We start from the raw sequence: 56,931 nt of genomic DNA, 5'->3' as shown, positions 1-56,931 counted from the left end.
GCGCCGTCCTTGCCGAGCTCGTCGGCCAGCGCCTGGGTGCCCACGAAGGACACGTTGTAGAAGGTGCCGCCGTAACCGGCGGCCTTGGCCGCACGGATGTAGGCCGCGCACGACTTGTAGGCACTGATCTGCACCACCGCGTCGGGCTTGGCGGCGTTGATGGTGGCCACGGCCTGGGCCACGTCGACCGAGTTGCGCTCGACCGTGGCGGTGGCCACCGGCTTGAGGTTGCGCGTGGCCAGGGCGGCGGTGACACCATCCAGGCCGGCCTTGCCGTAGCTGTCGTTCTGGTGGAACACCGCGATCTTGTTCAGGCCCAGGTTGGTGAGCTGGCGAACGATGAGGGCGGTCTCGTCGTTGTAGGAGGCGCGCAGGTGGAACACCAGCTTGTTGAACGGCTGGCGCAGGCCCATGGCCCCGGTGAAGGGAGCGATGAAGGGCGTCTGGGCCTGGATGGCCAGCGGCAGCGCGGCCAGGCTGGTGGGCGTGCCGATGTAGCCGAACAGGGCGAACACGTCGTCCTTGATCAGCTTGCGGGTGTTCTCGGCGCAGCGGTCGGGCTCGTAGCCGTCGTCCAGGTTGACGATCTCGATGCGCTGCCCGTTGACGCCACCGGCCGCATTGACCGCATCGAAATGCAGCTTGGCCCCGGCGTGGAACTGCACCCCCAGCTGGGCCGCCGCGCCGGTGAGCGCGGCCGACTGGCCCAGCACGATGCGGCTGCCCGACTGGGCCTGGACCAGGGGCGCACCGGTGAGGGCGGTGCCGGCCACCAGGGCGGTGAAACGGCGGCGGTTGAGCGTGGGCGTGACGGATTTCATGGGCGGCGGGCGTTCGGTCGGAAACGGTCGGTGGAATACCGGACAGGGTAAATCACGAATGCTATCGGGCGATCCGACCGGTTCGTCATCGTTGGATCATCACTGCCGACCGCTGATCGGCCGGACGGCCACGCTGGCCGATCTCAGGGCATCTCGACCCGCAGCGTGATGGACGAGTACCAGGCGGCCAGGTTCTCGATCTCGGCGTCGGTCAGCGGCTTGGCAATCACGCCCATGACCTCGTTGGCGCGCTTGCCGCTGCGGTAGGCCTTGAGCTGCTCGATCAGGTAGATCTCGGGCTGGCCGGCCAGGTGCGGCACGGCCGGCTGCATGGACAGTCCCTGCGGGCCGTGGCAGACGGCGCAGGCGGCCGAGCGGATCTGGCCGGCCTTGACGTCGGCGGCCTGGGCGCCGGCCGTGAAGCCGGCCGCCAGGGCCAGCGCTGCAAGAAGGGAAAGGTGGCGCATGGAAGAAACCCGAAAAGTGGGGGGGGGGGTTGAAAAACGCAGAAGGCCCCGGAGGGCCTCCTGCGATCGGGGCGGGCCGGGTCAGTTGCCGACGTAGGTCACGCGGTAGATCGCGCCGACATAGTCGTCGGAGATCAGCAGCGAGCCGTCCTTCATGGGCGCCACGTCCACCGGGCGGCCTTTGTAGACGCCGTTGCCGTCCAGCCAGCCCTCGGCAAACACCTCGGACTTGCCGGCCGTGCCGTTGGCGTTGAGCGGAATGAAGTTGATCAGCGCGCCGGTGGCCTGGCTGCGGTTCCACGAGCCGTGCGAGGCCACGAAGATGCCGCCCTGGTACTTGGCCGGGAACTGCTTGCCGTTGTAGAACGTCATGCCCAGCTGCGCCTGGTGGGCCGGGAACTCGACCTGCGGGAACACCGCCTTGGCCGGCTCCTTCATGTCCTTCAGGTCGGGCGCTGCCGCCGTGCCGGCCACCTTGAACTTGCCGTTCCAGTACGGGTAGCCGAAGTGCTCGCCCGCCTTGGTGCTGCGGTTGAGCTCGCCGGGGGGCACATCGTCACCCAGGCCGTCGGTCTGGTTGTCGGTCCACCACACCGTCTTGTCCTTGGGGTTGATGTCCATGCCCACCGAGTTGCGCATGCCGCGGGCATACACCTCGCGCTTGGAGCCGTCGAAGGCGTTCATGCGCACGATGCCGCCGATGCCGATCCGGTCGTACAGGTCGACCTTGCCGGCCGGCTGCACGTTGTAGGGCTGACCCAGGGTGATGTAGAGGGTGCCGTCGTCGGCCACGCGGCAGGTGCGGGCGCCGTGGTTGAAGGACTCCTCCTCCACCGGGATCAGGCCGCCCTGGGGCACCACCTCGATCACGGCCACGTCCGGGCCTTCATAGAAGAACTCGGCGGCCGGGAAGTTGAGCACCCGGTTGTGCTCCACCACCACCAGGAAGCCGTCCTTGGTCCAGCACACGCCGTTGGGCACCTTGAAGTTCAGCGACGGCGCGAACGGCTTGACCTCGTCGGCCGTGCCGTCGCCGTTGCGGTCGGTCACCGCCCAGACGCGGGTCTTGCGGGTGCCCACGAACAGCATGTTGGTGCTGGGTGCGACCGCCATGTGACGCGCATCGGGCACCACGGCATAAAGCTCGATCTTGAAGCCCGGGGGCATCTTGATGTTCTTGAGGTTGGCCTTGATGGCCTCGGCATTCTTGCCCTCCTGGGGCACCGGCGGGATGTTCAGATCCACGCCCGAGACCTTCATCTGCTTCAGGGTGGACAGGTTGTCCTTGCCGGCCTGGGCCAGGGCGCCGGTGGCCACACCGGCGATCATCAGGGCGGCAAGCAGTCGGTTGATCTTCATGTGTCTCCTCTTCTCTGTTGGGCTGTCCCGAAAGATGTCGGGAGGCCCATTCTGGGGGCCGGCGAATACCCCAACAAGTACGATGACCGAGGGTTTTCCAGAGGTTCCGGTCGCCGCCGCGACCGGGCGTAGGTAGCCCCTTACAACAAGCCCTTCTCCACACCCCATGAACCCTGAAGCCACCGCCCGAGCCCTGCCCTACCCCCGCCTGGCCGATGCCGTCGCGGCGCTGCTGGCCGACCCGCAGGTGCGGGTGCCGCCGCGCCTGGTGCAGCCGCTGCCCGCCGGCGGCAGCCTGTTCGTGATGCCGGCCCACGATGCCCGTCTGGCCATCACCAAGCTCATCACCTTCGTGCCCGACAACGCGGCACGCGGGCTGCCCGCCATCCAGGGCGACATCGTGGTGTTCGACGCGGTCGACGGCCGCCGGGTCGGCCTGCTCGACGGACCCACGGTCACCGCACGCCGCACGGCCGCCGTGAGCCTGCTGGCCGCGCAGCGGCTGGCCCCGCGCACCGACGGCCCGCTGCTGATCGTGGGCGCCGGGGTGCAGGGCCGATCGCACCTGGACGCCTTCGCCGACGGCCTGGGCCTGCGCGAGGTGGTGGTGGCCTCCCGCAGTGCCGCCAGTGCCGAGGCGCTGGTGCAGCATGCACGCGGTCGCGGTCTGGCGGCACGGCGGGTGGACGACCCGCACACCGCGCTGGCCGACTGCCCGCTGGTGGTGAGCTGCACGCCGGCGCAGGCCGTCTGCCTGCACGGGCAACCGCGCGACGATGCCTTCGTGGCGGCCGTGGGCGCCTTCACCCCCCGCATGGTGGAGTGGGCGCCGGCGGTGGTGCGGCATCTGGCGGCCCGCGGCACGGTGGTGGTGGACACCCGCGACGCCGACCATGAAGCCGGCGATCTGCTGCAGGCCGGCATCGACGTGCCCGGCCTGGCGACCCTGGCCGACGTGGTGGCCGGGCGGCGGCCGCGGCCGGCGGCGGGACCGGTGTTTTTCAAGAGCTGTGGCTGGGCCGGCTGGGACCTGGCGGCCGCGCGCTGCGCCCTCCCGGGCTGAAAACCGGTGCCGCATGCCGGAAAACACCGAGTCCGGCACGCCGGGATGCGGCCAATAATCCGGACGCGGTCCCGACACAGGCCGAGCCCAGTGATACCGAGTCGCCCTTGAAACATCCCATCCGCGCCGCCCTCTCGGGCCTGACCCTGATCGCCTGCCTGCTGGCCAGCCCCGCACGGGCCGAATCCCCCGCTTCGCCGCCCCTGCGCCTGGCCTCGGCCGGGCTGCCCAGCATGTCCATCGGCCTGCTGGCAGCGGCCGAAGGCTATTTCGATGCCGAAGGGCAGCCGGTGGAGGTGGTGGGCTGCATCAACGGCAAGGACTGCATCGCCCGCATCGTTGCCGGGCAGGCCGACGTCACCATCGCCTCCGACACCAGCCTGGTGCTGGCCCTGCACGCCGGCCACAAGCTGGAGCTGATCGCCACCGTGGCCAGTTCGCGGCGGAGCAACTCGCTGGTGGCCCGCACCGACCGCGGGATCGTGCAGGGCAGCGACCTCAGGGGACGGCGGATCGGCTACCTGGCCGGCACCAGCAGCCACTTCTACACCGAGACCTTCCTGAGCTACCACGGGCTCGCCCCCAAGGACGTGACCCTGGTCAAGCTCGACCCGGTGCGGCCGATCGACGCCCTGCTCAGGGGCGAGGTCGATGCCGCCGGCCTCTACCATCCCTTCGGCGCACAGGCCCTGGAGGCGCTGGGACCCCGGGGCAAGGTGCTGGACATCCCGCCCATCTACACGCTCACCATGAACCTGGTGGCCCGCCCCGGCCTGAGCGATGCCCAGCTGATCAAGGTGCTGCGTGCCCTGCAGCAAGTGGCCCAGATGATGCGCAACGAACCTGGCGAGGCCTACACGCTGGCGGCCCGCGTGCTGGGCACCCCGGTCGAACGGGTGGCCGTCCTGCTGCGCGAGTTCGACTTCCGCCTGCGACTCGACCAGAGCCTGCTCGGCACGCTGGAGACCGAGTCCCGCTGGGCCATGCGCTCGGGTCTGTCCACCCTGGTCGAGCCGCCCGATTACCTGGATGTGATCCGTGCCCGACCCCTGCGCCAGCTGGAACCGCGCGCCGTGTCCATGGTGAAGTGAGGCCGCCGTGCGCCTGCGCCCTCTGCTGATCGCCATGGTGGGCACCGTGCTGGTGCTGTCGGCGGTGAACCTGGTGCTGCTGGCCCAGGACGTGCGTGATTCGCGCATCCTGGACGCCCAGCAGGCCGCTGCCGAAAAGCTGGCGCGCGATGCCGCCGGCCTGCTGGTGCTCACGCAGGACTACATGCTGCACGGTTCGTCGCGGTCGGTGCGCCAGTGGGTGGTGCTGCACGGCGAACTGCGCGGTGCGCTGCGCAGCTATGCAGCGGCCAGCCGCACCAGCGATGAATCGGCCCGGGAACTGGAGACGGTGATCGAAGGCCTGCCGATGCTGTTCGACAGCCTGACCCGGCAGCCGTCGGACAGCGGTGACGCCCCCGGATGGGCCCGCCGCGAGCTGCTGACCGACCAGCTGATCAACGAGACCCGGCTGATCAGCGACGGCGCCTTCCGGCTCTCCGACGGCGTCACCGAGCGGCGCCGCATCGCCGAACTGCGGCACGGCATCATCGACCTGGCCACCCTGGCGGTCCTGCTGGCCCTGGTGGGTCTGATGGCCTGGCTGCTGCTGCGGCGGGTGCTGTGGCCCATCGGCCGGCTGAGCGAGACCGCCGAACGCATGAAGGCGGGCGATCTGGACGCCCGCACCGCCTACCGCCATCCCGACGAGCTGGGCCAGCTGGCCGAGAGCTTCGATGCCATGGCCGGCACCCTGCAGGAGCGCGACATCGCGCTGCAGACCCTCAACCGCCAGCTCATGCAGAGCGAGTCCTTCCTGGACCGGGTCTCGCGCATCGCCGGCGTGGGCGGCTGGTCGATGGACATTGCCACCCGCACCCTCACCGTCACCCCCCAGACCCTGGCGATCTTTGCCCTGCCCGCCGGCCACCCGCTGACCCTGGACGACCTGCGCAACTACTTCAACCCGGCCACGCTGGACGCCATCAATGCGGCCGCCCGGCGGGCCATCCTGGAGCGGGTGCCGGGCGACCTGGAACTGCCCTTCGTGACCGCCTTCGGGCGCGAACGCTGGCTGCGCCTGACCTCGCTGGCCGAATACGAGGGCGAGCGGGCGGTGCGGCTGGTGGGCTCGCTGGAGGACGTGACCGAGCGGCGCGAGCTGGCCGAGGTGCTGCGCCAGGCCAAACAGGACGCCGAGGCCGCCAACGAGGCCAAGAGCCTCTTCCTGGCCAACATGAGCCACGAGATCCGCACCCCGCTCAATGCGGTGATCGGCGTGACCAACCTGCTGGCCGCCTCCCCGCTGAGCGCCGAGCAGACCCAGCTGCTGCGCAAGGCCCAGCTGGCGGGACAGTCGCTGCTGGGCATCGTCAACGACGTGCTGGACCTGGCCAAGATCGAAGCCGGCGAACTCACGCTGGACCTGGCCCCGCTGCGGCTGGGCCGGCTGGTCACCGAGAAGGCCACGCTGTTCCTGCCGCAGACCCTGGCCAAGGGCGTGCAGCTGGAAGCCGACCTGCCCAACGATCTGCCCACCTGGCTGATGGGCGATGCGCTGCGCATCGGCCAGGTGATCAACAACCTGCTGTCCAACGCGGTGAAGTTCACCGATCACGGACACATCCGCCTGAGCCTTCGGGTGCTGGAGCGCGGACCGCAGGGCGTGCACCTGCGCTGCGAAGTGGCCGACACCGGCATCGGCATCGGGCCCGAGGTGCGGGAGCGGCTGTTCCGCCCGTTCACCCAGGCCGATGCGTCCACCACGCGCCGTTTCGGCGGCACCGGCCTGGGCCTGTCCATCGTGCGCGATCTGGTCGAACTCATGGGCGGCACCTGCGGCCTGGACAGCGAGCCGGGCCGGGGCAGCACCTTCTGGTTCACCCTCACGCTGCAGCCGGCCGAACAGGCCCGGGTGCCGCAGGTGCCGGGCCTGCCGGTGTTCGTCACCGGCGCCCAGCCGGCCGACCGCCAGCCCTATCTGGACGCCGCCCGCCAGCTGGGCTGGAAGCCGGTGGATGTGCCCGACCTCATGGCCCTGGGTCAGCAGACCCGCCAGGGCGAGGCGGCACCGGTGGGCAGCGGCGGGGTGGTGATCGCCCTGTGGCGCTCCAGCGATGCCGCCACCACGGCGGCCCTGCGGGCGCTCGACGGATCGTTGCCCGGCAGTCCGGCGGTGGTGGTGATCTGCCTGGACGCCACCAGCCACATCGCGCTGCCCCACACCGGGGTGCAGGTCGATCAGGTGCTTTCGGCCCCGGTGCAGCCGGCGGTGCTGTCCGATGCGGTCAACCAGGCCATCAGCAGCCACCGGCTGGAGCCCCAGGTCAACACCACCGACCGCTGGCTGCAGGGCGTGCGGGTGCTGCTGGTCGACGACAGCGAGATCAACCGCGACATCGGCCAGCGCCTGCTGGAGCTGCAGGGGGCGGTGGTGAGCACCGCCGTGCATGGCCGCGAAGCCCTGGAGCGGGTGCAGGCGGCGCCCGCCGGGTTCGACGTGGTGCTGATGGACGTGCAGATGCCCGAGATGGATGGCCTGCAGGCCACCCGGCTGATCCGGGCCACGCCGGGCCTGGAGCGACTGCCGATCGTGGCCCTGACCGCCGGCGCCCTGCTGGAAGAACGCCGACGGGCCCTGGCCAGCGGCATGAATGCCTTCCTGAGCAAGCCGCTGGACGTGGCCCGTCTGATCGTCGAGGTGCGCCGGGTGATGGCCGAAGCCGGTGCCGTGGTGCCCGAGGTCGTCATCGCCCAGTCGGCGGCAGATGCCCGGTCCACTGCCGGCTGGACGCCGGTCAACGGCATCGACATGGCCACCGCCCGCCAGCTGCTGTGCGCCGACCACGGCCTGTTCATCGGCCTGCTGGAGCGCTTCGTCAAGGACACCGCCAGCCTGCCCGGCGAACTGCCCGGCTGGTGCCGGGACACCGATCCGGCGCGGCGCGAGGCCCTGCTGGCGCGGCTGCACAAGCTCCGCGGTGCGGCGGGCGCGCTGGGTGCCACCGATGTGGCCGGCATCAGCCAGCGGCTGGAGCAGGCCCTGCGCCAGGAGCTGCCCTTCGACGACCTGGCGCAGGCGCTGGCCGATGCCCTGGCCCGGCTGGCGGTGGCGGCCGGACGCGCCCTGGCCGAGCACCAGGGCACGCAGACCGAGACGCCCCCCGCCGCACCGGCCCGGGCCGATGCGCTGCGGGAACTCGCTGCCCTGCTGCAGCGGCAGGACCTGGACGCGCTGGAGCGGTACGGCGAACTGGCCGGCGGAATCCGCGCACTGGCCGGGGACGAATCGGAAGCGGCGCTGCGCGATGCGGTGCAGTCGCTAGACTTCGTGCGCGCCAGCCAACTGCTCGAGGCCATCACCCCGCTGGCCAGCGCCTCCTGACGATTCCTGCCATGAAATACCTGCACACGATGGTCCGCGTGACCGACCTGGAAGCCTCCCTCAAGTTTTACCGCGACGCCCTGGGCCTGGAGGTGCTGCGCGTGCGCGAGGTCTCCCAGGGCCGCTTCACCCTGGCCTTTCTGGCCGCGCCCGGCGACACCCAGGCCCAGGTGGAACTCACCTGGAACTGGGACCCCGAGACCTACACCGGTGGCCGCAACTTCGGTCACCTGGCCTACGCGGTGGACGACATCTATGCCACCTGCGAGCGGCTGCAGGCCCACGGCGTGACCATCAACCGCCCGCCGCGCGACGGCTACATGGCCTTCGTGCGTTCGCCGGACAACATCTCCATCGAACTGCTGCAGCGGGGCGATCCGCTGCCGCCGAAGGCCCCCTGGACCGACATGCCCAACGTGGGCAGCTGGTAAAGCCGCAGCAGGGGCGGATCTGCGCCCCTCTTCCGGGCTTCAGTTCGGGAGGAATGTGTCGAAATGCACAGGAGACGACCCCAGAGCGTCGACCTTCTGTCACACAACGCCACTGCCCTTCATGAACACCCTCTTCGCCCCGGCAGCCGCCCTCATGGCGCGCCTGCGACTCGGCCCGAAATTCCTGCTGGCCGGCATCCCCACCCTCATCCTGCTGCTGGCCCTGGGCTTTGCGGCGGTGCAAGACCTCAACGAACGCGTGCACGCCCTGGAGTCCAAGCGCGTGGCCACCGCCCTCATGGGCGAGCTGGTGGAATGGAACAAGGTGCTGATCGAGAGCCGCCGCGTGGCCATCACCGGCACGCCGGGCGACCCGGCCGCGCTGGAGGCGTTCAAGAAGCAGTCGGCCGCGGTCAACCAGCAGCTCGAACGCATCGAAGCCAGCGTGGCGCAGGCCAAGCCCCATTTCGACATGAGCACCGGACTGGCCGGCCTGCGCAAGGGCTGGACCGACCTGCAGGCCAATGTGGCCGCCCTGCCCATGGACGCCGAGTTCCCGGCCAAGGCCTTTGCCGCCCATGCCCCCGAGTACGGCCGCCTCTACGCCTTCATGCGCGACATGGGCAACGCGTCCGGCCTGGCGCAGGACCCGGAAGCCGACCTGTTCTACCTCGGCTACCCGCTGGCCAACAACACCCCGTCCACCGCCGGCATCGCGGTGCGCATTGCGGCCTACGCAACCATGAACGTCAACCGCGGCACCGTCTCGGCCGCCGACAAGCAGTTCTATGAAGTGACCGACGCGCGTCTGAACGACACCTTCGGCACGGTGGAGACCATGCTGGGCCAGTCCATGAAGGCCAACCCGGTGGTGCAGCAGGCCCTGGGCCAGCGCTTCGACACCCTCAAGGCCAGCGCCAAGGACATGCTGGGCTACATCCGCACCAACTTCACCAAGGTCGACACCGTGGCCGTGACCCAGGCCGACGTGGCCCGGGCCTCGGCCGGCACCCTGGACGCCGCCTGGGCCCTGGTGGAGGCCAACCGCGCCGTGCTCGACCAGCTGCTGCAGGACCGCGCCTCCGAGGCCACCACCCAGCGCAACCTGCTGATGCTGGCCATGCTGGCCGGCGTGCTGCTGTCGGTCTACATCTATGTGGGCATCTACCTGAGCATGGCCGCCAGCATGCGCCATGCCTCCAGGGCCGCCCAGGCGATCGCCGCCGGCCAGCTCGGCACGGTGCAGTCCGCCACCAGCAAGGACGAGTTCGCCGATCTGGTGGCCGACCTGCGCACCGCCGACCAGGCCCTGGCCCGCGTGATCGCCGGCGTGAAGCAGTCGTCCGAATCGATCGCCACTGCCTCGGCCGAAATCGCCACCGGCACCCAGGACCTCTCCAGCCGCACCGAACAGACCGCCAGCAGCCTGCAGCAGACCGCCGCCAGCATGGAGCAGCTCACCGGCACGGTGACCCAGAGCACCCATGCCGCCGGGTCCGCCCGCGAGCTCTCCAGCTCGGCCGCCGATGTGGCCCGCCGGGGCGGCCAGGTGGTGCAGCAGGTGGTGCAGACCATGGACGCCATCAACGACAGCAGCCGCCGCATCGGCGACATCATCGGCGTGATCGACGGCATCGCCTTCCAGACCAACATCCTGGCGCTCAACGCCGCCGTGGAAGCCGCCCGGGCCGGCGAGCAGGGCCGCGGCTTTGCGGTGGTGGCCGGCGAGGTGCGCAACCTGGCCCAGCGCAGCGCCGAGGCCGCCAAGGAAATCAAGCAGCTCATTGCCACCAGCGTGGACAAGGTGGAAGCCGGCTCCCGCCTGGTGGGCGAGGCCGGCGGCACCATGACCGAGATCGTGGACTCGGTGGGCCGCGTCAACCAGGTCATCGGCGAGATCAGCTCGGCCGCCCAGGAGCAGAGCCAGGGCATCGCCGAGGTCAACACCGCCGTGAGCAAGCTCGACCAGATGACGCAGCAGAACGCGGCCCTGGTGGAGGAAAGCGCGGCCGCCGCCGAAAGCCTGAAGGAACAGGCGCGCCGCCTGGCCGAGGTGGTGGGCAGCTTCCGCATCCAGGGTTCACACATGTGATTGCCGGGCTCACGGGGCTGGGGTAACGTCCCGGCCCATGAGCCCTCTGCACACCTTCAGCGCGCGACAGATCGCGCAAGCCGTCGCCCGGCGCGAGATCACGGTCGAAGCCGTGGTCCGCGCGCACCTGGAGCGCATTGCCGCGCTCGACCCCGAACTGCATGCCTGGCAGTTCCTGGACAGCCGCCACGCCCTCGAGCAGGCCCGCGAGCTCGACCGGCGCGGCCCCGGCGGCCCGCTGGCGGGCGTGCCGGTGGGCGTGAAGGACCTGCTGGACACCGCCGACCAGCCCACCAGCTACGGCTCGCCCATCTATGCCCACCACCGCCCCGCCGTGGATGCGGCCTGCGTGGCCGGCTGCCGCGATGCCGGCGCACTGATCCTGGGCAAGACGGTCACCACCGAATTCGCCACCTTCAAGCCCGGCCCCACCCGCAACCCGCACAGCACGCCGCAGGCGCCGCACACCCCGGGCGGCTCGTCCAGCGGCTCGGCCGCTGCGGTGGCCGCCCACATGGTGCCGCTGGCTTTCGGCACCCAGACCGCCGCCTCCATCGTGCGGCCGGCGGCCTTCTGCGGCATCGTCGGCTACAAGCCCACGCACAACCTGCTGCCGCTGGCCGGCGTGAAGTCGCTCTCGCCCAGTCTGGACACGGTGGGCGGCTTCGCCCGCAGCGTGGACGACGTGGCCCTGTTCATCGGTGCGCTGGCCCGGCTCGATCTCACGCCGGTCGTGCCCCGCAAGCCCCGCGTGGGCCTGTGCCGCACACCCCACTGGGAACTGGCCGACGCCGATGCGCGCCGCGCCTGGAACGATGCGGCCCAGGCCTTGAAGGACGCGGGCGCCGAGCTGGTGGAGGTGGAGCTGCCCGAATCGTGGGCGGGCCTGGCCCAGGCCCAGATCGACATCATGAATTACGAAGCCCGATCGTCCTTTGCGGCCGAGCGGCGCGAGCAGGCCGGCGGCTTCAGCCCGGCCTTTGCCCAGGTGCTGGCCGGCGGCGATGCGGTGGACCGGGAGCGCCTGTTCGCAGCGCAGGAGCTGGCGGTGCGGCTGCGCGCCGAGCTCGAGACGCTGTTCCGCCTGACCGACGTGCTGATCGCGCCGAGCGCGCGGGGCGAGGCCCCTGCCGGCCTGGACTCCACCGGCGACCCGGTGTTCAGCCGGCTGTGGTCGCTGCTGGGCGCGCCCTGCGTGCAGGTGCCGGTGGGCACCGGCAGCCACGGCATGCCGGTGGGCGTGACGGTGGTGGGGCCGCGCTGGAACGACACCCAGGCCCTGGGTGCCGCCCTGTTGCTGGAGCGGTCGCTGGCCTGAGCGACCCGGACCGCCGGGGGCGGTTCAGGGATGCAGGGCGGCGTTCAGGCGATCCACCACACCGGCCCAGTCGCTGTCCTGTTGCAGTGCATCGCGCAGCAGGGCGGCCTGTGCGGGCGTCCACAGGCTGGCTTCGTGCAGCTGCACACCGCTGGCCAGCGGCCGGTGGCGGCGGATGAAGTCGCGCACCGCGTCGGGCTCGCTGGGCAGGCCGAGCTGGGCGAACAGTTCACACATGTCGTGGTCGACGGGTTCCATGGCGGCCTCCGTTGGCAGGGTGGCGGCCTTGCAGGGCCGGGAGGCCCATTCTGCAGCGTCAGCCGGCCGCTGCGTGCGACAGCCGGAACACCGACACCGCCTGCACCAGATCGGTGGCCTGGGTGCGCAGGCTGCTGGCAGCGGCCGCCATCTCCTCCACCAGCGCGGCGTTCTGCTGCGTGGCCTGGTCCATCTGGGTCACGGCCTCGCCGATCTGACCCACGCCGTCGCTCTGCTCCTTGCTGGCCGCACTGATCTCGCCCATGATGTCGGTGACCCGCCGCACGCTGTCCACCACCTCGGTCATGGTGCTGCCGGCCTGGTCCACCAGCGCGGTGCCGCTGGCCACCCGCTCGACGCTCTCGGTGATCAGGTCCTTGATCTCCTTGGCCGCGCTGGCGCTGCGCTGGGCCAGGTTGCGCACCTCGCCGGCCACCACGGCAAAACCCCGGCCCTGCTCGCCGGCCCGGGCGGCTTCCACCGCCGCGTTGAGCGCCAGGATGTTGGTCTGGAAGGCGATGCCGTCGATCACGCTGATGATGTCGGCGATCTTGCGCGAGCTGGTCTCGATGCCCTTCATGGTCTGCACCACCTGCGAGACCACCTGACCGCCCTGGACCGCCACGCTCGAGGCGGTCTTGGCCAGCTGGTTGGCCTGGGCAGCGTTGTCGGCGTTCTGGCGCACGGTCGACGACAGCTCCTCCATCGAGGCGGCCGTCTGCTCCAGCGCGCTGGCCTGGCTCTCGGTGCGCGAGCTCAGGTCCTGGTTGCCCTGGGCGATCTGCACGCTGGCGCTGGACACCGCCTCGGAGCCGTTGCGCACCTGGCTGACCACCCTGACCAGTCCGGACTGCATCTCCGCGAGCGCCTGCATCAGCACGCCCACCTCGTCCCGGGACGCCGCGCGCACCGGGCGCGTCAGGTCGCCGGCAGCCACCGCACGGGCCAGCTCGACCGCGTCGTTCAGCGGCCGGGTGATGGAGCGGATGATCCAGGTCGCCATGCCCACCGCCACCGCCAGCGCGACCAGCAGCGAGACGACGAGGGTGGTGAGCAGGCCGTTGACGTCGCTCTCGGCCTGGCGGCCGGCGTCGTGGGCGCCGTCGGCCTGGAAGTCGACCGCGTCATCGATGGTCTTGAAATAGGCCAGCTGCAGCGGACGCAGCGACTCCATCAGGTGCCGGACCGCGTCGTCGCGCTTGCCCTCGTTGATGAGCACCAGGTAGCGGTCCAGGCTGTCGCGGAACGCGTTGCGTGCACTGGCGGAGGCTGCCATCAGCTCGCGACCCCGGGCCGAGGTGATCAGCTGGTCGAGCGCGGCCAGCAGGCCGTTGACCTTCTCGCGGGACTGGGCCAGCGCCTGCTTCTCGCCGGCGATCTGGGCCGGGTCGGTGAACAGGGCGATGTTGCGCACCGCACGGGCCTGGAAGTTGGCCTCGTCGCGCACGGCTTCGAGGTCGGCGACGACCTTCATGCGCCGCTCGGTGATGTCGAGCAGCTGGTCGCGCACCGACAGGGCGCGGCTGGCACTGAGCGCGCCGATGCCCAGCATGAGCACGAGCAACACGGCAAACGCCGCCACCAGGCGGCTGGAAATCTTCAGATCTTTGAACACGGTGAACCCTCCACAAGGAATCGTTGTGGGGCCATCGTAGGAGGAAGGGCCACCGGGCAATCGCGGGAAAAACCGCTGCCGGCGGGATCTGTTCCACCGGACTTCAGTCGGTGTTAAGTCCCTGGTCGGGCTGTCGCACCCGCCCCGCCAGGCGCCGGATGGCCTTGATGAGCTCGGAGCCGGTGTTGGGTTTGGGGATGAGTTCGGCCACGCCGGCCTCAGGGCCGCGCTGGCTGAGTTCGGCCGTGATGAAGCCCGAGGTGATGGCCACCGGCCGGTCCGGATGCAGGGCCCGCAGCGCCTGCGCCAGCTCCAGCCCGTTGAGGCCGGGCATGGCGAAGTCCAGCACCGCCAGGTCGTAGGACACGGCCCCGCTGCGCACGTCGTCCAGGGCCTGCTGCGGACTGCTGTAGATGTGGGCCGACAGGCCGTCACGGCTCAGCAGGCGGCCGACCATGCGGGCGATCAGCTCGTCATCGTCCACGTACAGGATGGTGGTGCCCCCGGCCACATCACCGGGTGCCGGCAGCCCCATGAGGGACGAGTCGGTCTCCACCGGCCGCTCCCGGCCCTCCACGCCGCGCAGGTAGACCCGGAACACCGAGCCTTGCCCCTGGGTGCTGCGCACGCTGATGGCGCCCTGGTGGTCGCGCAGGATGCCGTGCACCACCGGCATGCCCAGGCCGGTGCCCTGGCCCACCGGCTTGGTGGTGAAGAACGGCTCGAACACCCGGGCCAGGGTGCCGGGGTCCATGCCGCAGCCGTTGTCCTCCACCGTCAGGCACACGTTCGAGTCCGGCCAGCCCATCGGGTCGGTGACGATGGACAGCTCGCCAGGGCCGGCGGCCGGCGGTGCGCCGTCGTGCGGGGACAGGCGCAGGTGGATGCGGCCGCGGTCCCGCCCGGCAATGGCGTGCATGGCGTTGGTGCACAGGTTGATCACCACCTGCTGCAGCTGGGTGGCGTCGGCGAGCACCAGGCTGGTCTGCGGATCGCACTCCACATCCAGCCGCAGCTTGCCGGGCGCGGTGGCGCCCATGAGCGTCACGGCCTCGGTCACCACCTCGGCCATGTCGACCACCTTGCGCGCCGTGTTCTGGCGACGGCCGAAGGCCAGGATGCGCTGCACCAGGTCCTTGGCGCGGTGGGCGGCACGCCGGATCTCTTCCAGGCTCTGCACGATCTCGGGCTGGCCCTGCGCATCCATCAGGGCCAGCCGGGTGTTGCCCAGAATGGCCGCCAGGATGTTGTTGAAGTCGTGCGCCACGCCGCCGGCCAGGGTGCCCAGGGCCTCGAGCTTCTGCGACTCGCGCAGCTGCGCCTCCAGGCTGGCGCGCTCGCCCTCCACCCGCGAGAGGTTCTCGGGGTCCACGTCGACGCACACGAACTCGTGGTTGCCGTCGGCATCGCGCAGCACCACCGCGGTTCCCTGCACCGCAGCCAGTCGGCCGTCGCGCCGCAGGAACCAGGTGTTGTAGGGCAGCGAGGTCTGACCGTCCGCGGCCAGTGCCTGCAGCTTCTCGCGGGTGCCCCGGCGCAGGTCGGCCGGCACCACCAGCTCGATGATGTCGCGCCCCAGGGCCTCGGCCGCGGTGTGGCCGTACATCTTCTCGGAGCCCTGGTTCCAGTAATTGATGCGCATGTCGCGGTCGAAGCGCTGCACCGCCACATCGGTGAGGCGGTCGCACACCGCGCTGAGCTGGCTGCGGCTGGCCTGCTCCTGCAGCCGTGCGCGCACGCTGTGGGTGGCGTCGTCGATCAGCACGGTCCACAGCAGGGTGCCGTCGGGCTGCGCGCTGCAGCGCCCCAGTCCGCGCAGCCACCGCAGACCACCCGACGGTGAATTGATGCGCCATTCGTGCGACCAGGGCGCCCGGGAAATGCCCGCCGCGCGGAACGAGGCCCGGATGAGCTGGCGGTCGACCGGCTCGGTGCAGTGCCACACGATGGCCTCGTCGGCCAGGATCTGCGGGGCGGTGAAGCCCCAGATGGCCTCGCAGCCGTCGCTCACGTACATCAGCTGTGCCCGGCCGTCCGGCCAGCTGCGGTACCGCATGAGCGCGCCCTGCACCAGCTGGGCGAATTCGGTGATGTCCAGGGCATCGCCGGAGGCTGGTGGCACGGCGCTGTCGGTCAAGGCACGCTCCCGTTGTACGAAGGTTCGTCCCGATGTTGGCGGGCCCGGTGGCGGCTGGCAATCGGGAACAGCCCGGCCACGCGGGGATATTGCGGGCCGGTGCCGACGCCGGCGGCGGCTCGCCGCTAACCTGCGCGCCATGCTCATCCGACTGCTCTACGCCAGCCGCGCCCGCGAACTCGGCCCGCTCGATGTCAAGGACATCCTGGAATGCTCCCGCCGCAACAACCAGGCCCTGGGCGTGACGGGGGCGCTGTGCCTGTCCAACGGCATCTTCCTGCAGTGCCTGGAAGGTGACCGCACGGTGGTCAACCAGCTCTACCACCGCATCCTCGACGACCGGCGCCACACCGACCCGGCGATCCTGGACTTCGAGACCATCGTCTGCCGCCAGTTCACCGGCTGGTCCATGGGACTGGTCAGCACCGTGGCCGAGAACCAGGCGCTGTTCCTCAAGTACGCCACCGGGCCGCAGTTCGACCCCTATGCCATGCGGCCCGAAGCCTTGCGCGCCTTCTTCGCCGAACTGATGGACAACACCCGCTGGCTGGGCTGATGCCCCCTCTCCCGCCATGGACCGCCGCCATTTCCTGATCGCCACCGCCGCCGCCGGGCTGCTGCCGGGCGGGCTGCGGGCGGCTGGGCCCGGCGACCCGATCCGGCTGGGCACCTCCACCCCCGGGGGCGGGTTCGCTCAGTACGGGGAGCAGCTGGCCGACGAGGTGAACCGGCTCGCCGGCCGCACCGTGCTGGTGGCCCGGCCCACCCGGGGCACCGCCGAGAACCTGGCGCTGCTGCGCGGCGGCGCGATCGACGCCGGTCTGGTGCAGGGCACGGTGGCCAGCGAGGTGCTGGCCCAGGGCCCGTCCAGCGGGCTGCGCATCCTGTGGGCCATGTACCCCAGCCCGGGCATGCTGGCGGTGCCGGCCGCCTCGGGGCTGCGCCGGCTGGAGGACCTGCGCGGGCGGCGGGTCGTGTTCGGCGTTCGCGCCAGTGGCCTGGTGACCCTGGGCCGGCAGGTGTTCGACGGCATCGGCATGGACATCGACCGCGACCTGCAGGCGGTGTACGTGGACCAGGCCGCCGATGCGCCCCGGCGTGTGCTGGAAGGCCAGGCCGATGCCCTGTGGGGCGCCGGGGAAGGCTGGCCCGGCTTCCTGCAGCTGGCCGCGGCACCGGGGGGCGCCCGTTTTCTGGGTCCGCAGCCGTCGCAGATCGAGGCGATCCTGCGCCGCCATCCGCTGCTGCAGGCGATGGAGGTGCCGGCCGGCACCTACGCGGGCATCGAGGCGCCGCTGCCCACGGTGGGTTCGGTCAACCTGATCCTGACCCGGGCCGATCTGTCCGTGGAGCGGGCCCAGGCCGTGGTGACCTGGCTGGAGACCGCCGCCGCCGGGATGGCCCGCCAGCTGCCGCAGGCGGCCTTCGGCACCCGTGCCAGCACCCGGGCCAGCGCGCCGGTGCCCGACCTGCTGCACCCGGCGCTCAGAGCGCCGTGATGTCGGTGGCCACCGGCCAGGCCGGTGCCGAACCGCGGGTCTGGAAGTGGTGCTGGAGGTCGAGCTGATGGCGCCCGGGCCGCTGGCTGCACAGGCGCCAGCCGTCGGACACGCGCTCGGCCCGCACGCCGCTGGCCGGTGGAATGTCCAGCGTCCAGCCGCTGGCATCGCCGGCAGCGGCCCGCAGGTGGGCACAGAAGCCGCGTTTGAGGTTGGACATGACCACCAGGCGCTGATGGCCGAGCCAGGCACCGGGGCCTTCGGCCTGCAGCCCGGGCGAAGGCGCGTTTTCCAGCACCTGCAGGACCGGCGGGATGATCACCTTGAAACTCAGCGATGCGCTGGCGCTGCCCCCGGCCGGAGCATGCACCGCCTCGGCATGGCCGGATACCGGTAGGAGCAAACCGCCCATCAGCAGGGCGGTGGCCAGGCGTCGGTGGAGCGCGATCGGGGAGGTCATGAGGTCAGTATCGGCAGCAGCTGCGCCGACTTGACCCCACCCATCGCGTCAATCGCTGCGCTGGACCGGAAAGCTCAGGGTGGTGGTTTCGCGCACCCGCACATCGAGCCGGATCTGCCCGTCATCGACCACCGTCCAGGGCAGCGGCAGGCTGTCGTTGCGGACCGTCACCGCCCGGGGACCCGGTCCGACGAACGGGAATTCAAAGCGGCCCTGATCGTCGGTGCGTACCGAGTACCGGTTGTCCAGGAACACGGTGACGCCCGCCACGCCGCGCTCGCTCGCTTCCTGCACCCCGCTGCGGTTGGCGTCGAAGAACACGGTGCCACGCACCGTGCCGCCACCTTCGTTGGGCTTGCCGCCCAGGGGCACGTCGCGGCTGCCGGCGGTGTCCTCGAAGCGCAGCAGCACGAAGAACGACCGGTCGGCCACGGTGGTGATCGGATCCGGCGGCGGCGCCAGCGGGTCCAGGATGAGCACCTGGCGGGCGCGACCGATCAGGCGGTTGAAGTAACCCTCCACGCTCCAGCGGGCGGACAGCCGCCAGCTCCCCCCCAGGTTGAGCGCGTAGCGTTCCTGCCCGCTGGACGAGCGCTCGGACTGGAAATTGCCGCGCACGCTGGCCAGGCGGGTCAGCGGCATGCTGCCCGACAGGGCCAGGGTGAGGAAGCGCTCGGCAGGCGTACCGGATCGGGCGTCGGCGGCCTGCTGACCCAGGCCGAGCGAGGTGCCGAACTGGGCACCTTTGGGCACCGGCCACTCCTGGTCCACCGTGACCTGCCGGCGACCCGGCTGGTTGTCGCCACCGGCCACCTCCAGACGGGCACCGGCCACGCCCAGGGCATTGACCGACCGCCAGTCGAGGTAGTGGGACCAGTCGCGTCCACCCAGGCTGCGCAGTGCGGTACCCAGCCCGAGGTTGTCGGTGGCCGAGAGACGCCAGCGGCCGTTGCCGGTGAGGAAGTAACCGCGCCGGCGGCTGCCTTCGATGTCCTGCAGCAGATCGAGCGAGCCATCGGCGCTCCATTGACGGGAGCGCCAGGCGGTGCGGGCATACAACCCTTGCAGATTGTTGGCCAGCGGCTTTTCGGCCCAGCTCAGACCCGGGTCGAAGCGGTAGGCGCCCCCGCCATGGCGCCACGGTCCTTCGTCGAGCTCGCCGTCGAGCCACCAGCCCTGGGCGGTGCTCCCGCGGCTGCGGGTGTCGATCCACTGACCCTGCACACGGCGCCGGCCGTCCATCGACTCGTGGCGCAAGGCGGCGAGACGGCTGTCGGCGTCGGTCGTGAGGCCTGAGGCCAGGCCCTGGAAAGGCTGCACGCCCCGCGCCGACTCCTGCTGCCAGGCCAGCGTGAAGCCCGGCAGTCGAAGGCTCAGCGGATCGGCGGGCACATCGCCCAGTCGCCACTGCGCGGCCAACCGCTGGCGGGTCCCGGGCAGCTGGCGGAATCCCTCGGCCGGCAGCACCTCCAGAAAGCCGGGCTGGCCGGTGCTGGCCTGCAGCAACCAGCGTCCATCGGCCTGGCGCCAGTCGGTGCTGGCCCCCCGGATCACCGAGGACGGCACGAACACCCGCGATGGCAGGTTCAGGATGGAGGGCGCCGGCTGATCGATGACCCCGAGTTCGCTGCTGACGAGCCAGCCGCCGTCCAGTGGCAGGTTGCGCTGCCGCAGCGCCAGCGTGGAAAGGCTGGAGCCCGGCGTGATGCTGCCGTCGACCGACAGACTGCCGTGGTTGGGGGTTTCGATCAGGCCGAACACGCTGTAGCCCAGACGGGCCTGGCGCTCAGGGTCGAAGGGCTGGGTGCCCAGACGGGCGTCGAGACGCAGGAAGCGGGGCCAGCCTTCGGCGTTGTAGGGCGCCTCGGCCGGATCGGCCGCGACCGGGTCGGCTGGCAGGCCTTCGATCTCCCGATCGACGTAGGGCGAGGGATCGGCCCTGGCCACCAGCGTGACCATCAAGCCCAGTGCGCACAGGACGGCGGCGCCCTTGCAGCGGCCGCTCATGGAGCGAATCGCTGGTCCACGCGCAGCCGCTCGCTGCCCGACTCCAGCTGACCGGTCACCTGCAAGGGGTAGCTCAGTGCAGGCACGGCCACGCCTTCGTCGACCACCGGCAGCAAGGGCACGGTGCGGGTATCGCCCGGCAGCACGGGTATGTCGGCCGGGGCCAGTTCGATGCGGCGGCCGTTGGCGTCGCGCGCATCCAGGAAACCCTGCAGACGGCCGTGTGCAGTGCCCCCGTTGCGCACCGTGATCACCGGCACAGCCTGTCCGTTGACCTGCTGCACGCCCGCCGGCGTCAGGCTCAGGCGCGGCTGGGCACCACCGACGGCGGCATACACGATCACGCCGATGCGGCCGCTGACCGGGAAGTTCAGCGCGCCGTCGAGCCGGGCCGGCTCCACGCCCTCGATCATCAGGGCGAACCGGCATTCGCCCGGCGGGGTGTCCGGCGGCACCTCGATCTCGAAGCGGTAGCGGAAGCGGGCACCCGGCTCGACCGATATCTCACGCCGTTCGATGGCCACCCAGGGCCGGCAGCTGCCCGGCAGCAACGAGTCGTTGAACGTGACCGTGTTGTCGGGGAGAAAGGTCCAGTCGGAGGTGTGGATGCGAAAGCGCCCCGTGCGGTTGCCCGCGTGCTGGATCTCGATCACTTCCCGCACGCGCTGGCCGGGCTGGACCTGCAGCTCGAACCGCGGCGGCGTGACGTAGGCCGAAAACCCCTGCGCAGCGGCCGGCGCTCCCACGAAGGAAGCACCCCACAACAACAGGCACGACATGGGCCGCAGCCCGGCAGAAAACCACCGCGACATCAAGGGGTCTCGAGTTCGAAATGAAAGTTCAGGCGGCGCACCGGGCGGTCCCAGTCGGGGGAGGCCCGCAGCCGCACCGCCAGCTGGTCGTTCAGGGCGGCGGGCAATGCGCCCGCATAGACCAGGGTCCGTTCGCCCGACAGCACGCGTCCGGCCAGCAGCCGCCCCTGCGAGGTCCAGCTGGCCTCCACCACCGAGGTGCCGTCCCGTGCCAGCACCATGTACACCCGACCGGACTGCCCGGCCCAGGCGGCGGTGTCCACCCGCACATTCACCCGCAGCCAGGCTTCCATCGAGCCGGCGGGACCGGCCGACGCCTGCATCGGCCGCCATTGCATCTGCACATTGGGCGGCACCGTGTGGGTGAGGGAGTCGTCCAGGCGGACAGGACCGGCTCCGCACGTGAGGGCGGCGATCGCCAGCCCGATCAGGAAAACCGGGCGCTTCATGGGGTGGACAGCGTGTAGGTCACGACACCGGTGTAGGTGCCCGCCGCCCGGATGGCCGAATTGGCGTACCGGAAGGTGTGGCAGTTCTCGATGAAGGTGTTGGGCGGCACCGTGGCCAGCTGGCGCTGCCCGGCCGAGAAGGTGCCCGCCGGGATGATCCCGGGCACCGGACTGCCGGGCGCCGACACGGTCCAGCTGATCTCGCTGATGGGAATGGTGTCGCCGGCGGCGCTGACCAGGCTGGCCGGGGCATTCACGCTCAGCACGGCCTGCCCCTGCCCATTGTTGTTGCGGCGGTAGGACGCCCCGATCAGCACCTGGGTCGACGGCGTGGGACAGGTGGCGAAGTTGTCGCCCGACAGGCTGTTGGACTGCATGCCGCTGCTGGTCATGACCTTGGGGTTGCGGGCCAGCAGTTCGGCCGGGGTGAGGTCGGCCGTGACCCGGTCGACCGTCGGGTTGTTGGCATTGGCCGTCCCGGTGCCCACGTGCAGGAACACCCGCGAGGACGCTGCGGCCACCGACAGGCTCCAGGCATGGGCCGACCCGGCCAGGACAAGCCCCAGCAGGCCCAGGACCAGTGGCCTCCCACGCACGACCGGCGCAGGTGCACCCCAGGCATTCGGCTGCCTCATGACAGTGGATTCCCCGGACCGTCGGTAAAAGCGTGTGTGCGTTCGCCTGCCGCTCAGGGCATGGCGGCGGTGTAGATCACGCGGGGACCAGCATTGCCGCCGCCGTAGGTACCGGCCGGCGGCGTGATGGTGTTGGCGTACGAGAAGCGCCAGGTGGCGCTGCGGTCGGTGACCTTGCCGCTGGTGGGCGTGACGTTGACGGTCGGGCCGGCACCGGTGTCGGGGATGACGGGCGCCGGCAGGGTGGTCTGGGTGGACTCGGCGGTGATCTGGCTCCAGGGAATCACGTCGCCGCTGCCGTTGGCCAGCGGGCCGGTGGTCGAGGCGCTCAGGGTGATGTTGCCGTTGTTGCCCACCACACGCACCGGCACCTCGTTGCCGGTGATCTGGTTGGCCGGGCCGCCCAGGCCCACGGCCTCCGGGTTGTTGGTGTAGTTGAAGCTGACCGTGTCCACCGTGGTGTTGGTCGCCAGGCCGGTGCTGCCCGTGCCCACGCCCAGGAACAGCACCCGCGGAATCACCACCTGAAAACCGAGCCGGGCCGTGGCGCTCCCCGTGGCGGCCACCACCAGCTGGGATTCGGCCATGGAGAGCATGGGGGTGGTCAGTGCCAGGGCAACGGCGGTCTTGATCAGGAGGGCTTTTTTCACGGGACTTTCCTTTGCGGTGAAACGGGGCCTGTGGCCTTTGGGATTACCCCAAACAGGTGGGGGTATGCCGGGAGTGTAGAGGCACGGGTGTCCACCGGAAACAGTACAACGGGGAAAAACGCACACTATTCAATGGTTTGCCGTGATTTACTCAACCAACGGTGCGGATTCGGGGCTGAACGGTCGCCCACCGACCTCAAGTTCCGGCAGGAGATGCCGAATGCCCACTTTGGTTCACAGGCCCTGCATACCACGGTATGCAGGCCGCCAGCGCCCGGCTCGGCCGTGCTGCGCTGCGGGAACTCGGGGGGCACGGCAACCTCCGACAGCCCATGTCCGCACACCCCTCCTTCATCCAGGCCAGCGGCCTGTCCATGCACTACGCCGTCGGCACCCGACGGGTGAACGTGCTGCGCGAGGTCGACCTGCAGATCGAAGCCGGCACCCGCGTGGCGATCGCCGGCCCCTCCGGCTCCGGCAAGACCTCGCTGCTGCTGCTGCTCAGCGGCCTGGAGCGGCCGACGGCGGGCCTCATCCGCATCGACGGGATCGATCTGGCCGAACTGGATGCCGACGGTCTGGCCGACCTGCGCCGCCAGCGCATCGGCATCGTGTTCCAGAACTTCCACCTGCTGCCCAGCCTGAGCGCGCTGGACAACGCCGCCCTGCCGCTGCGGATGGCGGGTGATGGCCGCGCGCGGGAGGCGGCAGCGGCCATGCTGCAGCGCGTGGGACTGGGCGACCGCCTGCAGCACCGCCCCACCGAACTCTCCGGCGGCGAACAGCAGCGCGTGGCCATCGCCCGGGCCCTGGTGCACCGACCGCGCCTGCTGCTGGCCGACGAGCCCACCGGCAACCTGGACGGCGACACGGCGGCATCGGTGCGCGAGCTGCTGTTCGGCCTGAACCGCGAGCTGGGCACGACCCTGGTCCTGGTCACCCACGACATGGACTTTGCCGCCCGCTGCGACCGGGTGCTGCGACTGCACGATGGCCAGCTGCAGGAAACCGCACCGGAGCCCGCCCGTGCCCTTCCTGCTTGAACTGGCCTGGCGCGATCTGCGCACCGGCGGGCGGCCGCTGTGGGTGCTGGTGGCCTGCCTGCTGCTGGGCGTGTCGCTGGTGGCTGCCGGTGGCGGCCTGTACCGCCAGGTGGCCGACGGTCTCACCGAAGACGCGCGCACCCTGTTCGGCGGCGACGTGGAGGTGGCCGCCACCGCGCCGCTGCCCGACGACGCGCTGGCCTGGATGCGGTCCAGGGGCACCGTGTCCCGGGTGCTGGAGCTGCGCACCATGCTGCGCACCGGGTCGGGCCGCTCCCAGCTGGTGGAGCTGGTGAGCGCCGACGGTGCATACCCGCTGTATGGCTCGGTCGAGCTGTCGGGCGCTGCGGACACCGGTGCGGGTCTGCCGCAGGCCTTGCTGCCTCGGGACGGCAGGCCGGCGGTGGCCGTGGATGCCGCCCTCGCCACCCGGCTGGGACTGCAGCCGGGCGACCGGGTCATGCTGGGCGACGCCGAGCTGGTGGTGACGGCCCTGGTGCAGCGGCAGCCCGACCGCAGCCTGCGCGCCGACTGGGGCGCAGCGCCGGTGCTGCTGTCGGAGGCGGCCCTGCTGGCCACCGGCCTGGTGCAGCCGCTCAGCCGCATCGACCACCTCTACCGGGTGCGCATCAACCCCGGCAGTGCCCCCGGCGCCGCGGCATGGCGCGATGCCTTCATCGCCGCCCACCCCGGCATCGACGCCGAGGTGCGCAGCTTCGACGAACGCAGCGACCGCATGGCCGAGGTGCTGGCGCAGATCGGTTCGGGGTTGCTGCTGATCGGCTTCTCGGCCCTGTTCATCGGGGGCCTCGGGGTGTTCAACAGCGTGCAGACCTGGCTGCAGGGCCGGCTGGTGGCACTGGCCACGCTGCGGGCGGTGGGCCTGACCGACGCGCGTCTGGCCGGCTTCGTGCTGCTGCAGATCGGCCTGCTGGCCCTCATGGCCAGCGCGAGCGGGGCCTTGCTGGGCATCACCCTGGCCGCGCTCGCCGGGCAGCTGGTCGCCGGACAGCTGCCGCTGGCCACGGGCGGGCGGAGCCTGTGGCTACCGGGTCTGATGGCGCTCGTCTTTGGCGTGATGACGGCCCTGACCTTCGCCCTGCCCGCGCTGGGACGGGCGCTGTCGGTGTCGCCGGCGGTGCTGTTCCGGGGCGTGCAGGCCGCCGCACTGGCCACCCCGCGCCGCACCCGGATGCTGACGCTGCTGGCCGGCGCAGCCCTGGTGCTGCTGCTCGTGGCCAGCCTGCCCGATCCGAGGTTCGGACTGGCCTTTGCACTGACCACCGCCACCGTCCTGCTGCTGCTGGACGGTCTTGCCCGGGTACTGCGGCGTCTGGCATGCGGCCTGCAGCAACGCACGGGCCTGCCGTTGCCGCTGCAGCTGGCGCTGGCGGGCCTGCAGCAGCCGCACTCGCCGCTGCGGACCGCCCTGCTCTCGCTGGGCTCGGCACTCACCCTGCTGGTGGCCTGCACGCTGGTGGTGGCCAGCCTGTTGCGCACCCTCGACGAGGTGGTGCCCGAACAGGCCCCGGCACTCGTGATGCACGACGTGCAGACCGATCAGCTGCCCCTGCTGCAGCAGACCCTACAAGGCCTGCCTGGCGGATCATCGGTTCGCACCGCACCGCTGGTGCTCGGGCGGCTGGTGGCCGTCAATGGCCAGGCCCTGCGCGACGGCGATGCCGACCGGGCACGCGAATCGCTCGACGAGCACAAGCTCAGCGACCGCAGCGGCAATTTCGACGATGTGGTGATCGACCGGGGTGCCTGGTGGCCGACCGACCACCAGGGCCCACCGCTGGTGGCGATGGAAGACCGGGAGGCCGACGGGCTGGGCCTGCAGGTGGGCGACCGCCTGCGCTTCGAGATCATGGGCACGCCGGTGGAGGCCACGCTCGGCGCCATCTACAGCCAGCGCCGGCTGCAGTCGCGCCTGTGGCTGGAGGCCATCTTCAGCGACGGTGTGCTCGACCCCTTCATCACCCGCCATGTCGGTGCCGCCTGGATGTCGCCCGAGCAGGCCCTGATCGCACAGGACCGGCTGGCCCGGGTGGCGCCCAACATCGCCAGCGCCCGCACCGAAGCCCTGCTGCAGGAGAGCCGGCGCCTGCTGGGCCGCGCCGGCACCGGGCTGGGCCTGGTGGCGGGCGTCTGTCTGGCGGCCAGCATGCTGGTGCTGGCCAGCGTGGTGGCCGCCAGCCGCAGCCGGCAGCTGTTCGAGGCCACCGTCATGCATGCGCTGGGCGCGCGCCACGGCCTGCTGCGGCAGGTGCTGTGGTGGGAATACGGGGTCCTGGCGGCGGTGACCGCCGGCTTTGCCTGGCTCAGCGGCAGCCTGCTGGCCACCGCGCTGCTGCTGTGGCAGCTCGACATCCGGCCGGCCGGCCTGTACTGGACCGGGCTGGCGACGGTGGTGCTCGTGGGCGGCGTCAGCCTGCTCGCTGGCGCCCGCTACCTGTCGAGCCGGCTGCGTCTGAGTCCGGCGCTGCTGCTGCGCTCGGGTGGCTGACCGGCGGGGCGTCACGGCCGCCGGCATGCACCTGCATGGCCATGCGGCGGGCGGTCCGGATCGCCGAGCCGGGGTCCAGGCAGATGGCATCGGCGCCGTAGGCGTGCGGCGCGGACGCCGCCTCCTGGAAGGCTGCACCGCCGAGCAGAACCCCCATGCGGGGATTGAGGGATCGCTGGCGAAGGTCGGCCACCAGCGCAGGCAGTCGATCCAGCTGCTCGGTGAGCCCGACCGACAGGCCCAGCACGTCCATCCAGTCGGCGGCCACCGCCGTCTGCAGGTCGGCAGGGCTGGTGGCCAGCTCCAGCCGCACGTCCCAGCCATCGCTGGCGAACAGCTCCTGGATCATGGTCAGGCCCAGCAGGTGGGTGGTGCCGGGCGCGGCGGCCAGCATGATGCTGAACTTGTCCTCGGCCATGCGACCGGTCTGACGTTCCAGCGGCACGAAGTGGTGGGCAATGGCCTGCATCCGGGCCAGACCCAGCGCCACGGCCGAAAAATCGATGCGGTCCTGGTCCCACTGCTGCCCCAGGTGGCGCGCCGCCGGCGCCACCAGGTTCTGCAGCACATCGGACAGTGCATGGCCGTCCTGCAGCAGGTCGGTGATGAACGCCATGCACGACTGTTCGTCATCGGCGCAGCACAGGGCGGCAAACCGGGCCAGCACGCCGTCGGCCAGGACCAGCGGCCTGGCCGGTTGCGACGGGCCTGATCCGGGCCGCTCCTCGTGGACGCCCGAGAGCTGGGGAATGATCTGGTGGTCGATGACGCGCAGCAGCGACCGTTTGCACTGGGACGACGGCCCGTCCTCCATCCGGATGGCCTCGCGCAGCTGATGCACGTGCGACATGAACGTCTCCCCTGAACGCCCACCGGCCGGGTATGCAGCTCGGTGCGCCGGCCATTCCCTGAGCCGGCTCCGCGATTGTTGTGCACCGATTGGAAAACCACAATCCGGTGAACCGATGACGGCAGGGCCATGCCGCATTTCTCGGGTAAAAGGGTGTAGCGGGTGGTTCCACCCGCCCCCACCGGAGCCGCCATGGCCAACCCCCGCACCCCCAGATCCGCCCCGCCGGTGCGGTCCGCCGCCGCCTTGCTGGGCCAGCTGCGGGCGAGCGATCTGCGCGGTGCCGCCCGCATCGCGACCCAGGCCACCACGGAGGTCACGCACATCGCCGAGGGCGTGCACCGGTCGGTGCTCGGCAGCCTGGGGTTGTCCGGGGACGCACAGCCGGGTCGCGCCGGCGGCCTCACCGGCATGGTCTACCAGGGCATCCGCGGCGTGACGCGCCTGGTGGATGCCGGTCTGCAGGGGGCCTTGCTGCGGCTGGAACCCTTCCTGGAACGCGATCCGACCGCGGCCGAACCCTCGGCCGAACGGGACGCGGTGGTGGCGGCCCTCAATGGCGTGATGGGCGATCGCCTGAGCGCCGACGGCAACCCGCTGGCCACCCGCATGCACTGGCGCCGCGACGGCCGCCCCCTGGACCTGGCGGCACCGGACGCCACAGGCGCCGTCAGCGGCCGGCTGCTGGTGCTGGTGCACGGGCTGTGCATGAACGATCTGCAATGGCACCGGTCGGGCCACGACCACGGGGTGCACCTGGCCCGGCAACTGGGCTACACGCCGATCCACCTGCGCTACAACACCGGGCTGCACACCTCGGTCAACGGCCGCGAACTGGCCGGCCACCTGGAAGCGCTGCTCGACGCCTGGCCGGTGCCGCTGCAGGAGTGCAGCGTGCTGGCACACAGCATGGGAGGGCTGGTGGTGCGCGCCGCCTGCCACCACGGCGCCGAGGCGGGCCACCGCTGGACCCGGCAGCTGCGCCGCATCGTGTTTCTGGGCACGCCGCACCATGGTGCGCCGCTGGAGAGGGCCGGACACTGGGTCGACGGGCTGCTGGGCAGCACGCCCTACAGCCGGCCCCTGGCCCGCCTGAGCCAGCTGCGCAGCGCAGGCATCACCGACCTGCGCTACGGCCATGTGCTGGATGCCGACTGGCAAGGGCATGACCGGTTCCGGCGCCGACCCGACCAGCGCGTGCCGCTGCCCCTGCCGGCCGGGGTGGCCTGCCACACGGTGGCCGCCACGCTGGCCCCCCGCCGCAGCCTGCTGGCCGATCGCCTGGTGGGCGATGGCCTGGTGCCCCTGAACAGCGCCCTGGGCCTGCACGACGACCCGGCCCGCTGCCTGTCCTTTCCCCCGCCGCACCGGCACATCGCCTACCGGACCGGCCACATCGACCTGCTCGGCGATGCGGGGGTGGCGCGACAGCTGGTGGCGTGGATGGAGGCGCCGACCACCTCGGCCCATTGACCCTTCGGCGGCCCCGGCGGGGATTCAAGTGGCGGCACGGTTGCGGTAACGTCTGCCGGACCACCATCCCCAAGGACACGCCGATGCCGACCCGTGCAATCTCACCCAATGCTGTGTTGACCGCGCTGGTTCTGGCGCTGGCCATGCCGCTGGCGACGGCCGCCGACATGACCCCGTCCACGCCGGCGTCCAACACGCTGGCCACCGCCCGCACGCTGATTGCGCAAAAGAAATGGCCGGAAGCCATTGCCGAGCTCCGGCGGGTGAACGAGACCGGCGTGGCCGACTGGAACAACCTGATGGGCTACAGCCTGCGCAAGTCGGGCACGCCGGACCTCGATGCGGCCGAGCGCCACTACCTGGAGGCCTTGCGGATCGACCCGAAGCACCGGGGCGCACTCGAGTACTCCGGCGAGCTCTACCTCATGAGGGGCGATCTGCCCAAGGCCGAGAGGCAACTGGCGGCGCTCGACAAGATCTGCTTTCTGCCCTGCGAGGAATACACCGACCTGAAGAAGGCGGTGCAGGCCTTCAAGGCCAACGGCAACCGCTACGTCGCAACGCCCTGAGCAGCCACCGCCGCAGAGGCCAGGCACGAGCCCTGCAGCAGGAACGCACCCGGGCTGACACGCAGACGCGCTCTGTCCCGCAACGGAGGCTCGCCGAACATGCGCGCGTACTCGCGGCTGAACTGGGAGGGGCTGTCGTAGCCGACGGTCAAGGCCACGGCGGCCGCATCCATGTCGGTGGAAACGACCAGACGCCGCGCTTCCTGCAGGCGAAGCTGCTTGACGTACTGCAGGGGTGTGAACGACGTCACCGCCTTGAAGTTGAGGTTCAGGGCCGAAGGGCTCAGGTGAGCGATGCCGGCGAGTTCGCGAACGCCGAGGGAATCACGAAAGCGCGCACGCAACACCTCCAGCACACGCGCGATGCGATGGTCGCAGCAGCCCGCCCGGGCGGTGCGCGCCAGGCGCCAGCCATTGGCCGAGCTCAGCAGGCGGTAGACGATCTCGCGCCGGATCAGGGGTGCCATGGTCGCCTGATCGGCTGGCGCATCCAGCAGCCGAACCAGGCGCAGGATCGCGTCCAGCAGGGCGGCGGATGATGGCTCGACATACAAGCCTCGGGCCGCACGGGTGGTGGCGCCTTCGGGCTCCCGCGGCGGGCCATGGTCCAGCACAACCCGGTTGATCTCGGCCTGTTCGAAGCGCAGATGCACGCAGAGGTACGGATCGAGCGGCGACGCTTCGACCACTTGCCCGAGCGCCGGCAGGTCTTGCGAGATCACCAGGTGGCCATCCGATCCGTATTCCGTGATCTGGTCGTTGAGGAAGACACGCTTCCTTCCACCCACCACCAGGCAGAGTGCGGGCCGGTAGAACACGCTCAAGGGATCGGTGGGTGCGCTGGCACGGATCAGCTGAAGCCCCGCCACCGGAGAGGGAAAGAATCCGTCTGCCGGCGCGTGACGATCGAACAACGCCCTGAGGGAAGGGTCCGCGCGGTCGATGCCGCCAGCCACCCGAGGCCGCTCGCCGGACATCACTGGCCTTGCGGGGTGCCCAGTCCTCGTTCGTGGAACAGCTCCTGGAGGACTTGCGATGCTTCGATGGCGCGAGGAAACCCGGCGGGCACCGTGACCAGGTAGACGATCTCCTTGAGTTCATCGGGTGTGGCGCCCAGATTGAGCGCATAGCCCGCATGCGTCTTGAAGAACCCTCGCAGCCCCAGAGAGGCAAATGCCGCCATCGCCGCAAGCTGGCGGGTCTTCGGGTCGAGCACCTTGCGTCCCCACACATCCCCCAGCGCATACGACGCCGTACCTTCGGCCAGGAAGGGGAAATCACGGCGCATGGCCTCGAAGACCGGCTGCGGCTGCCCGTTGTTCAGGTCACGCAGCACCTGCATTCCGTTGTCGAATCGCGGGCTGTTGCCCGGGACCGCGGGTTCGGTCGATGCCGCCATGGCATTCGTGCCAGCGATCGGCAGCAGTCCTGCGGTCAGTAGGATGCTAACGACATGCAAAAAGCGGTTGTATCCCTTCATGGCGGCACCCCTCGAATCCGGAACGTCAGCGTTGCCGGACTCTAGAGCAATCACACGCCGACTGCATTGCACAAAACGTTTCGTGGCTTGCTCGTTCCTGCAGGGCCGGGCTGGCCACACACCGGATCTGCAGCATCGGGCAAGCCTGCCGTGGTTTTCGGCTACCGCCATGGCCGGGTCTGTTCCTAGACTGGATCGGTGTTCAACCCCCTCATCAGAGAGAAGCCATGAGCAAGATATGGTTCATCACGGGCGCCGGGCGTGGGCTCGGTGCATACATTGCGCTGAGCGCACTCGAGGCAGGCCACCGGGTGGTGGCGACCGGCAGAAAGCCGGACGAACTCCAATCACAGTTCGCCGACCACGGCGACCGCGTTCTGTGCGTTCCGCTCGATGTGGACCATGAGTCGCAGTCCACCGATGCCGTTGCCCGGGCGATCGATGGTTTCGGGCGCATCGACGTTCTGGTCAACAACGCCGGGTACGGGCAACTGGGCCTGTTCGAGGAAGTTCCCGGCTCGGCCATCGAAGCGCAGTTCCAGACCAACGTGTTCGGACTGATGCATGTCACACGGGCCGTGCTGCCTCACATGCGACGCCAGCGCAGCGGGCACATCTTCAACATCGCCTCGATCGGCGGGTTCAAGGGATTCGCTTCGTCGTCCATCTACTGCGCCACCAAGTTCGCTGTCGAGGGGTTCTCGGAGTCGCTGGCGATGGAGGTGTCCCGTTTCGGCATCCGCGTCACCACGGTGGAGCCGGGCTTCTTCCGTACCGACTTTCTGGATGCGACATCGGTGCGTTACGGTGACCGATGGATCCTCGACTACGACGATCCGCAGGGAGCGACGCGGGTGGATTACAGCGCCTACAACCATCGGCAGCCTGGAGATCCTGCCAGGCTGGGCCAGGTGTTGGTGCAGATCGCTGGATGGGCCGAGCCACCACTGCGCTTCCTGGCGGGCTCCGACGCGGTGACCTGCGCACGGGAAACGTTCGATCGTCGTCAGGCGGAGATGGCCGAGCATGCTGAACTCTCTTCCTCGACCGACTTCGCGGCCCGATGACGGCCTGACGTGCAGGCTGCCGACGGTCACCTGAGGGAACGGCCGGGCCGAGCGGTCTTTGCTGCACCGGCGGCCCGCGACGGCACGGCTTCACCAACGACGCTGATCACCCAGTCCACGAACACACGCAGCTTTGCGCTCACATACCGGTTCGGCGGATAGGCCAGGTACAGCGGCATGGGCTCAAAGCTCCATTCATCGAACAACGTCACCAGTTCACCGCGGGCCACGTGATCCCTGGCCATGTAGGTGGGCAGCCGCAACACGCCCAGGCCGGCGAGGCCCGCTGCCAGATAGGCATTTCCATCATCGATCGCCACCACATGGTGACCTCGTACATCGATGCGCTCACCGTCACCGAGCTGCATGGAGAAGGGCGGCACCCGACCGTTGCGAGCGCTCAGAAAGCCGACCACACGGTGGTGCGACTGTTCCAGGTCCCTGGGGTGTTCCGGCGTGCCGTGGCGCTGCAGGTATCCGGGTGCCGCGTAGGCCTTGATCGGGAGTTCACCCACGAGACGCGCAACCAGCGAGGGGTCGGTGATCTCGCCACCCCGGATCACGCAGTCCACGCTGTCGCTGATCAGATCCACGATGCGGTCGCTCACACCCATGTCGATCTGGATGTCGGGATACCGGGCATGGAATCCGGACAGGGCGGGCACCAGCACAAACCGGGCCAGCGGGCTGGGCACGTCCACGCGAAGCCGTCCGCGTGGGGCGGTCCTGGCGTCCGAAAGGCTTGTCTCCGCATCGTCCAGGTCGGCCAGCAGCCGCACCACGCGCTCGTAGTAGGCAGCGCCTTCCGCCGTGACCTGCACCTTGCGCGTGGTCCTGTTGAGCAGCTTCACGCGCAGCCGGGCCTCCAGCTGCTGGATGAGCTGCGTCACGCTGGTCTTGTTCAGGCGCAGGGTCTCCGCGGCCTTGGTGAAACTGCCTGCATCGACCACTCGAACGAAAGCCTGCATGGCATCGAATCGGTCCATGTTGTCCTCTCTGATCCGGATGATTGTTCGGAATCCGCAAACGCAGTTTGTCGTACTGCCGGGTTTATTCATCCACGGGCTGTTCCTACAGTCGTGATCCTGCCCACCCGTGACTCAGACGCACCGACCATGACCCACACCCGAGACGTGATTTTCCCTGCCGGTCGCCAGGACCTGTACCAGCGCAACCGCTATTCCCCGGCCATCCGCTCCAACGGCTTTCTGTTCGTGTCGGGCCAGGTCGGCAGCAGACCCGACGGCACGCACGAGCCCGATCTCCCTTCGCAGATCCGTCTGGCCTTTCAGAACCTCAATGACATCCTCAAGGCCGCAGGTTGCAGTTTCATGGACGTGATCGACGTGACCGTGTTCATGGTCGACCCCGAGAAGCACTTTGAAGCGGCCTGGCCCGTGGTGCTGGAGAACTGGGGCGACGCGCCACATCCCACGCTCACCGGCATCGGCGTCACCTGGCTGTATGGCTTCCAGTTCGAGATCAAGGTCATCGCACGGCTGCCGTCGTGACGACCGGGCGGTGCCGCCCTGATCCGGTCTTCGCGCCACCGGGGTGCAGCATGGCCGGACACCGAAGGCCAGCTTCGTTCCAGAACACCCCCTGCTGACAAGACCAACCCGATGACGATCGAAACCCAGGAAGACGTGCTGGCCCTGCAAAAGGTGGGCCGCATCGTTGCCATGACACTGAACCGGATGCTGGACGCCGCAGAGCCCGGGATGACGACACGCGAACTGGACCTGCTGGGAGGACGGTGGCTGCAGGCCGAAGGCGCCCGTTCTGCGCCTCAGCTCGCCTACGGATTCCCGGGCTTCACCTGCATCAGCATCAACGAAGAAGCCGCACACGGTGTGCCCGGGGATCGGGTCATCCAGGCCGGCGACCTTCTCAATGTCGATGTGTCGGCCGAGCTCGACGGCTACTTTGCCGACACCGGCGGGACCGTGGCCATCCCGCCCGCCACGCCAACCAAGACGCGCCTGTGTCACGCATCCCGGACCGCGCTGACCGAAGCCCTGGCGGTCGCAAGGGCCGGTCAGCCCATCAACCGGATCGGTGCAGCCATCGGACGCACTGCGAAGGCGTATGGCTTCAGGGTGATCGAGAACCTGGGCAGCCACGGTGTGGGGCGGGCGCTGCATGAGGAGCCGGAACACATTGCGGGCTACTTCGACGCCTCGGACCGACGCCGGCTGAAAGCCGGGATGGTGATCACCATCGAGCCGTTTCTGTCGACCCGGTCCCGCGTCGTCACCGAGACCGCAGACGGCTGGACGCTGGCAGGCGCGCATGGCAACCTCTCTGCGCAATACGAGCACACCTTGATCATCACGAACGGTGCGCCCCTGGTGGTCACCCGGTGCTGACAGCCGATGGCCGTTTGCCGAGGGAGGTTTCCTGTCATTCGATGTCGCCGCCGACCGGGCCGGTCTGGCTGCCCGGTCGGCAGGGCTTCAGTGCTCGAGGAAGTCGAGCAGATCCTGGTTGAACCGGTCCTTGTGCGTGTCGGTCAATCCATGCGGTGCGCCGGGGTAGACGATCAGCCGGGCACCCTGGATGCGGGCCGCTGCAGCCTTGCCCGAGATGTCGATCGGCACGATCTGGTCGTCGCTGCCATGGATCACCAGGGTCGGCAGATCGAACTTCTCGAGGTCCTGGCGGAAGTCGGTGGCCGAGAACGCTGCGATGGAGTCGAAGGTGTTCTTGTGACCCGCCTGCATGCCTTGCGCCCACCAGCTGTCGATGAGGCCCTTCGACACCTTGGCGCCCGGACGGTTGAAGCCGTAGAACGGACCGGAAGCCAGGTCGATGTACAGCTGCGACCGGTTCTCCAGCGAGGCCTTGCGGATGCCGTCGAAGACCGCCAGGGGCAGGCCGTCCGGGTTGTCGCTGGTTCGCAGCATCATCGGCGGCACGGCGCTGACCAGCACGGCCTTCTTGAGCCGATTCGTCCCATGGCGGCCGATGTAGCGTGCCACCTCACCGCCACCGGTGGAGAAGCCGACCGCGGTGACGTCCCTGAGGTCCAGCGCGTGGATCACGGCAGCCAGGTCGTCGGCGTATCGGTCCATGTCGTTGCCGTCCCAGGGCTGGCTGGAGCGACCGTGCCCACGGCGGTCATGGGCAATCACGCGGTAGCCCTTGCCCGCCAGGAAGATCATCTGGGATTCCCAGCTGTCGGAGCTCAAGGGCCAGCCGTGGCTGAAGGTGACGACAGGCCCGTCCTTCGGGCCCCAGTCCTTGTAGAAGAGACGGACCTTGTCGCGCGTCACGACGTAATTGCCATCGAGGGTGGCTTCGGTGGTCGTCGGCGCCAGCGCGGCCGGCGGAGCGGCATGCGCCGGGAAGGTGGATTGCAGCGCCATGGCGAGCACCGTGGTGGCCAGGATTCGGTGATGGGTTTTCATGGGGTTCGGGTGGTGTGGGTGGTTGCGGGTGTGGGGGTCAGTTGGCAATGACCAGCGTGACGTCGATGTTTCCGCGCGTGGCATGGGAGTAGGGGCAGACGATGTGGGCCTGGTCGACCAGCGACCGCAGCACATCCCGATCGACACCAGGCGCCGAAACGGTCAGGTCGGCCTGGATCGCAAAGCCGGTGGGAACCTGCCCGATGCCGACCTTGCCGGTCACGGTGGTGGCAGCGGGCAGCGACACCTTGTCGCGGCCGGCCACGAACTTCAGAGCGCCCAGAAAGCAGGCGGAGTAGCCCGCGGCGAACAGCTGCTCCGGGTTGGTGCCGGGACCTCCGGCGCCACCCAGTTCGCGCGGGGTGGACAGCCGGACGTCCAGCGCCTGGTCGGACGAGGTGGCACGCCCCTCGCGGCCGCCCGTGGCGGCGGCGGTGGCGGTGTAGAGGATCTTCTCGATGGTCATGTGGGTTCCTGTTGAGGTGGGCAAAGGCCGGACAGCTGCTGTCCGGTGAGATGTACTTTGCCCGGCCAGAACAGACTTTGGGTGATATAGAGTGCGACTTACTTGATCAGGAGTACCAATGAGCGATCGGCTGGCTTCGTTGATGGCGCACTTTCCCGTGTCGGCACAGGTGTTCAACGCCGGGCCCCTGTGCGGGGTGAACACGCTGGAGGGTGACGGCACCCATGGCCAGCTGCACCTGGTTCGCCGTGGCCCGCTGACCGTCAGCTTCGGCAGGTCAACGCTGCCGATCGAGAAGCCCAGCGTGCTGCTTTTCCCGCGTCCCCTGACGCACCGCTTCGTGTCCGACGTCGAGCACGGCGCGGACGTGGTCTGCGCGAACCTCCGGTTCGAGGGCGGTGCAGAGAACCCGATCGCAGCGGCCTTGCCGGAAGTCGTCTGCCTGCCGCTGGAAGCGATCGAGGGGTCCGCGCCGGTGCTGGCGTTGCTGTTCGACGAGGCGTTCGAACAGCGATGCGGGCGCACCGCCATGGTCGAGAGACTGTTCGAGGTGGTGATGATCCAGATACTTCGCCAGCTGATGGAACGGGGCGACGTGAAGGGCGGCCTGATCTCCGGCCTGTCGCACCCGAGGCTGCGTCACGCCCTGGTGGCCATGCACGAAGAACCCGCAAGGGAATGGACACTCCTTGAGCTGGCGGGCGTTGCCAACATGTCGCGCAGCGTGTTTGCCTCCACGTTCCGCTCGGTCATGGGCATCACCCCGGGGCAGTACCTGCAGGGCTGGCGCGTGCGGATCGCACAACAGGCGCTTCGGCGCGGGCGTCCATTGAAGCTGATCGCTGCCGAGGTCGGATACGGGAGCGAGGCGGCACTCTCTCGCGCCTTCAAGGTCCAGACCGGACGGTCGCCCCGGGCGTGGAAAAGCCAGATGCCCGTGAGGCGCCCCGAGTGACGGGAGGCGACCTCATCCGGCGCCATCGCTGGCCAGTGCCTCGCGCAAGCTCGGTATCAGCCAGTCCAGCAACGCACGCACCCGGGTCGACATCAGGCGGTCGGGCCGGTACAGGATGTTGACCGGCAAGGGGTCGACCTCGAAACCACGAAGCACGGCCTTCAGCGCACCCGATTCCAGACCGGTTCTGGCCTGGTAACTCAGCAGGGACACGCACCCCAGTCCGGCAATGCCGGCGTCCATCGCCGCCTCGACCTGGTTGGTGACGAACACGGGTCTGACCGGCACCTTGAGCTCACGCCCCGCAACCTGGAAGCGCCAGTCGGCGCTCGCACCATGGCCCTTGAAGCCGATGCAGCGGTGCTTCAACAGGTCCCGCGGCTCCTTCGGTGTGCCGTGGCGGCGCAGGTAAGCGGGGCTGGCGCAGCAAACCCGACGCACCGTGCCCAGCGGCACCGCAACCAGGGACGAGTCCGGCAGTTCCCCGATGCGCACCGCAAGATCGAGCCCTTCTTCGAGCAGATCGACGACCCGGTCCAGCAGCAGCAGATCCACCGAGAGATCCGGATGCTGTTTCAGAAACGACGCAGCCAGCGGTGCCACATGCATGCGGCCGAACGTGACCGGTGCCGTCAAGGCCAGTCGGCCGCTCAGGCTGGCCCTTTGCTCGCTGAGCGCCGCATCGGCCTCGTCCACGGCCGCCAGGATCTGGCGGCATCGCTCCGCGTAGTCGCGGCCTTCGGTGGTCAGGGAGAGCCGCCGGGTGGTCCGGTTCAGCAACCGCGTACCGAGTGACTTCTCGAGCGCAGCGAGCGAGCGCACCACCGACGTCAGCGAGGTGCCGGCGGCATCTGCCGCCGCGGTCAGGCTGCCGCCATCGACGATGCGGACGAATGTCGCCATGGCCCTGAGCTTGTCCATCGGTCTTCGATTGCTGCGGATTTCGGTGGGATGACCTGCAAGGCAGTCTATTTATTGTAGGGACCGCGAGAAAGATCATCGGGGCATGAACACACCACGACCCACACCCCCTACCTGTCCTGCCCCTGCCACTGCCTACGAACACGTCGGCATCCGTGTCTCGGATCCCGAGCGTGCACGCCGCTTCTACGAGCGCCTTGGCTTCCGCGAGGAGATCCGCTTCGACGACTACGCCAACGAAATGGCGACACCGGCCGGCGTGCGCATCAACCTGATCTTCAACGGCACGTCACGCGCCGGTGCGCAGAACGTGCTGCAGGACGAACCCGTGAAGTGGCCCGGCATCACCCATGCCGCCTTCATCGTCGACGATCTCGCCGCGCTGGTGAACTGGCTCAACGGGGCCGGCATCGCCATCACCGAAGGCCCCGCGCCGATCGGTCCTCGCCGCGAGGGCCTGTTCTTACGCGACCCGGACGGCAACGTGCTCGAGTTCAACCAGCTGCTGTGAGGACCCTTCCATGATCAGGCTCCATGACGTCGAACTCTCGGGCAACTGCTACAAGGTCAGGCTGTTTGCGGCACTCGCCGGCATTCCTCTGGAACGCTGTCCTGTCGATCTGGCAGCGGGTGAACACAGGACCCCGCAGTTTCTTGCCTTGAACCCCTGGGCACAGGTGCCCGTGCTGGTCGATGGCGACCTGGTGCTGCGCGACTCGCAGGCCATTCTGGTGTACTTGGCCTCACGCCACGGCGACCCCGGATGGTGGCCGGATGACGCTGCATCCCAGGGTCGGATCGTGCAGTGGCTGTCGGCATCGGCCGGAGAGATCCAGAGCGGCCCTGCCTCCGCCCGCCTGGTCGAAAAGTTCGGGTACGACCTCGACAAGGCCGATGCCCTTCGGCGCAGCGCACGCCTTCTGGAACGGGTCGACGCACACCTGGCTTGCCACGAATGGCTGGAGCTGGGCCGTCCCACCATTGCCGACTGTGCCGTTTTCCCTTACGTGGCATGGGCGCACGAAGGCAGTGTGGATCTCAAGCCGTTTCCTGCTGTCCGCGCCTGGATCGCACGGGTCCAGTCGCTTCCGGGTTTCCTGTCCGCTCCCGGCATCCAGCACGCGCACGACCGAGCCGGCGACGGACACTGTTCTCTCCAAATAAAGTCGAAAACTGAACCCTAGGATCCATGCGGGCTCCAAGAGGCGCCGGAATCGCTGCGGGGCAGACAAAGTCGAAAACAGGTTGATGCCGAGCTTGGTCTGTCGCCGAAAACGGTGCAAATAAAGTCGAAAACTTCTAGCTACCGTCGACCGTGTCAGTTAGCGTGCGCCCTACCGAGATCAAGCTCAAGCCCCAAACATCGGCCGAACGGTTCACCCGGGTGCGTGACGCGAGCAGCATGGGGAAGGCTTGAGCATGATTCACACATCCGATGCACACAACGGGCCCGCATGTTAATCGTCAACGCCAACCGCCGAGCCCTTGCTCTCGGCTTCTTCATCGCCACGTCACTCTGGGCACTTGCTACCGCCTACGAGCTGTACGAAGGACGCCAAGTTGGTGAGCTTCGTGAAATCGCGGGGATTTCGGAGCGGCATGCGGCTCGAAGAGGAGCCGAGGTGCCTTTTGTCGGTGACGGCTACTCAGGACGTTGCGAGATACCCGGCTGCAAAAACATCCACAAGTGGGCTCGGGTAACCCACACAACCGCCGTTGCCCAGGTGGACGAAGCCGGCAAGATCCTGGGGCTTCGCGTCGGAGGCATCGACATGTTGACCGCTGAAGATGTCGCCGATTGGCGCCGGCACCTCTGGCTCCGCTTTCTGGGGTTACTGGTTCTCGCTGGTACGTCATTGGTGTTCTTCGGGAGATTCGATCGAGCCAAGCGCAACAGCGAGCTCGGCACGGTCCAAGGCTCCCTCTCATCCGTTGAAACCGTGTTCGATGAAGAGCCCGGCTATCTGTATTTCCAGACCTGGGAATCAGAAAGAGCTGATCAGACTCGGATCGAGCACTTTTATGTCACTGTGCGACTGCACTCGGGAATCACCGGCGACATCGAGCCAAGGATGCCCGCAGCCATGTCGGTCACCCAGCTTGAGAACTACTCGCCCGAGCTGTTCGAACGGCTGGTCAAGGGCTACTTCGGCTTCAACGAGTCATTGAGCGGCATCGCTTTCGACAAAGAGGCCAAGCTGGCCTTCCTGAGAGCATTGGCGCCTTTGCCCCAGATGGCGACATGCCATCGACTCGTGGCCAAAAACGGTCGATTGATGCTGCAGATGTCCCGCCTCTTCCAGGGGGACGATGGGCGCTTCCGACAGCCCAAGGAGGTTGTTCTTGAGCGATCGCGCATCGCTCTGGAAGCACTCGCAACGGACTGGGCGAAGCGGGTACTGCCCGGCATGGACTTGCAGCGAGTGCCTGTTATCGATGAGGCCGCGTAAGACTGTCTCGCCCCACCCAACTGGCCATCTGGCCATGCCGGAGATATAGAGGGGCCAGAATCACCTTAGTTTGGCGATGAGAATGTCAGCCTTCGGCCACGAGCGGACGGCCGGCTGGTTGCCGAACAACGGCCACTCGGCAGTTGCCTGCCCGGGGACCTGCCGTCGGCTCGTCGACCTTCTACCGCCGAACTGCTCCGTCTCACAGACATCGCCCCGAATGCGTTCAGCGCCGAGAAAGCGTCGCCGAGGGCGATTCGCCGAACCTGTTGCGGTAGCTGGCGGCAAACATGCCTAGGTTAGCGTAGCCCCAGGACTCGGCAACGTCTCGAACCTTGCTCTGCGGGGGGGCCACCAGCAATTCGGCGCGCACGCCGTTCAGGCGGATGTCGCGCAGGCACTGCATCGGCGTGCAGCCCCTGAACTCCCGAAACGCCGCATTGAGGGTCCGCACGCTGACGCCGGCGCTTCTCGCCAGTTCGCTCAAGGTGGGCGCGTCCGGAGCATGGACTCGCATGTGCTGTTCGGCCAGCAGCACATGGCGGGGCACCAATCGGTGCACCGTCGGCTCCTGCGGGCTCTCCAGCTGCTGTCGCCACAACGTCAACAGGTGCAGGCCGATCATCTCCTCCAAGTGCCGCCCCAGTGGCCCCTGCTCCACCGCGTCCGGCATCTCGGTGATGCAGCGGCACACATAGGACAACAGGCTGATCCAGCTGGACTGCGCACCGCCGAAGCGGAACTTGCAAGCCCACATCCGCTCGTCGGCCGGCGCGCCGAACCAGCGTTCGTGGAGCGCGGCCATTGCATCATGCTGGAAGGTCAGATTGACCTGCAGATGATGCGGATCGGCGTCGAGCCAGTAGTGGGTGCGCGAGTTGTCCACGAGAAAGGCTTCGCCGACACCCGTGTCCGCATACTCGCGCCCGCTCGACCAATGCCGAATGGCACCGCGCAGGGTCGTGAGGACCATGCCAGTGCCGGCCTCCGCAGCAAACCCGGTCAGGTGTACCGGCACCCCGTAGCTGAACCGGCTAAGCGTGAAGTGCCCGATGCGGATGGCGTCGAGCACCGAGTCAGGCTGCCGCACGAGCCCGACCGGTGCCGCGTCATATGGCATGTAGACCTGCTTGCACCAGTGTTGGACTTCGTCCCAGTCCGTCGACGCCACCAGACGGTGGCGGGTGCTGGGGGCACCGGTGACGTCGGTGACCAGGACGTTGCGGATCGCTTCCATGCCGGTTTACTCCTCACGGCGTGCGCCGCAGAAGTCAGCGGCTTACCGGTGATGGTAGACGGCCGTCTCGAAATCCACAAAGCCCGGGTACGACGCCGTGTCCTGGAACGGCAGAATCTGGGTCGCCCAGTAGCCCCCGATGCCGCTGCTGCGGTCGATCCAGTAGAAGCAGTTGGCCAGGCCGGCCCACATCAACGAGTTGGCGGGGCGGCCCGAGGGCGTGCGCTCGCGGTTGGTCATGAAGGTGTAGGCCCATCCCTTGGCGGTGCCCGGGAAGAACTCGCCGGTGTTGCTGAGCGACGGGATCGACGTGGTCCACCCGCCGACCGACAGCCCGAGGGCGGCAAGGCCGTCCTGCGACATCTGCTGCACGGTCTCGGCCTTGAGCACACGGCCGTTCGGGCCGGCGCCGTCATTCAGGATCATGCGGATGAACTTCATGTACTCGCCCACCGTGGCATACAGGCCATGGCCGCCCATGTCCATCGGCGGCGGATCGGGCAGCACCAGGTCGGGGAGCGGGGTCAGCTTGCCGTCGGCCGCGCGATCGTGGATCGTCACGCGCCGGGCCTTCATCGCCTCGCTCATCTGGAAGCCGATCTCGTTCATGCCCAGCGGCCCGAAGATGCGCTCCTTCATCACCTCGCCTAGGCGCTTGCCGCGCTGCTGCTCGACGATGCGCCCCAGCCAGTCGATGTTGACGCCGTAGGTCCACGCAGCGCCCGGCTCATGGAGCAGCACCGTGCGGATCGAATCGAAGCTGCTGGACACCACCGTCGGGATGTTTTTGGCGGTGCGGTACTTCAGGTCATCGGCGCTGAAGAACTCGTAGCACAGCCCCGAGGTGTGGAGCATCAGATCGTTGATCGTGATCTTGCGCTTGGGCGCACGCGTGCGGGGCTGACCATCTGCACCAAAACCGTCGAGCACCTGGAGCTGGTCAATCTCGGGCACGTATTTGCCGGCATCGTCGGTGAGCGAGATGCGACCTTCCTCGACCAGCTGCATGATGCAGGTGCCGGTCAGCGCCTTCGTGGTGGAGAAGATCGCAAAGACGCTGTCGGTCGTCATCGGTCGATCCTGTCCCAGCTCTCGCGTCCCGGAGGCCCCCTCGTAGAAGTTGCCATTGCGATCCGTCGCCATGGCCACCACGCCCGGTGCGCCGCCATGGCGTTGAGTGGTTTGGGTGAGCACGCTGTCCAGCGTGGCCTTTGTCTTTGAACTCGTCACGGTGTGTCTCCTTGATTGCTGCTGGGGACCGGTGCGCCGCGATTCCGTGGCATCGGCTGGAGACAAATTTATGGCGAGCACCCAGGATCGCTTGTCTGGATCTGGCGAGGCGGTGTCTGGAAATGGCAGGAATTCAGCACCGGGGCGCGGGCTCGCCGGGGCCTTTGAAGGGTCGGCGGCGCTCCGAGACGCCGCCCAAGGCGTCCGTCAGGCCTTCGGTGCGCCCACCTGCCGGCTTGGATCCGCCGCGGCGAAGGCCTCCAGCTGCTCGCAGGCGGCCATCACCCGCATCACGGTCGGAATGCCCGGCACGTCGATCTTGAAGACGCGCATCACCGCGATGATGCTGGCCAGACAAATGTCGGCAATCGTCGGCGTGTCGCCGTGGCAGAAGGTGCCGGTGCCGGGCTCAGTGGTCAAGCGTTGCTCCAAGGCCTGCAAGCCCGTCATGAACCAGTGGATCTGCCAGGCACGCCAGGCCGCATCATCGAAGCCGCTTTGGGTGGTGAGGTACTTCTTGACCCGCGGGGTGATCAAAGGGTGAGTGTCTGCCGCCAGCATGGCCGCAAAGGAACGCACGCGGGCACGGCCGTGCGCATCGGTCGGCAGCAGCGCGGGCGTCGGAAAGCTCTCCTCGATGAATTCCAGGATGGCCAGCGACTGCGTCAGGGGCGTCTGCGGCTGACCCGGACCGTGGTCCACGAGCGCCGGAATCGCGCCCATCGGGTTGATCTTGAGGAAAGCCTCGCTGCGCTGCTCGCCGGCATCGAGGTTGATGGTGTGCTCCTGCGGCGTCACGCCCTTGAGGTTGAAGGCGACGCGGACGCGGTAGGTCGCGGAGGTGCGCCAAAAAGAGAAGAGCTCAAATCGGGCGGTGTTGGTCATGGGAGTCCTGTTAGCAGGGTGCGAGCTATCGCCTGTAGAAGCAGCGTGGGTGCGTACGGGCCGGATTGTGGGTGATTGCACGTGGTGTCTGCGACTACGGAGCGATTGCGAACCGACTCACAGCTCAACCAGGTCGCATTACATGCCGGCGATGACAGCTTCGTAGAAGGCGCCACGCGCGGCTTTGGATCTGGGCGATGGCCGGTATGGGCCCGAAGCGGTCACCTGAAGGTGGGCAGCATAGCAGCCATTACGTTTGCGGTGCTCCGCAGGCGCTGCGGGTGATGCCAACCACGCCTTCATTTCCAACCACTGCGATTTCGGCCGAAGAGCCGTTCTCCAGCACGTACAGGAGCGAAACGATACCTGTCGTGGGGAAGCAGACGAATGTCATCTGCTCCCCGGATTCGTAAAGGACCTTGCCAAGGGGCAAGTGGACCAACTCGAGCATGGGCTTCCAACGCTGCCACTCTGCATCCGGTAAACACGCAAGCAGTTGATTCTTGCGAGGATCGTCGGGTTCAGTCATGTGGCTCACCTCCAAGTTGACTACTGTCACAGGACGAGGCTCGCCGATAGATTTGTAGATCTCGCAGGATCGGCCAGAATCAAATGACGGTCTGTCCGATACCGTACATAGGCCGTAACTGTACCTGCTGACCGTTGTTGATTTCATTGATCAACCCGAAATGCTAACCGGGTGAGTTGCACGAGGTGTCATCACTGTGCTCTGACTCTGAAGCGCAGACCGGTGCTTGCCAATTGGGGCATGCGCCATTGGTGCGCGCGTGCCAGTGCTTGCACAGTGCATGGTTCTGGTGGCCAAGTACGCCGACCACCTGCCGCTGTACCGCCCGGAAGCGATCTTCAGCCGAGCTGGCCTCGCCATCCCCCACTCCACCCTGGCGCAATGGGTGGGCTGCTGTGGCGTGCAGTTGCAGCCGTCACCGACTGGCTTGGTGTCAGGGGTGAACTCAGGCATCAGCAACGCCCAACTTTTGAGCAGCAGCCCGCATATCATGCTGGCCGTGGCCTGCGGGCGTTGTCCACTTGGTTATCCACAGGTTAGAGCACAGTCCCTGTGGGTAACGAACGGAAAAATACCCGCTCGACTCAGTGGGACGTGTTGTAAGGCCGTCATCAGCGTTCGCTCGCCACTCACCTGACTCAGCGCGGCCTCCGCATCAACCGGTAGACCACAGGCACCACCAGCAGCGACAGCAAAGGCGCGCTGATCATCCCGCCGATCATGGGCGCTGCAATGCGCTGCATCACCTCGCTGCCGGTGCCCATGCCCCAGAACAGCGGCAGCAAGCCGGCCACGATGGTGGCCACCGTCATGGCCTTGGGCCGCACCCGCAACACCGCGCCTTCGCGGATGGCTTCCAGCAACGACAGTTCATCGGTGCGCCCGGCGTCCAGCCGCTCCTGCCAGGCCTGCTTGAGGTAGATCAGCATGATCACGCCGAACTCGGCCGCCACACCCGCCAGCGCAATGAAGCCCACCACGCTGGCCACCGACAGGTTGTGCCCGAGCAGCCAGAGGAACCACACCCCACCCACCAGCGCGAACGGAAGCGTGGACATGATCAGCAAGGCTTCGTCGAAGCGGCGGAAGATCAGGTACAGCAGCACGAAGATGATCAGCAGCGTGACCGGCACCACCAGCTTGAGCTTGGCGGTGGCGCGCTCCAGGAATTCGAACTGCCCCGACCACGACACGGAGTACCCCGCGGGCAGCGCCACCTGCTCGGCTACCGCGCGCTGCATGTCGAGCACCGCGCCGCGCAGATCGCGCCCGCGGATGTCCACGTACACAAAGCCGGTCAGGCGCGCGTTTTCGCTGCGCAGCATGGGCGGGCCTTCGGTAATGCGCAGGTCGGCCACGTCGGACAGCACCAGGCGTTGCCCGGTGGGCGCCACGATGGGCAGTGCGCGCAGCTCGGGCAACGAGTCTCGCAGCTCGCGCGGGTAGCGCAGGTTGATCGGGAAACGCTGCAGGCCCTCCACCGTCTCGCCGATGTTCATGCCACCCACGCTGCCGGCCACGATATCCTGCACATCGGCGATGTTCAGGCCGTAGCGCGCGGCGTCACTGCGGCGGATGTCCACGTCGATGTAACGCCCGCCCGTCAACCGCTCGGCCAGTGCGCTGCTCACACCGGGCACGTCTTTCACCGCGCGCTCGATCTCGCCGGTGAGGCGGTCGATGGTGGCGAGATCCGGCCCGGCCACCTTCACGCCCACGGGGCTCTTGATGCCGGTGGCCAGCATGTCGATGCGGTTGCGGATCGGAGGCACCCAGATGTTGGAGAGACCGGGCACGCGCACGGTGCGGTCGAGCTCTTCGATCAGCGCCTCGGGCGTGAGGCCGGCACGCCACTCGTCACGCGGCTTGAACTGGATCGTGGTCTCGAACATCTCCAGCGGCGCCGGGTCGGTGGCGGTCTCGGCACGCCCGGCCTTGCCGTACACGCTCTGCACCTCGGGAATGGTCTTGATCAGGCGGTCGGTCTGCTGCAGCAGCTCGGCCGCCTTGGCGGCGGACAAGCCGGGCAGCGCCGTGGGCATGTAGAGCAGATCGCCTTCGTCCAGCGGCGGCATGAACTCGCTGCCCAGCTGGCGCAACGGCCACAGGCTGGCCACAAGCACCAGCGCCGCCACCACCAGCGTGAGCTTCGGCGCCTTCAGCACCGCTTCGAGCACCGGGCGGTAGAGCGCGATCAGCGCGCGGTTCAACGGGTTGGCGGTCTCGGCCGGGATGCGCCCGCGAATCAGATATCCCATGAGCACCGGAATCAGCGTCACAGCCAGACCGGCGGAGGCCGCCATGGCATAGGTCTTGGTGAAGGCCAGCGGTGCGAACAGCCGGCCTTCTTGCGCCTCCAGCGTGAACACCGGGATGAAGCTCAGCGTGATGATGAGCAGCGAGAAGAACAGCGCCGGTCCCACCTCGGCCGCGGCGTCACCGATCACCCGCCAGCGTGGCTCGCCCTGCAGCGTTTCGCCCGGGTGCTGGTGCGCCCAGCGCTCCAGGTGCTTGTGCGCGTTTTCGATCATCACGATGGCCGCGTCCACCATGGCGCCGATGGCGATCGCGATGCCACCCAGGGACATCACGTTGGCGTTGATGCCCTGTTGCTGCATCACAATGAAAGCCATCAGCACACCCAGCGGCAGCGAGATGCTGGCCACCAAGGCACTGCGCAGGTGGAACAGAAAGGCCAGGCACACCAGCGCCACGACGATGAACTCCTCCACCAGCTTCTCGCCCAGGTTCTTTACCGCTCGTTCGATCAGGCCCGAGCGGTCGTACACCGGCACGATCTCCACGCCCGCCGGCAGGCTGCGCTGCAGCTCGGTCAGGCGGGCCTTCACCGCCTCGATGGTCTGCAGCGCGTTCTTGCCCGAGCGCATCACCACCACGCCACCCACGGCCTCGCCCTCGCCGTTGAGCTCACCGATGCCGCGCCGCATCTCGGGCCCGGTCTGCACCCGCGCCACGTCACCCAGGCGCACCGACACACCGCTGGCGCTGGTGATGAGCGGGATCGCGCGGAAGTCGTCGAGCGTCTTCAGGTAGCCATTGGCGCGCACCGCGTACTCGGCCTCGCCCAGCTCCAGCACCGAACCGCCGGCCTCCTGGTTGCCCCGCGCCACCGCCTCGGCCACCATGGCCTGCGTCACGCGGTAGGCGGCCATCTTGTCGGGGTCGAGCACGATCTGGTACTGCTTGACCATGCCGCCCACGCTGGCGACCTCGGCCACGTCCGGCACGGTCTTGAGCTCGAAGCGCACGAACCAGTCCTGCAGGGCGCGCAGTTGCGCCACGTCCTGCCCACCGGTGCGGTCGACCAGCGCGTACTGGTAGATCCAGCCCACGCCCGTGGCGTCGGGTCCAATGGATGAGGAGGCGCCGCGCGGCAGGCGCGCCTGCACCTGGTTGAGGTACTCCAGCACGCGCGAGCGCGCCCAGTACGGGTCCACCGCGTCTTCAAACAACACGTACACGAAGCTGTCGCCGAACATCGAGAAGCCGCGCACCGCGCGGGCCCCCGGCACCGAGAGCATGGTGGTCGTCAGCGGGTAGGTGACCTGGTTTTCCACGATCTGCGGCGCCTGCCCGGGCCAGGTGGTGCGGATGATGACCTGCGTGTCGGAGAGATCGGGCAGGGCATCCAGCGGCGTGCGCTGCAGGGCCACCACGCCCCAGGCGCTCAGCAGCGCGGTGGCCAGCAACACCAGAAAGCGGTTGGCAATGCTCCAGCGGATCAGGCCGGCGATCATCGGGTCTTCTCCGGCGGCATCACCTTCAGGCCGGTGATCTGCGGCACGTCACCGTCCTGCATCTCGAACTCGATCTGCAACCGGTCCCCCACCTCCATCCGCCGGGGCTGGCGCTCTTTCGGCGGCAACCGGAAGTCCATCTGCATCTCGGGCCACCTGAGCGCCGGGATCGGGGGATGCGTCAGCGTGACCGTGTCGCCGGCGAGCGCATCGATCACTGCATCGGTGGTGTAGCGCGGCTGGGCGGCCCCGGCCGGCGGCTCCTGGTTCAGGCGTGCTTCCAGACCCCGCAGGCTGGCCTCGGAGTCGATCAGGAACTGTCCCGACAGAACCACCCGCTGGCCCGCTTCCAGACCCGCCTTCACCTCGGTCTGGCCATTCGCCTCGTTGCCGGCCACCACCTCCACCGGCCGAAACCGACCGCCATCCTCGGCCAGCATCACGACGCTGCGCCGCCCGGTCCGGATGATGGCGTCGCTGGGTACCAGCAGCGTGGCCGGGCCGGCGCGGGGTTCCAGCCGCATACTGACCTGCATGCCGGGCACCAGCCGTCCTTGCGGGTTGGCCAGTTCGACACGCGCGCGCACCGTGCGGGTGACCGCATCGACCTCGGGCAACAGGGTCTGCACCCGACCTTCGAAGCTTTCCCCAGGCGCGCCCGGGCTGGTGGTGCGCACGCGCGTGCCCGGCCCGATCAGCGCGGCCTGGCTTTCCGGCACCGCCCCTTCGGCCCACACCGTGCGGGTGCCCTGCAGTCGCATGAGCGCCATGCCCGGGGCGACGGTGGCGCCCTCGCGGACCATCAGCTCGCTCACGATGCCCGCCAACGGTGCGGTCAGAGTCAGACGCGGCTGCACCACACCTGAACTCGCCACCCGCTGGATGTGGGCCGGGGTCATGCCGGCCTGGCGCATGCGCTGGCGCGCGGCGTCCTTCAGGGGGTCGACGCCCTCACCCGCAAGCCGGGCCAGCGCCAGGTATTCCTCCTGCGCGGCCACCCACTCGGGCACATACAGGTCGGCCAGGGGCGCGCCGGCGGCCACCCGGTCGAAGGTGGCCTTCACATGGAGCTTCTCGACGAAGCCCATCGCCCGCGAGGACACCTCCACCCGCTCGCGCTCGTTCCAGGCCACGTTGCCAACCGCCGTCACCTCGGACGCCAGGGTCCCTTCCACCACCGGGGCGGTTCGCAACCCCAGGTTCTGCTGGATGCGCGGGCTCACCGTGATGCTGCTGGCGTCGGCCGCGTCGGTGCCGGCATAACGCGGCACCAGCATCATGTCCATGAACGGCGATTTCGCCGGTGCGTCGAAGTTTTTGCCCGGCACCATGGGGTCGTGGTAGTTCAGGATGCGTCGGCCGGTCACCGGGTCCTGGTCACCCGCTTTGAGCCCGTCGCGAATGTGCCGGCGGGTGGCTTCCTCCCCCTGGGGGATGGTCCATTGCGAAGGGTCGATGTCCGCCGGCCCTGCACCGGCCGCTGCCTGGGCAGGCGCCGAGGCTCCGGCCACCAGCAGGGTGCCGGCCTTGCCCTGCTGGATCCCCAGCCACCAGCCGGCGCCGCCGACTGCAGCCAGGACAGCCAGCACAGCCAGCCCGGCCAGCACAGTAGTTGCACGCTGATGTCTCATGGCTTCACCCCGGTGTGGTTGTCGGTCAGGAGGTATTCGAGCTGGGCCCAGGCGCCAGCGGTCTGCCGCTCGAGCAGCAGGCGTTCCAGCGCCAGATCCAGCACCGCCCGGCGTGCCTGAAGCACCGGGCCCAGGCCCTCGCGCCCGCCCCGGTACGCGGCCAGCGCGGCATCGACCCGCTGCGCGGACAGGGGCACTCGCCGGGTATCCAGAAAGTCCAGCCGATCCAGACCGGACCGCCATTGCTCCTGCCACCGCTGCACCTGCAGCAGACGCTCGCGGGTCTGCTCCTCGCGTTCGGCCTGCAGTTCGTCCACCCTCGACAGACGCGCGGCCAGCTCGCGCTCCTGGCGTTGCGGCCTGTCCCATTGCAGGGGCACCGACACCGCCACCGAAGCCATGTTCGAGAACTGTCGGCCGCGCTGGCTGAACATGAATTCCACGCTCCAGTCGGGATCGAGTTCCTGGCGGGCCAACTCGGCCTCTGCACGGGCAGCCCGCTCCCTGGACTGCAGCGCCGCAATGTCGGGCAGGCGCTCGGCCAGCGTCGGCTCGCTCAGTGCTGCGGGACGCTGCCGCAGCGGCGGCGGGTCGGCCAGCGGCTGGTCGGACGCGCCCCCGATGAGGCGGGCCAGCCACAGACGTGCCTCGGCCCGGTCGGCGGTCGCGCCGATCACACTTTGCTCCAGCTGCGCGAGCAGCTCGCGTGCGCCCACTGCATCGTTGAGGGTGGCCTTACCACCCCGGACCGCCGACTCGGTGGTCTGGACCAGCAGGCGTGCCTCAGCCACCTGGGCTTGCAGCAAGCCGATGCGCTGCTCCTGCATGTGCCGCTCCAGCCATGCCTGGGCCACCTCGACCCGCAGCAGGGCGATACGCCGGTCCCGCTCGCTCAAGGCCGCATCGGCCTCGCGCTCGAAGCGCTCCCTGCGCGCCTGGCGCTTTGACGAATTCGGTAATGTCTGCGTTATTGAGACCGAGCGCATGGTCATGAAGTCACGAGTGACGCTGAAGCGCTCTGGCCCGTCCACTGGCAGGTTATCGAGCGAGAGGCGCAGCACCGGGTCGGGGCGCTGCGCTGCCGCCACCGCCATCTCGCGCGCACCTTGCGCGGCGGCGGCAGAGGCTTCGAGGCTGCGCGAACGAGCCAGGGCTGCGTTTATCGCAGCGCTCAGGCTCAAGGGTTCATCTGCAGCGGCGGGTGTGATCAACGCGAGCAGGCCAACCAGGGCCAGCATGGCGCGAGCAAGAAAAAGCGAAAGGTATTCCATGTCTGAGCTCCGGAGCAGGCGCGCTCGGGTGCAGTAGCCCTAACAGCGCGCGACGGCAGCACCACCGGCGGGTGGGCTGCGCTGTGCAGGGAATCAGACGGAAGTGGGTGGGCGCCAGAGACGCGAGGTCGAGCCCGGCGGCAGGCTGCGCCAAGTGGGCGCTTGAGGGTCCTGAGTGTCCGGCGTCAGGGCCACGAGGGATAGGAAAGCCGGCATGCCGGCGGCGGGTGCGGCGCAACTCTGCACGCTCTTGCAAGGCTGGCCTGTGCGCTCGAAGGTGGCCAGGTCGTTGCAGCAATCGTCCATGGCCTCGGCCGAGGTGTCTGCCGTCTCGCCGGCTGCTTCCGCCGTGGCCATCATGTCCTGCATGGGGCATGGTGACGCAGGCACCTGCCACGCCGCGATACCCTGTAGGGGCAGCAGCAAACACAGGACAAGAACAAGCAGGCGACGCATGGGCGGATTCTAGGGCGCGCTGGCCGACCGCGCTTGCTGGGCAGGTCTTGGTTCCTGGTCGCCCACTACGCTGCGCTCGCGATCGTATGGGGCGGGTTGCTGGTGGCGCGAAGGGACCGGGGTATTTGAGGGCCCGGAAACTGCAAGCAAAACCGCGTTGTTCCTGCTGCCGATGTGACACAGGCGCTGCCGCCATGAGCCAGCATGATGGCTTTGGTGATGGCCAGACCCAAGCCCGCGCCATCGGACGACGGGTGCGCGCGTGCCTTGTCCACTCGATAGAACCGGTCAAACAGACGCGGCAGATCGGCAGCTTCAATTGTGTCGCCCGTGTTGGTGACACACAGGTTGATGCCATCCAACTCAGGGACTATGGTTAGTTCAATATCGGTGTCCGGGTGCGCGTGCCGCAGTGCGTTGGACAGCAAATTGCTGATGGCCCGCCGGATCATCAGGCGATCACCCACCACGCTGCCCGCCCCCACCACCTGAAGACGAAGCTCCTTGTCTTCGGCGACCGCATCGTAAAAATCCACAAGACTCTTCACCTCGTCTTCCAGCGTGACATCTTCGCGATTCGGGAGCTGGATGCCGTGATCCGTCTTCGCGAGAAACAGCATGTCGGACACCATGCGCGCCAGGCGCTGGAACTCCTCGGCGTTGGAGGCAAGGATGTCGCGGTAGGTTTCTGGATCACGGTGCTGCGACAGCGACACCTGGGTCTGTGTCAGCAGGTTGCTGATGGGGGTGCGCAGTTCGTGGGCGATGTCGCTCGAGAACTCCATGAGCTTCGCAAAATCCTGCTGCAGCCGCTCCAGCATGGTGTTGAGGCTATTGGCCAGCTCCGCCATCTCCACGGGCACGGCGTCGATCGGCATGCGCTCGTCGAGCTTGTGGGCCGTGACCTTGAGCGCTCGCTCCTTCATGGCCCGCAGCGGGGCCAGACCGCTGCGGGCCGCCCACCACCCCAAAAGCCCACTGAGCAACGAGGCCAGCGCCACGTACAGGATCAACTGCTGGCGCAGTGTCTGCATGAAATGGGTATGGTGATGCGTGTCCAGCGCGAGAGTGAGCCGCAAGCGCTGCCCCGGACCTGTAGTTACAGAAGGAATTTGGGCTTCCAACAGCTCAGTGCTCATGCCTCGCAGTTGTCTCTCACCATCAGCCCAATCCATAGGCTGATCTGGGGCGCTTCGCGCGGCCAGTTCTGTTGGAAACGCGATGCCGCCGGTGCCAAACAGCAGATCGTCACCGCGCGTGAGTGAGATGAACAGGCCTTGATGGCTGTTGAGGGATTCATCCAGCTTGGCGGACAGTTCGGCCGGCTCTGGCGTTTCATCGACGATCTTCTGGATGAGCTGCACTTTGTCCAGCAGGTAGTCGCGATCAAGGTCAATGAAGTGCAGATGGGTGGACCATACCACCAGGATGCCTAGGCCCAGCAGCACCAAGGTCGACACCAAGGTGTACAAAAAAGTGAGTCGTGCTGTGAGTGTCAAGCGCCGGATCATCAGGATTTCTCCGGCACTTCCAGCACGTAGCCCATGCCTCGCACTGTCTGTAGCAGGCGGCATTCAAACCCGTCATCCACCTTGGCGCGCAGCCGACGCATGGCTACTTCGATCACGTTGGTGTCACTGTCGAAATTCACGTCCCACACCTGAGAGGCGATCAGCGACCGTGGCAACACCTCTCCCTTGCGGCGCATCAGCAATTCCAGCAAGCCAAACTCCTTGGCGGTCAGGTCAATGCGCTTACCAGCTCGGGTAACCCGCCGGCGCAGTAGGTCCAGCTCCAGATCCGCAACCTGTAGCGTGGTTGGCTCCATCCCTGAGCGCCCTCGGCGCAGGATGGTGCGCACTCTTGCCAGCAGCTCTGAAAACGAAAACGGTTTGACCAGGTAGTCGTCCGCACCGAGTTCCAGACCTTTGACGCGATCGTCCACATGGTCCTTGGCGGTCAGGAACAGCACCGGCATCTCCCGGCCCTGGGCACGCAGACCTCTGAGCACCTGCCACCCGTCCAGGCCGGGCAGCATCACATCCAGGATGACCAGGTCGTGGTCGCCCTCCAGCGCCTGGTGCAACCCGTCCACGCCGTTGTTGAGCAACTCAACCGCGTAGCCCGCCTCGCGCAGGCCCATGCACAGGTACTCACCCGTCTTGCGCTCGTCTTCAACAATCAAGATTTTCACATTCACTCCTGGAGAGATTTTCACTGCCAGCGCCCTCCTGCAACCGAACCTGACAACTTTGTAATGAAACCGACAGGTTCATGACGGGTTGCCCTTTGCACACTGCCCTCAGCTTGAAACAGTTGAACAGGAGCAAATCAGTGATTCATCAACGTTATCCATCCACAGCACTGCGGACCCTCGCATTGGGCGTGCTGGCACTCCCCTTGGTGGTGTCTGCCCAGATCGCACCGGCGCCCGCCGAGAAGAACTGGCGCGAAGCCAACGACGCCGTGGGTCAGTACAAGCGCGGCCACGCCGACATTCTCAAGTGGGAAAAAGAGAACTCGCCCGCTGCGTCCGTTCAGGAGCAGGCCACCCCCAGTCTGAGCTTGATGACGGCGGAAGACGCTGTTCGCCAGGCCTGGCGGGCACACCTTGAACTGGTGAAGCCCATGAACCGGATCGGCGCGGCTAACGTGGATCTGATCGCCAAAGGACAGTGGGCCGAGCTGGATCCCATTCTGCAGCGCAAGGTGGACGATCTAGACGAGTTGATGGAAGTCGCCGCGCAAGCTCGCAAGTCGTGGTTTCAGGCTGTTGCCGCCCGCCAGGTGCTCAAGCAGCACCGTGATGCCCTGGATGCGGCTGAAGCCGGCAACGAGCTGGGTCGCCGCATGGTGAGTGTGGGCAATTGGAGCAAGCTCCAGCAGGCCCAGGTTCAACTGGCTCAGTCATCCGCCAAGATGAACGTGCGACGCGCACAGAACACCGCCACGCAGGCCGAAGCCTCACTCGTCAAAACGTTGGGCCTCACCGGCATGCACAGCGCTGTTGCGCTGCCTGACCGTTTGCCCGATGTGCCGGTCCAAGCCTTGTCGCAACAAGTGCTGGACGAGCGCGCTGCGGCCATTGCTGCACAACTGCCGCGCGCCGAGGGCATGCGCAATGGCGCCAACGCCCGCCTCGCTCGCCAGGCCTACCTCTCCAGCCACGCACTGGCCGTGAGTGCGCGCGAAGAAGTGCTGAAGGTTCGAGAGTTCATCACCGAAGAAACCGTCCTTCACTACAACGGCATGCTCAAGAGCGTCTGGGACTTGCTGGGTGAGGTTTCCAGCCAGTCACAAGCCGTGGCCAGTGCCATCGAAGCGCAGCGCGACTTCTGGATCGCTGAGACCGATCTGCAGTGGGTCCTGCAAGGCGGGGCTCCCGACAGTTTTGTCTCCCTGGGTGGGGGCGGCGGTGAGCCCGCTGCCGCCGCGGGTCACTGATCACATCGAACGCACAGAAAGAAAACCAACATGAGTCTCCTCAATTCACGCCGTCAGTTTTTTGCGGGTGCTGCCGCTTCGGTGGCTGGGCTGGCCGTTGCGCGCTCTGCCATGGCCGCCCTGCCTGAGCCTGTCTACCAAACGTCTGTGGACACAGCACCTCCCTTGGTGCCCACTACCGGCAGGCCCTACAACCCAGTGGTCACACTCAACGGCTGGACCCTGCCCTGGAGGATGAACAACGGCGTCAAGGAGTTCCACTTGGTGGCCGAGCCGGTTGTGCGCGAGGTCTCCCCAGGTTTCAAGGTCAACATGTGGGGCTACAACGGCCAGAGCCCGGGGCCGACCATCGAGGTGGTCGAAGGCGACCGTGTGCGGATCTTCGTCACCAACAAGCTGCCGGAGCACACCACCATCCACTGGCACGGCCAGCGCCTGCCCAGCGGCATGGACGGTGTGGGCGGTCTCAACCAGCCCGCGATCCCAGTGGGCAAGACCTTCGTGTACGAATTTGAAGCGCGCCGCCCGGGTACCTTCATGTACCACCCCCACGCGGACGAAATGGTTCAGATGGCTATGGGCATGATGGGCATGTGGGTCACCCATCCCAAGGGCAAGCATCCCCACATCAGCGAGGTGGACCGTGACTTCTGCTTCTTGCTCAATGCCTTCGATGTGGAGCCCGGCAGCAAGACCCCCAAGATCGCGACCATGACCGACTTCAACATCTGGTGTTGGAACAGCCGAGTTTTCCCCGCCATCGACACACTCAACGTGCGTCTGAACGACCGCGTGCGGATCCGCGTGGGCAACCTCACCATGACCAACCACCCGATTCACCTGCACGGGCACGAGTTTCTGGTGACCGGAACCGACGGCGGCCCAACGCCCCCAAGCACGCGTTGGTATGAGGTGACCACCGACGTGGCCGTGGGACAGATGCGCCAGATCGAACTGATCGCCGATGAGGAAGGCGACTGGGCCATGCACTGCCACAAGAGCCACCACACCATGAACGCCATGGGGCACGATGTGCCCACCATGATCGGCGTGGACCACCGCGGCCTGGTCAACAAGATCCAGAAAGTGGTGCCCGACTACATGCTGATGGGCGAGCGCGGCATGGCCGACATGGGCGAGATGCAGATGCCGATCCCCGACAACACGGCACCCATGATGACAGGGACGGGCCAGTTCGGCCCACTGGAGATGGGTGGCATGTTCACGGTGTTCAAGGTGCGCAAGGACCAGAAGCCGGGCGACTACAAGGACCCGGGCCCCTACAAGTTCCCCGAAGGCACCGTTGCGCACGAATGGACCGGCGCACCGTTGCCCGCCGTGAGGCCCAAGGCCAGCGCAGACACGACGCCCGCCGCCGCTAGTGCAGTCAAACCCACCGGCTCAGCCATGAAGCACTGATCAGACATTCACGCCGATCCTACTCAACCAGACCACAGTCAACAAGGAAACTTCACATGCACATCACCAAAACCTTGATCGTGTCCGCCATGCTGGCGGCCTCAACTGCTTCATTTGCTCATGGCGAAAAGGAGCACGCCAAAGGAGCCACGCCTATGAAGATGGAGCAAAAAGAATGGGGCATCGGCGGCCACTCGAACGCCGTCAAACGCACCGTGGAAATCCGCATGACCGACAACATGCGCTTCACGCCCGATCTCGTTGAGGTCAAGCAAGGCGAGACGATCCGGTTCGTGCACGTCAACAACGGCAAGGTGATGCACGAGTTCGTGCTGGGCACCAAGAAAGAACTCGATGAGCACGCTGCAGCGATGAAGAAGTTCCCTGGTATGGAACACGACGAGCCGTACATGGCACACGTCGGTGCTGGCAAAAAGGGCGAGATCGTCTGGAACTTCAACAAGGTCGGTGAGTTCGACTTCGCCTGCCTGCTGCCGGGCCATTACGAAGCCGGTATGGTCGGCAAGATCAAGGTCGTTGCCAAGTAAACATCACTGCTCAGAACATCTCAACCCAGGATCAACATCATGAACAAACACACGAAAACTGTCGCGCGACTTCTCACCGCTGCCGCACTCTCCCTGTCCTTGCCTTTGATGGCACAAGCGGGTGCAGACCACAGCAAAATGGGAATGGATCACAGCAAGATGACCATGACAGCCACACCCGGCATGACCGACGGCGAAATTCGCAAGATCGACAAAGAGAACGGCAAAGTCACGATCAAGCATGGCGAGATCAAACACATGGACATGCCTCCGATGTCCATGGTGTTCAACGTCAAGGACAAAGCCATGCTGGACAAAGTCCAGGTGGGCGAGAAGATCCAGTTCATCGTCATTCAGGACGCCGGCAAGATGGTCGTCACCGACATCAAAGCGATGAAGTGATTTGACTTTGCTGACCCTCTGGGTCGGTTGGGGTGAAGGGATCGGTTGTCATGACCGATCCTTTTTTTGCATGGGTGACGCCTTTCCTGCTCTGCGAATCCGATCCGACACAGTCTCGCAACCCATGGGCAGGCGTAGGTTGGCGCACAGGCAATCCAAGCATCGTTGTCGATGATGGTGAACCTGCCTCTAGGTACTTTCTAGGAAATCACATGAACCATCAATTTACCCCCAAAAGGTTTGCCACTGTCCCTTTTAAGGCGCTGTGCGCCATCTCGCTGACTGTGCTCATGTCGCTGTCGGCGAATTGAAGTCCCCTCGATTTCCTGAGCCAGTCAGAAGTAGAGGTTGGGGAACAGTTTGACACGGTACTCGACCGGAGGGATTCGGCCGAGAGCTTCATGGGGTCGGTGGTGGTTGT

Annotated in this window: 52 protein-coding genes and 2 pseudogenes (1 of these 54 only partly in view); 25 read left to right on the top strand and 29 right to left on the bottom strand. The window is 67.9% G+C overall.

From position 1 onward, the window contains the following. The 3 genes from CAP38_RS14855 to CAP38_RS14845 all read right to left on the bottom strand — a co-directional run. Positions 1-821, bottom strand: partial view of an ABC transporter substrate-binding protein gene (locus CAP38_RS14855; protein ID WP_086122215.1) — the 5' portion only. It extends 328 nt beyond the left edge of the window; the window shows 821 of its 1,149 coding nt (coding positions 1-821); its start codon is at positions 819-821; its stop codon lies beyond the left edge, outside the window. 143 nt (positions 822-964) lie between these two features. Continuing rightward, positions 965-1,288 (bottom strand): cytochrome c, encoded by a 324-nt coding sequence (locus CAP38_RS14850; protein ID WP_086122214.1) that lies wholly within the window; start codon positions 1,286-1,288, stop codon positions 965-967. Between the two features lie 81 nt (positions 1,289-1,369). Further along, positions 1,370-2,647, bottom strand: a complete 1,278-nt coding sequence (locus tag CAP38_RS14845; RefSeq protein WP_086122213.1) for a sorbosone dehydrogenase family protein — start codon at positions 2,645-2,647, stop codon at positions 1,370-1,372. 166 nt (positions 2,648-2,813) lie between these two features. Between CAP38_RS14845 and CAP38_RS14840 the strand changes: the two genes are divergently transcribed. The 6 genes from CAP38_RS14840 to CAP38_RS14815 all read left to right on the top strand — a co-directional run bounded on the left by CAP38_RS14840 (position 2,814) and on the right by CAP38_RS14815 (position 11,985). Next, entirely contained in the window at positions 2,814-3,710 is an 897-nt protein-coding gene (locus CAP38_RS14840; protein WP_086122212.1) for a delta(1)-pyrroline-2-carboxylate reductase family protein, read from the top strand. Positions 3,711-3,817: 107 nt separating this feature from the next. After that, positions 3,818-4,801 carry an ABC transporter substrate-binding protein gene (locus CAP38_RS14835; RefSeq protein WP_086122211.1) on the top strand — a complete coding sequence of 328 codons (984 nt, stop codon included), beginning with the start codon at positions 3,818-3,820 and terminating at the stop codon, positions 4,799-4,801. 7 nt (positions 4,802-4,808) lie between these two features. Then, positions 4,809-8,144, top strand: coding sequence for an ATP-binding protein (locus tag CAP38_RS14830; protein WP_086122210.1), 3,336 nt, complete (start codon positions 4,809-4,811; stop codon positions 8,142-8,144). Positions 8,145-8,155: 11 nt separating this feature from the next. Beyond that, positions 8,156-8,575: a VOC family protein gene (locus CAP38_RS14825; protein WP_086122209.1), complete on the top strand. Its 420-nt coding sequence runs from the start codon at positions 8,156-8,158 to the stop codon at positions 8,573-8,575. Between the two features lie 121 nt (positions 8,576-8,696). Beyond that, positions 8,697-10,667, top strand: a complete 1,971-nt coding sequence (locus CAP38_RS15580; protein WP_306297709.1) for a methyl-accepting chemotaxis protein — start codon at positions 8,697-8,699, stop codon at positions 10,665-10,667. 37 nt (positions 10,668-10,704) lie between these two features. Beyond that, complete coding sequence (locus CAP38_RS14815) at positions 10,705-11,985, top strand: amidase (RefSeq protein WP_086122208.1); 1,281 nt, start codon at positions 10,705-10,707, stop codon at positions 11,983-11,985. Positions 11,986-12,009: 24 nt separating this feature from the next. Here the strand turns inward: CAP38_RS14815 and CAP38_RS14810 are convergent, their stop codons facing one another. The 3 genes from CAP38_RS14810 to CAP38_RS14800 all read right to left on the bottom strand — a co-directional run bounded on the left by CAP38_RS14810 (position 12,010) and on the right by CAP38_RS14800 (position 15,995). After that, the gene (locus CAP38_RS14810; RefSeq protein WP_086122207.1) at positions 12,010-12,243 is read right to left on the bottom strand and encodes a DUF2789 domain-containing protein; all 234 of its coding nucleotides are present in this window, start codon (positions 12,241-12,243) and stop codon (positions 12,010-12,012) included. A gap of 58 nt (positions 12,244-12,301) precedes the next feature. Then, positions 12,302-13,858 carry a methyl-accepting chemotaxis protein gene (locus CAP38_RS14805; protein ID WP_179188566.1) on the bottom strand — a complete coding sequence of 519 codons (1,557 nt, stop codon included), beginning with the start codon at positions 13,856-13,858 and terminating at the stop codon, positions 12,302-12,304. Between the two features lie 103 nt (positions 13,859-13,961). Then, on the bottom strand, positions 13,962-15,995 hold the full coding sequence (locus CAP38_RS14800) for a PAS domain-containing sensor histidine kinase (RefSeq protein ID WP_179188565.1): 2,034 nt from the start codon (positions 15,993-15,995) through the stop codon (positions 13,962-13,964). A 139-nt stretch (positions 15,996-16,134) separates the two neighbouring features. On the opposite strand from CAP38_RS14800, the gene CAP38_RS14795 reads away from it, so the two are divergent. Beyond that, complete coding sequence (locus tag CAP38_RS14795) at positions 16,135-16,551, top strand: BLUF domain-containing protein (RefSeq protein ID WP_086122205.1); 417 nt, start codon at positions 16,135-16,137, stop codon at positions 16,549-16,551. A gap of 16 nt (positions 16,552-16,567) precedes the next feature. Then, entirely contained in the window at positions 16,568-17,494 is a 927-nt protein-coding gene (locus tag CAP38_RS14790) for a TAXI family TRAP transporter solute-binding subunit (RefSeq protein ID WP_086122204.1), read from the top strand. On the opposite strand, the gene CAP38_RS14785 is transcribed toward CAP38_RS14790, so the two are convergent. From CAP38_RS14785 to CAP38_RS14760, 6 genes are read right to left on the bottom strand one after another with little or no spacing between them, the layout of a single operon-like run. After that, complete coding sequence (locus CAP38_RS14785; RefSeq protein ID WP_086122203.1) at positions 17,481-17,954, bottom strand: hypothetical protein; 474 nt, start codon at positions 17,952-17,954, stop codon at positions 17,481-17,483. The genes CAP38_RS14790 and CAP38_RS14785 overlap by 14 nt on opposite strands. A gap of 48 nt (positions 17,955-18,002) precedes the next feature. Next, on the bottom strand, positions 18,003-19,961 hold the full coding sequence (locus CAP38_RS14780) for a carboxypeptidase-like regulatory domain-containing protein (RefSeq protein ID WP_179188564.1): 1,959 nt from the start codon (positions 19,959-19,961) through the stop codon (positions 18,003-18,005). After that, positions 19,958-20,740 carry a hypothetical protein gene (locus CAP38_RS15410; RefSeq protein ID WP_179188563.1) on the bottom strand — a complete coding sequence of 261 codons (783 nt, stop codon included), beginning with the start codon at positions 20,738-20,740 and terminating at the stop codon, positions 19,958-19,960. The genes CAP38_RS14780 and CAP38_RS15410 overlap by 4 nt, the downstream gene beginning before the upstream one ends. Before the next feature lie 32 nt (positions 20,741-20,772). Beyond that, positions 20,773-21,222, bottom strand: a complete 450-nt coding sequence (locus CAP38_RS14770; protein WP_086122200.1) for a hypothetical protein — start codon at positions 21,220-21,222, stop codon at positions 20,773-20,775. Further along, positions 21,219-21,857 (bottom strand): hypothetical protein, encoded by a 639-nt coding sequence (locus tag CAP38_RS14765; RefSeq protein ID WP_086122199.1) that lies wholly within the window; start codon positions 21,855-21,857, stop codon positions 21,219-21,221. The genes CAP38_RS14770 and CAP38_RS14765 overlap by 4 nt, the downstream gene beginning before the upstream one ends. Before the next feature lie 53 nt (positions 21,858-21,910). After that, the gene (locus CAP38_RS14760; protein WP_086122198.1) at positions 21,911-22,507 is read right to left on the bottom strand and encodes a hypothetical protein; all 597 of its coding nucleotides are present in this window, start codon (positions 22,505-22,507) and stop codon (positions 21,911-21,913) included. Between the two features lie 332 nt (positions 22,508-22,839). Between CAP38_RS14760 and CAP38_RS14755 the strand changes: the two genes are divergently transcribed. Then, positions 22,840-23,550 (top strand): ABC transporter ATP-binding protein, encoded by a 711-nt coding sequence (locus tag CAP38_RS14755; protein ID WP_086122260.1) that lies wholly within the window; start codon positions 22,840-22,842, stop codon positions 23,548-23,550. Further along, positions 23,534-26,059, top strand: coding sequence for an ABC transporter permease (locus CAP38_RS14750; RefSeq protein WP_086122261.1), 2,526 nt, complete (start codon positions 23,534-23,536; stop codon positions 26,057-26,059). The genes CAP38_RS14755 and CAP38_RS14750 overlap by 17 nt, the downstream gene beginning before the upstream one ends. On the opposite strand, the gene CAP38_RS14745 is transcribed toward CAP38_RS14750, so the two are convergent. Continuing rightward, on the bottom strand, positions 25,980-26,909 hold the full coding sequence (locus tag CAP38_RS14745) for a B12-binding domain-containing protein (protein WP_179188562.1): 930 nt from the start codon (positions 26,907-26,909) through the stop codon (positions 25,980-25,982). The two genes, CAP38_RS14750 and CAP38_RS14745, sit on opposite strands and share 80 nt — an antisense overlap. A 192-nt stretch (positions 26,910-27,101) precedes the next feature. Here CAP38_RS14745 and CAP38_RS14740 point away from each other — a divergent pair, with 192 nt between their 5' ends. Next, positions 27,102-28,382: a triacylglycerol lipase gene (locus CAP38_RS14740; protein ID WP_086122196.1), complete on the top strand. Its 1,281-nt coding sequence runs from the start codon at positions 27,102-27,104 to the stop codon at positions 28,380-28,382. Positions 28,383-28,495: 113 nt separating this feature from the next. Continuing rightward, complete coding sequence (locus CAP38_RS14735; RefSeq protein WP_373271420.1) at positions 28,496-28,951, top strand: tetratricopeptide repeat protein; 456 nt, start codon at positions 28,496-28,498, stop codon at positions 28,949-28,951. On the opposite strand, the gene CAP38_RS14730 is transcribed toward CAP38_RS14735, so the two are convergent. Beyond that, the gene (locus tag CAP38_RS14730; RefSeq protein WP_218776585.1) at positions 28,933-29,865 is read right to left on the bottom strand and encodes an AraC family transcriptional regulator; all 933 of its coding nucleotides are present in this window, start codon (positions 29,863-29,865) and stop codon (positions 28,933-28,935) included. The two genes, CAP38_RS14735 and CAP38_RS14730, sit on opposite strands and share 19 nt — an antisense overlap. Before the next feature lie 62 nt (positions 29,866-29,927). Further along, positions 29,928-30,431, bottom strand: a complete 504-nt coding sequence (locus CAP38_RS14725) for a carboxymuconolactone decarboxylase family protein (RefSeq protein WP_256924472.1) — start codon at positions 30,429-30,431, stop codon at positions 29,928-29,930. 227 nt (positions 30,432-30,658) lie between these two features. On the opposite strand from CAP38_RS14725, the gene CAP38_RS14720 reads away from it, so the two are divergent. Next, positions 30,659-31,498 (top strand): oxidoreductase, encoded by an 840-nt coding sequence (locus CAP38_RS14720; protein ID WP_086122193.1) that lies wholly within the window; start codon positions 30,659-30,661, stop codon positions 31,496-31,498. A 26-nt stretch (positions 31,499-31,524) separates the two neighbouring features. Here CAP38_RS14720 and CAP38_RS14715 read toward each other — a convergent pair whose 3' ends face one another. Continuing rightward, entirely contained in the window at positions 31,525-32,484 is a 960-nt protein-coding gene (locus CAP38_RS14715) for a LysR family transcriptional regulator (protein ID WP_086122192.1), read from the bottom strand. Between the two features lie 129 nt (positions 32,485-32,613). Here CAP38_RS14715 and CAP38_RS14710 point away from each other — a divergent pair, with 129 nt between their 5' ends. Together CAP38_RS14710 and map are read left to right on the top strand one after the other, a co-directional pair. Beyond that, positions 32,614-33,009 carry a RidA family protein gene (locus tag CAP38_RS14710; protein ID WP_086122191.1) on the top strand — a complete coding sequence of 132 codons (396 nt, stop codon included), beginning with the start codon at positions 32,614-32,616 and terminating at the stop codon, positions 33,007-33,009. Between the two features lie 111 nt (positions 33,010-33,120). Next, positions 33,121-33,867: a type I methionyl aminopeptidase gene (map, locus tag CAP38_RS14705; RefSeq protein ID WP_086122190.1), complete on the top strand. Its 747-nt coding sequence runs from the start codon at positions 33,121-33,123 to the stop codon at positions 33,865-33,867. 87 nt (positions 33,868-33,954) lie between these two features. On the opposite strand, the gene CAP38_RS14700 is transcribed toward map, so the two are convergent. Both CAP38_RS14700 and CAP38_RS14695 read right to left on the bottom strand, forming a co-directional pair. Beyond that, complete coding sequence (locus CAP38_RS14700; RefSeq protein ID WP_086122189.1) at positions 33,955-34,908, bottom strand: alpha/beta fold hydrolase; 954 nt, start codon at positions 34,906-34,908, stop codon at positions 33,955-33,957. A 37-nt stretch (positions 34,909-34,945) separates the two neighbouring features. Next, a complete protein-coding gene (locus tag CAP38_RS14695; RefSeq protein WP_086122188.1) occupies positions 34,946-35,374 on the bottom strand; it encodes an organic hydroperoxide resistance protein in 429 nt (142 codons plus the stop codon). Positions 35,375-35,492: 118 nt separating this feature from the next. Here CAP38_RS14695 and CAP38_RS14690 point away from each other — a divergent pair, with 118 nt between their 5' ends. Continuing rightward, entirely contained in the window at positions 35,493-36,329 is an 837-nt protein-coding gene (locus CAP38_RS14690) for an AraC family transcriptional regulator (protein ID WP_086122187.1), read from the top strand. Between the two features lie 12 nt (positions 36,330-36,341). Here CAP38_RS14690 and CAP38_RS14685 read toward each other — a convergent pair whose 3' ends face one another. Further along, positions 36,342-37,250 carry a LysR family transcriptional regulator gene (locus CAP38_RS14685; RefSeq protein WP_086122186.1) on the bottom strand — a complete coding sequence of 303 codons (909 nt, stop codon included), beginning with the start codon at positions 37,248-37,250 and terminating at the stop codon, positions 36,342-36,344. Between the two features lie 85 nt (positions 37,251-37,335). Between CAP38_RS14685 and CAP38_RS14680 the strand changes: the two genes are divergently transcribed. The 3 genes from CAP38_RS14680 (at position 37,336) to CAP38_RS14670 (ending at position 39,700) form a co-directional block, all read left to right on the top strand. Then, a complete protein-coding gene (locus tag CAP38_RS14680) occupies positions 37,336-37,761 on the top strand; it encodes a VOC family protein (RefSeq protein WP_086122185.1) in 426 nt (141 codons plus the stop codon). Between the two features lie 10 nt (positions 37,762-37,771). Further along, positions 37,772-38,434: a glutathione S-transferase family protein gene (locus tag CAP38_RS14675; RefSeq protein ID WP_218776584.1), complete on the top strand. Its 663-nt coding sequence runs from the start codon at positions 37,772-37,774 to the stop codon at positions 38,432-38,434. Positions 38,435-38,704: 270 nt separating this feature from the next. Next, the gene (locus CAP38_RS14670; RefSeq protein ID WP_143435842.1) at positions 38,705-39,700 is read left to right on the top strand and encodes a hypothetical protein; all 996 of its coding nucleotides are present in this window, start codon (positions 38,705-38,707) and stop codon (positions 39,698-39,700) included. 226 nt (positions 39,701-39,926) lie between these two features. Here the strand turns inward: CAP38_RS14670 and CAP38_RS14665 are convergent, their stop codons facing one another. From CAP38_RS14665 to CAP38_RS14650, 4 genes and pseudogenes are all read right to left on the bottom strand, one after another. After that, complete coding sequence (locus CAP38_RS14665; protein ID WP_086122183.1) at positions 39,927-40,937, bottom strand: helix-turn-helix transcriptional regulator; 1,011 nt, start codon at positions 40,935-40,937, stop codon at positions 39,927-39,929. A gap of 42 nt (positions 40,938-40,979) precedes the next feature. Beyond that, positions 40,980-42,167, bottom strand: a complete 1,188-nt coding sequence (locus CAP38_RS14660) for a serine hydrolase (RefSeq protein WP_086122182.1) — start codon at positions 42,165-42,167, stop codon at positions 40,980-40,982. 207 nt (positions 42,168-42,374) lie between these two features. Continuing rightward, positions 42,375-43,052: a maleylacetoacetate isomerase gene (maiA, locus tag CAP38_RS14655; protein ID WP_086122181.1), complete on the bottom strand. Its 678-nt coding sequence runs from the start codon at positions 43,050-43,052 to the stop codon at positions 42,375-42,377. Positions 43,053-43,332: 280 nt separating this feature from the next. Then, positions 43,333-43,581: pseudogene (locus tag CAP38_RS14650) on the bottom strand (Crp/Fnr family transcriptional regulator); the annotation flags it as partial. A gap of 283 nt (positions 43,582-43,864) precedes the next feature. Here CAP38_RS14650 and CAP38_RS14645 point away from each other — a divergent pair. Beyond that, positions 43,865-43,996 (top strand): annotated as a pseudogene (locus tag CAP38_RS14645) (transposase); the annotation flags it as partial. Positions 43,997-44,219: 223 nt separating this feature from the next. On the opposite strand, the gene CAP38_RS14640 reads toward CAP38_RS14645, so the two are convergent. From CAP38_RS14640 to CAP38_RS14615, 6 genes are all read right to left on the bottom strand, one after another. After that, positions 44,220-47,339, bottom strand: a complete 3,120-nt coding sequence (locus CAP38_RS14640) for an efflux RND transporter permease subunit (RefSeq protein ID WP_086122180.1) — start codon at positions 47,337-47,339, stop codon at positions 44,220-44,222. Further along, positions 47,336-48,970, bottom strand: a complete 1,635-nt coding sequence (locus CAP38_RS14635) for an efflux RND transporter periplasmic adaptor subunit (protein WP_086122179.1) — start codon at positions 48,968-48,970, stop codon at positions 47,336-47,338. The genes CAP38_RS14640 and CAP38_RS14635 overlap by 4 nt, the downstream gene beginning before the upstream one ends. Continuing rightward, positions 48,967-50,208: a TolC family protein gene (locus tag CAP38_RS14630; RefSeq protein WP_179188561.1), complete on the bottom strand. Its 1,242-nt coding sequence runs from the start codon at positions 50,206-50,208 to the stop codon at positions 48,967-48,969. Before CAP38_RS14630 ends, CAP38_RS14635 begins: the two co-directional genes overlap by 4 nt. Positions 50,209-50,334: 126 nt before the next feature. Further along, positions 50,335-50,697 (bottom strand): hypothetical protein, encoded by a 363-nt coding sequence (locus CAP38_RS14625; protein WP_086122177.1) that lies wholly within the window; start codon positions 50,695-50,697, stop codon positions 50,335-50,337. A 65-nt stretch (positions 50,698-50,762) separates the two neighbouring features. Then, a complete protein-coding gene (locus CAP38_RS14620) occupies positions 50,763-52,208 on the bottom strand; it encodes a heavy metal sensor histidine kinase (protein WP_086122176.1) in 1,446 nt (481 codons plus the stop codon). Then, a complete protein-coding gene (locus CAP38_RS14615; RefSeq protein ID WP_086122175.1) occupies positions 52,208-52,891 on the bottom strand; it encodes a heavy metal response regulator transcription factor in 684 nt (227 codons plus the stop codon). Before CAP38_RS14615 ends, CAP38_RS14620 begins: the two co-directional genes overlap by 1 nt. A 113-nt stretch (positions 52,892-53,004) precedes the next feature. Here CAP38_RS14615 and CAP38_RS14610 point away from each other — a divergent pair, with 113 nt between their 5' ends. From CAP38_RS14610 to CAP38_RS15275, 5 genes are read left to right on the top strand one after another with little or no spacing between them, the layout of a single operon-like run. Then, positions 53,005-54,141, top strand: a complete 1,137-nt coding sequence (locus CAP38_RS14610) for a hypothetical protein (protein ID WP_143435841.1) — start codon at positions 53,005-53,007, stop codon at positions 54,139-54,141. 30 nt (positions 54,142-54,171) lie between these two features. Beyond that, positions 54,172-55,560, top strand: a complete 1,389-nt coding sequence (locus CAP38_RS14605) for a multicopper oxidase family protein (protein WP_086122173.1) — start codon at positions 54,172-54,174, stop codon at positions 55,558-55,560. 56 nt (positions 55,561-55,616) lie between these two features. Continuing rightward, complete coding sequence (locus CAP38_RS14600) at positions 55,617-56,108, top strand: plastocyanin/azurin family copper-binding protein (RefSeq protein WP_086122172.1); 492 nt, start codon at positions 55,617-55,619, stop codon at positions 56,106-56,108. 39 nt (positions 56,109-56,147) lie between these two features. Continuing rightward, positions 56,148-56,510 (top strand): copper-binding protein, encoded by a 363-nt coding sequence (locus tag CAP38_RS14595; protein ID WP_086122171.1) that lies wholly within the window; start codon positions 56,148-56,150, stop codon positions 56,508-56,510. A 50-nt stretch (positions 56,511-56,560) separates the two neighbouring features. After that, positions 56,561-56,821, top strand: a complete 261-nt coding sequence (locus tag CAP38_RS15275; protein ID WP_143435840.1) for a hypothetical protein — start codon at positions 56,561-56,563, stop codon at positions 56,819-56,821. Positions 56,822-56,931 lie beyond the last annotated feature (110 nt).

It is taken from the genome of Hydrogenophaga sp. IBVHS2, assembly GCF_002127215.1.
Lineage (GTDB): Bacteria > Pseudomonadota > Gammaproteobacteria > Burkholderiales > Burkholderiaceae_C > Hydrogenophaga.
This window is presented reverse-complemented; position numbering and strand designations above follow the sequence as displayed.

Coding starts and splice junctions, on each gene's coding strand:
- CAP38_RS14740 (WP_086122196.1), top strand. CDS start 27,102: ATGGCCAACCCCCGCACCCCCAGATCCGCCCCGCCGGTGCGGTCCGCC.
- CAP38_RS14825 (WP_086122209.1), top strand. CDS start 8,156: ATGAAATACCTGCACACGATGGTCCGCGTGACCGACCTGGAAGCCTCC.
- CAP38_RS14745 (WP_179188562.1), bottom strand. CDS start 26,909: ATGTCGCACGTGCATCAGCTGCGCGAGGCCATCCGGATGGAGGACGGG.
- CAP38_RS14755 (WP_086122260.1), top strand. CDS start 22,840: ATGTCCGCACACCCCTCCTTCATCCAGGCCAGCGGCCTGTCCATGCAC.
- CAP38_RS14790 (WP_086122204.1), top strand. CDS start 16,568: ATGGACCGCCGCCATTTCCTGATCGCCACCGCCGCCGCCGGGCTGCTG.
- CAP38_RS15580 (WP_306297709.1), top strand. CDS start 8,697: ATGAACACCCTCTTCGCCCCGGCAGCCGCCCTCATGGCGCGCCTGCGA.
- CAP38_RS14710 (WP_086122191.1), top strand. CDS start 32,614: ATGACCCACACCCGAGACGTGATTTTCCCTGCCGGTCGCCAGGACCTG.
- CAP38_RS14625 (WP_086122177.1), bottom strand. CDS start 50,697: ATGCGTCGCCTGCTTGTTCTTGTCCTGTGTTTGCTGCTGCCCCTACAG.
- CAP38_RS14695 (WP_086122188.1), bottom strand. CDS start 35,374: ATGACCATCGAGAAGATCCTCTACACCGCCACCGCCGCCGCCACGGGC.
- CAP38_RS14595 (WP_086122171.1), top strand. CDS start 56,148: ATGAACAAACACACGAAAACTGTCGCGCGACTTCTCACCGCTGCCGCA.
- CAP38_RS15410 (WP_179188563.1), bottom strand. CDS start 20,740: ATGTCGTGCCTGTTGTTGTGGGGTGCTTCCTTCGTGGGAGCGCCGGCC.
- CAP38_RS14720 (WP_086122193.1), top strand. CDS start 30,659: ATGAGCAAGATATGGTTCATCACGGGCGCCGGGCGTGGGCTCGGTGCA.
- CAP38_RS14600 (WP_086122172.1), top strand. CDS start 55,617: ATGCACATCACCAAAACCTTGATCGTGTCCGCCATGCTGGCGGCCTCA.
- CAP38_RS14770 (WP_086122200.1), bottom strand. CDS start 21,222: ATGAAGCGCCCGGTTTTCCTGATCGGGCTGGCGATCGCCGCCCTCACG.
- CAP38_RS14685 (WP_086122186.1), bottom strand. CDS start 37,250: ATGGACAAGCTCAGGGCCATGGCGACATTCGTCCGCATCGTCGATGGC.
- CAP38_RS14675 (WP_218776584.1), top strand. CDS start 37,772: ATGATCAGGCTCCATGACGTCGAACTCTCGGGCAACTGCTACAAGGTC.
- CAP38_RS14810 (WP_086122207.1), bottom strand. CDS start 12,243: ATGGAACCCGTCGACCACGACATGTGTGAACTGTTCGCCCAGCTCGGC.
- CAP38_RS14635 (WP_086122179.1), bottom strand. CDS start 48,970: ATGAGACATCAGCGTGCAACTACTGTGCTGGCCGGGCTGGCTGTGCTG.
- CAP38_RS14840 (WP_086122212.1), top strand. CDS start 2,814: ATGAACCCTGAAGCCACCGCCCGAGCCCTGCCCTACCCCCGCCTGGCC.
- CAP38_RS14815 (WP_086122208.1), top strand. CDS start 10,705: ATGAGCCCTCTGCACACCTTCAGCGCGCGACAGATCGCGCAAGCCGTC.
- CAP38_RS14795 (WP_086122205.1), top strand. CDS start 16,135: ATGCTCATCCGACTGCTCTACGCCAGCCGCGCCCGCGAACTCGGCCCG.
- CAP38_RS14670 (WP_143435842.1), top strand. CDS start 38,705: ATGTTAATCGTCAACGCCAACCGCCGAGCCCTTGCTCTCGGCTTCTTC.
- CAP38_RS14715 (WP_086122192.1), bottom strand. CDS start 32,484: ATGGACCGATTCGATGCCATGCAGGCTTTCGTTCGAGTGGTCGATGCA.
- CAP38_RS14690 (WP_086122187.1), top strand. CDS start 35,493: ATGAGCGATCGGCTGGCTTCGTTGATGGCGCACTTTCCCGTGTCGGCA.
- CAP38_RS14605 (WP_086122173.1), top strand. CDS start 54,172: ATGAGTCTCCTCAATTCACGCCGTCAGTTTTTTGCGGGTGCTGCCGCT.
- CAP38_RS14680 (WP_086122185.1), top strand. CDS start 37,336: ATGAACACACCACGACCCACACCCCCTACCTGTCCTGCCCCTGCCACT.
- CAP38_RS14665 (WP_086122183.1), bottom strand. CDS start 40,937: ATGGAAGCGATCCGCAACGTCCTGGTCACCGACGTCACCGGTGCCCCC.
- CAP38_RS14785 (WP_086122203.1), bottom strand. CDS start 17,954: ATGACCTCCCCGATCGCGCTCCACCGACGCCTGGCCACCGCCCTGCTG.
- CAP38_RS14845 (WP_086122213.1), bottom strand. CDS start 2,647: ATGAAGATCAACCGACTGCTTGCCGCCCTGATGATCGCCGGTGTGGCC.
- CAP38_RS14700 (WP_086122189.1), bottom strand. CDS start 34,908: ATGAAAACCCATCACCGAATCCTGGCCACCACGGTGCTCGCCATGGCG.
- CAP38_RS14780 (WP_179188564.1), bottom strand. CDS start 19,961: ATGAGCGGCCGCTGCAAGGGCGCCGCCGTCCTGTGCGCACTGGGCTTG.
- CAP38_RS14850 (WP_086122214.1), bottom strand. CDS start 1,288: ATGCGCCACCTTTCCCTTCTTGCAGCGCTGGCCCTGGCGGCCGGCTTC.
- CAP38_RS14620 (WP_086122176.1), bottom strand. CDS start 52,208: ATGATCCGGCGCTTGACACTCACAGCACGACTCACTTTTTTGTACACC.
- map (WP_086122190.1), top strand. CDS start 33,121: ATGACGATCGAAACCCAGGAAGACGTGCTGGCCCTGCAAAAGGTGGGC.
- CAP38_RS15275 (WP_143435840.1), top strand. CDS start 56,561: ATGACCGATCCTTTTTTTGCATGGGTGACGCCTTTCCTGCTCTGCGAA.
- maiA (WP_086122181.1), bottom strand. CDS start 43,052: ATGACCAACACCGCCCGATTTGAGCTCTTCTCTTTTTGGCGCACCTCC.
- CAP38_RS14630 (WP_179188561.1), bottom strand. CDS start 50,208: ATGCTGGCCCTGGTTGGCCTGCTCGCGTTGATCACACCCGCCGCTGCA.
- CAP38_RS14725 (WP_256924472.1), bottom strand. CDS start 30,431: ATGAAGGGATACAACCGCTTTTTGCATGTCGTTAGCATCCTACTGACC.
- CAP38_RS14765 (WP_086122199.1), bottom strand. CDS start 21,857: ATGAGGCAGCCGAATGCCTGGGGTGCACCTGCGCCGGTCGTGCGTGGG.
- CAP38_RS14640 (WP_086122180.1), bottom strand. CDS start 47,339: ATGATCGCCGGCCTGATCCGCTGGAGCATTGCCAACCGCTTTCTGGTG.